Genomic DNA, 57,671 nt, shown 5'->3' on the forward strand with positions numbered 1-57,671 from the left:
CAAACACCTGCGCCTTGCGCGCGCGCTTGTCCGCATCGCTGGCGTCGCTTGCATACACGGCTTCCAGTTTCTCCCGATATGTCAGCAGCAAGGCCAGGAAATCCTGGCGCCGCGCCGCATACTGGGCGTACGACGCGCGCATGGCGTCATTGCCCTCGCGCGCCAGCCAGCGCTGCACGCCCGCCTCTTCCACGGCGCTGGCAAACGATTCGTTGAAGGCCGAATCGCCGGGCACGTACACCACCTGGTGCGCCAGTTCATGGAAGATCAGGCGCGCCAATTCCGCATCGTTGTAATTGATAAAGGTCGACAGCAGCGGGTCGTCGAACCAGCCCAGCGTGGAATACGCGGGCACGCCGCCCACCTGCACGTCGTAATGCTGGGCGCGCAACTCGTCGGCATACGCGAGCGCCTCTTCCTTGCTGTAATAGCCGCGGTAACTGACGCAGCCGGCGATGGGGAAACACCATTGCAGCGGCTGCAGCGACAGTTCCGGCGTGGCCACCACGTTCCACAGCACGAACGGGCGCCGCAGGGCCGCATAGTTCTTGTAGCTGCCATTGTCGGGCAAGTCCAGCTCGCTGACGGCAAAGCGGCGGATTTGCTGCGCCTTGGCCAGGCGCACTTTCAGGCGCGGTTCCGTGGCCGGGTCATCGAGCCAGTCGCCGATGGGACGCGCGCCGGACCACAGCGCATATTGCCCCTGCGCCGCCTGCGTGTAGTAGCGCAGCTGCGTGCAGCCGCCCAGCAGCAGGCACAGCATGCCGACAAGCAGCCGGGCCGGCCAGCGCGCCATGTCAGGCCACCTTTTCCACTTCGACCAGCGTGTCGTAGAAGGTGGGGGCACGGCCCATGTCCGTCAGGCGCTGGCTGGTCACTTCATTGGCGTTCTTGCCGTCGCTGGCGAGCTTTTTCCACCACACGGACAAGCCCACCACCAGGCCTCGTCTCGCCTTGTCCGTGACCCTGGCCTTGGCCACAAAACTGCCGCGGTCATTGAAGATGCGCACCATGTCGCCGGCCGCGATGCCGCGCGCGGCGCTGTCATCCGGGTGGATATCGAGGTGCGGCTCGCCTTCGGCCGCGCGCAGGCTTTTCACGTTCACAAAGGTGGAATTGAGGAAGTTGCGCGCCGGCGGCGAAATCATGGCCAGCGGGAAACGCGCCGCCAGTGCGGATTGCTGGCTGGCGATTCGTGCGGCGCAATGTAGGTCGGCAAGGGATCGAGTCCCGCCTGCGCCATGGATTCCGAATACAACTCGCACTTGCCCGATGGCGTGGGGAAACCGCCCGCGGCAAATGGCGCCTCGGGCATGGCCAGCTTTTGCCAGCCCGTGCGTTTCAGCGATTCCCAGTCGAAATGCACGGCGCGCGCATCCGTGTTGTCGAACGCCTTGGCCGCCAGCGCATCGTCGCTTTCCTGGAAGCATGGATCATCAAAGCCCATGTATCGGGCCAGCAGGCGGAAGATTTCCGTATTCGCCTTCGCTTCGCCCAGCGGCGCCACGGCCGCATTGTTCGCCATCATGTACAGATGGCCGTAGGTGGAATGCGCATCGACGTGTTCCAGTTGCGTGGTGGCGGGCAACACGATGTCGGCGTAATCGACGGTATCGGTCTGGAAATGTTCGAGCACGACCGTAAACAGGTCTTCGCGGGCGAAACCCTGCGCCACTTTCGCGGAATCGGGCGCCACCGCCAGCGGATTCGAGTTGTAGACGATCACGGCTTCCACTTGCGGGCCGAACTCGGGCGAGCTGGTTTTCAGCAAGTCGTCGCCGATGGTGCTCATGTTGATGATGCGCGGCGTGCCTTTCAATAAGTCGGGACGCTGCAGGGCCTTGCGGTTGACGGGGAAGGAACCCGAGCTCGACAGCTGCATGCCGCCGGCAGGATGGCGCCAGGCGCCCGTCAGCGCCGGCAGGCAGGCGATGTTGCGCACGGCCATGCCGCCGCCATGCACGCGCTGCACGCCGTAGTTGGTACGGATGGCGGCGCCTTCGCCGGAGCGGCAGGCCTGGCCGTACAGGCGCGCCAGTTCCACCACTTCCGTGATCGTGATGCCGCACACCTCGGCCACGCGCTCAGGCGGCCATTCCAGGGCCCGCTGTTTCAAGGCCTCGTAACCAACAGTGTAGCGCTCGATGTAATCATGATCGAGCAAATCTTCCACAATCAAGACATGCATCAAGCCCAGCGCCAGGGCGGCGTCGGTGCCCGGCAGCAAGGCGATATGCTGGTGGCATTTTTCGGCCGTCAGCGAACGATAGGGGTCGATGGCGATCAGGGTGGCGCCATGGCGCTTGGCTTCCTGCGCGCGCATCCAGAAGTGCAGGTTCGAGGCGATGGGGTTGCCGCCCCAGATGATGATCAATTTCGCGTTCTGGAACTGCTCCAGGTCCGTGCCGATGCTGGCGCCCACCGTATAGCGGTAGCCCGTGGCGCCGGCTGACGCGCAGATGGTGCGGTCCAGCAGGGAAGCGCCGAGCTGGTTGAAGAAACGTGAGGACATCGACTCGCCCTGCACCAGGCCCATGGTGCCACAGTAGCTGTACGGCAAGATCGCCTGCGGATCGCGCGCGGCGATCGGTTTCAAGCGGGCGGCGATGGTTTGTAATGCTTCGTCCCAGCTGATGGGCTCGAACTTGCCTTCCCCCTTCTTGCCCACGCGGCGCAGCGGCGTCAGCAAGCGGTCCGCATGGTAGGTGCGCTCCGTAAAGCGCGACACCTTCGTGCACAGCACGCCAGCCGTGGTCGGGTGGTCGGGATCACCCTTGACGGCGGTGGCCACGCCATCGGTCACCGTGACCAGGAGGGCGCAGGTATCGGGACAGTCGAGCGGGCAGGCGGCGCGCACTTGGGTGGTGGTCATGGGGCAATCCAAAAACGTTGGGGGAAGGCGATACTGTAAACCATTCCGCGCGCTTGCTGTTGGCGCCATGGCAAGCTGGTCCGTGCGCTGGATTTACCCGGCAAACAAGGGCTACAATGCATTATTAGCCGCGCCTGTTTTTGATCAAACAGCCGCGGTCCGGCGCGCCATACATTGCTGCGTGCCAGCATCCACAGGAGAGTCCCATGAAACTAGTTGATCCGATCTTGGCGTTTCAATCCGAGCTGCAAGGTATCCGCCGCGACCTGCATGCGCACCCCGAACTGTGCTACGAAGAACAGCGCACTTCGGACGTGGTCGCCGCCAAACTGACGGAATGGGGCATTCCCGTGGTACGCGGCCTGGGCCGCACCGGCGTGGTCGGCATCATCCAGCATGGCAGCTCCAAGCGTGCCATCGGCCTGCGCGCCGATATGGATGCCTTGCCCATGCAGGAAATGAATACTTTCGAGCATGCCTCGCGCCACCCGGGCAAGATGCACGCCTGCGGCCACGACGGCCACACGGCGATGCTGCTGGGCGCGGCCCATTACCTGGCGCAGCACCGCAACTTCGATGGCACGGTCTACCTGGTCTTCCAGCCGGCCGAAGAAGGTGGCGCCGGCGCGCGCGAAATGATAGCAGACGGCTTGTTTAAAAAGTTTCCCATGGACGCCATCTACGGCATGCACAACTGGCCAGGCGCGGAAACCGGCACGCTGAGCGTGGTGGAAGGGCCGATGATGGCGTCGAGCAATGAATTCCACGTCACCGTCAAAGGCAAGGGCGCGCATGCGGCCCAGCCCCACAAGGGCATCGACCCCGTGATGGTGGCCGTGCAGATCGCGCAAAGCTGGCAAACCGTCATTACGCGCAACAAGAGTCCGCTCGACACGGCCGTGCTGTCGATCACGCAAATCCATGCGGGCAGCGCCACCAATGTGATTCCCGACGATGCCAGCCTGGTCGGGACCGTGCGCACCTTCACCACGCCCGTGCTGGACCTGATCGAAGAGCGCATGCGCGACATCGCCGTGCACACGGCCGCCGCCTTTGGCGCCGAAGTCGAGTTCCACTTCAAGCGCAACTATCCGCCACTGGTCAACCATGCGAAGGAAACGGCGTTTGCCGTCGACGTGATGAAAAGCGTGGTGGGGGCCGACAAGGTCAACGCGAATGTCGAGCCGACCATGGGCGCGGAAGATTTCGCGTTTTTCTTGCAGGAAAAAGCCGGCTGCTACATCTTCATCGGCAATGGCGATGGCGAGCACCGCGATGGCGGCCACGGCCTGGGGCCGTGCGTCTTGCACAATGGCAGCTACGACTTCAACGACAACCTGCTGCCCATCGGCGCCAGTTTCTGGGTCAAGCTGGCCGAAGCGAGCCTGCCCGTCGCTTGATTCAGCTCAACTTATCCGGACCGGTGCCCAGGCGCTGGCCCGGATTCAACGCTTCCAGGGCCAGCAAGGCCGCCGCATGGTCAGCCGTCGGGTACATTTCGGCAAGGGTTTCATAGCGCTGCGTCACCAGTTGCGTCACCGGCAAGGTGACGTGGGCCGCCTCGGCCGCCGCGAGGATATTGTGCATATCCTTGATCTGGCTTTTCACCTGCCCGCCCGCAACAAAATTGCGCTCCAGCATGCGCTGGCCATGCACCTCCAGAATCTTGCTCTCGGCAAAACCGCCACGGATAGCCGTGCGCACGGCAGCCGCATCGGCGCCGGCCGCCTGGGCCAACAGCAGGGCTTCCGCCACGATATTCAGGGTCGCGCCGACGATCAGCTGATTGCACAGCTTGGCAACCTGGCCCACTACCGGGTGGCCCCACCAGGGTCGGTCGCCCCATGGCCGCCAGGATAGTTTCCACGCGCGCGTAATCGCCGGCGCTGGCGCCAGCCATGATCGCCAGCGTACCCGCCTGTGCCCCGCCGACGCCACCCGACACGGGCGCATCGATGAAGCCATGGCCGGCGGCGTGCAAAGTGGCATGAAATTGCCGGGCTTCCGATTGCTTGGTGGAACTCATATCGACCCACAACGCTCCTGCGCGCAAGGCCGGCAACGCTTCCTGCAGCACCGTTGCTACGACGGGGCCGGCTTCCAGCATCGAGATGACCACATCTGCGCCATTGACCGCCTCAGCCACGGAAACGGCCGCCTGCGCCCCTGCCGCACGCAGGACTTGGGCCTTGCTGTGCGTGCGATTCCAAATTGTGACAGAATATCCAGCGCGTAGCAGGCAGCGGACCATCGGATCCCCCATCAGACCGATACCGAGAAATGCGATTTTTGTAGAGAATGTCAATTAACCCCTGAAATCAACAAGTGGCGAGAGCGGCATGCAAAAAAGCTGCCTGCGCAGACAAGACAATAGCCTATCGGCCAATTTTACGATGAAAGCCTCTATGTTCTTCAAGAAGAATCTCCTCAAATCCATCGCCGCCGTTGCCGCGCTGATGGCAGCCAATGCCGGCTTTGCCGCCGACGACAAACTGATCGACTCCGTCTACGGCGAATATGCCAAGGGCGTGAAGGTACAAATGGTACGCGCCGGCGTCACCTCGAACTGGGACAAGGCCTGGTTTGTATCGAATGGCACGCAGCTGAGCGGTTACTGGGATGCCAGCATCGGCGGCTGGGATGGCAAGAGCTATCGCAATGTCCCTGGTCAGCATCAAAAGCTGTGGGACCTGGGCTTTACTCCCGTCTTCCGCTTTGAAAACACGAACAAGCTGGGCTTCTATGCAGAAGGCGGCATTGGCGTACACATGCTGTCCAAGCTGTACGATAACGACGATAACCGCCTGTCGACCCACTTCCAGTTCGGCGACCATATCGGCGTCGGCTATATCTTCAATAACAAATGGGAAGTTGCTGCGAAGATCCAGCATTTCTCGAATGGCGGCTACAAGAAACCAAATAGCGGCGTCAATTACATGAACGTCAAAGTCGCTTATCACTTTTAATGGGTTTAATAAATGACAAAGGCAGCGCATAGCGCTGCCTTTTTTTCGTCGGCTGAACAGCCGGGGTCATCAGACCCTCCATGCCGCAAACTCAGGGGCTTGCGCTGTCGCCCATGGGGGTCTGACCCCAGCTTTCGCTTGGGGCGAACGCTCAAACCGCCAGACGAAAAAAAACCCGACCATTGCTGATCGGGTTTTTCTCTAGGTGGAACAGCCGGGGGCTGTTTCACCAAATAACAAGCCTGACGATAACCTACTTTCACACTGGTTGCAGCACTATCATCGGCGCAAAGTTGTTTCACGGTCCTGTTCGGGATGGGAAGGGGTGGGACCAACTTGCTATGGTCATCAGGCATAACTTGTACCGGCATTTGTCCTCAGTGGAGCGACAAGGCCATGAATCTGGAAGAAGCAAAGATTAAGGGTAATGAATTGGTGTATCAACACACACGCAACGTTGTACCGTCTTATCCTCTGTACCTGCTAAGGTTATAGGGACAAGCCGTACGGGCAATTAGTACTGGTTAGCTTAATGCATTACTGCACTTCCACACCCAGCCTATCAACGTCCTGGTCTCGAACGACCCTTCAAAGAGCTCAAGGCTCTGGGAAATCTCATCTCAAGGCAAGTTTCCCGCTTAGATGCTTTCAGCGGTTATCTCTTCCGAACTTAGCTACCCGGCAATGCCACTGGCGTGACAACCGGTACACCAGAGGTTCGTCCACTCCGGTCCTCTCGTACTAGGAGCAGCCCCCTTCAAATTTCCAACGCCCACGGCAGATAGGGACCAAACTGTCTCACGACGTTTTAAACCCAGCTCACGTACCACTTTAAATGGAAACAGCCATACCCTTGGGACCGGCTACAGCCCCAGGATGTGATGAGCCGACATCGAGGTGCCAAACTCCCCCGTCGATATGAACTCTTGGGAGGAATCAGCCTGTTATCCCCAGAGTACCTTTTATCCGTTGAGCGATGGCCCTTCCATACAGAACCACCGGATCACTATGTCCTACTTTCGTACCTGCTCGACTTGTCAGTCTCGCAGTTAAGCACGCTTATGCCATTGCACTATCAACACGATGTCCGACCGTATCTAGCGTACCTTCGAACTCCTCCGTTACACTTTAGGAGGAGACCGCCCCAGTCAAACTGCCTACCATGCACTGTCCCCGATCCGGATAACGGACCAAGGTTAGAACCTCAAACAAACCAGGGTGGTATTTCAAGGTTGGCTCCACGAGAACTAGCGTCCCCGCTTCAAAGCCTCCCACCTATCCTACACAGATTGGTTCAAAGTCCAATGCAAAGCTACAGTAAAGGTTCATGGGGTCTTTCCGTCTAGCCGCGGGTAGATTGCATCATCACAAACATTTCAACTTCGCTGAGTCTCGGGAGGAGACAGTGTGGCCATCGTTACGCCATTCGTGCAGGTCGGAACTTACCCGACAAGGAATTTCGCTACCTTAGGACCGTTATAGTTACGGCCGCCGTTTACTGGGACTTCAATCAAGAGCTTGCACCCCATCATTTAATCTTCCAGCACCGGGCAGGCGTCACACCCTATACGTCCACTTTCGTGTTTGCAGAGTGCTGTGTTTTTATTAAACAGTCGCAGCCACCAGTTTATTGCAACCCTTTCACCCTCATGGAGTAAACCAATCAAGCTACCGGGGCGTACCTTTTCCCGAAGTTACGGTACCAATTTGCCGAGTTCCTTCTCCCGAGTTCTCTCAAGCGCCTTAGAATACTCATCTCGCCCACCTGTGTCGGTTTGCGGTACGGTCTCGTATGACTGAAGCTTAGAGGCTTTTCTTGGAACCACTTCCGATTGCTTCGTGAGAACAAGTTCACTCGTCCCATCCCCTTGAATTCCGCGCCCGGATTTGCCTAAGCGCCTTCTATGAGACAGAAACCAACTATTCCAACAGTTGGACAACCTTCCGCGATCCGTCCCCCCATCGCATCATACGACGGTGCAGGAATATTAACCTGCTTCCCATCAGCTACGCATCTCTGCCTCGCCTTAGGGGCCGACTCACCCTGCTCCGATGAACGTTGAACAGGAAACCTTGGGCTTACGGCGTGGAGGCTTTTCACCCCCATTATCGCTACTCATGTCAGCATTCGCACTTCTGATACCTCCAGCATCCTTTACAAGACACCTTCGCAGGCTTACAGAACGCTCTCCTACCATATATATCTGTGATAAATCACAGAACAATATCCGCAGCTTCGGTGACTGGCTTAGCCCCGTTACATCTTCCGCGCAGGACGACTCGATCAGTGAGCTATTACGCTTTCTTTAAATGATGGCTGCTTCTAAGCCAACATCCTGACTGTTTTAGCCTTCCCACTTCGTTTTCCACTTAGCCAATCTTTGGGACCTTAGCTGGCGGTCTGGGTTGTTTCCCTCTTGACGCCGGACGTTAGCACCCGACGTCTGTCTCCCAAGCTCGCACTCATCGGTATTCGGAGTTTGCAATGGTTTGGTAAGTCGCAATGACCCCCTAGCCATAACAGTGCTCTACCCCCGATGGTGATACTTGAGGCACTACCTAAATAGTTTTCGGAGAGAACCAGCTATTTCCAAGTTTGTTTAGCCTTTCACCCCTACCCACAGCTCATCCCCTAATTTTTCAACATTAGTGGGTTCGGACCTCCAGGGCGTGTTACCGCACCTTCATCCTGGCCATGAGTAGATCACTTGGTTTCGGGTCTACACCCAGCGACTGATCGCCCTATTCGGACTCGATTTCTCTACGGCTTCCCTATTCGGTTAACCTTGCCACTGAATGTAAGTCGCTGACCCATTATACAAAAGGTACGCAGTCACGGAACAAGTCCGCTCCTACTGTTTGTATGCACACGGTTTCAGGATCTATTTCACTCCCCTTCCGGGGTTCTTTTCGCCTTTCCCTCACGGTACTGGTTCACTATCGGTCGATTACGAGTATTTAGCCTTGGAGGATGGTCCCCCCATATTCAGACAGGATGTCACGTGTCCCGCCCTACTTGTCGTACGCTTAGTACCACCGGTCCGATTTCACATACGGGGCTATCACCCACTATGGCTCCTATTTCCAGAGGATTCTGTTATCGGTCCGACTATCACGTACAGGCTCTTCCCATTTCGCTCGCCGCTACTTTGGGAATCTCGGTTGATTTCTTTTCCTGCAGCTACTTAGATGTTTCAGTTCGCCGCGTTCGCCTTGCATACCTATGTATTCAGTATGCAATACCCTAAAAGGGTGGGTTGCCCCATTCGGAAATCTGCGGATCAAAGTGTGTTTGCTCACTCCCCGCAGCTTATCGCAAGCTACTACGTCCTTCATCGCCTGTAATCGCCAAGGCATCCACCATGTGCACTTATTCGCTTGTCCCTATAACGTTAGCCTCTCAACATTTACATGATGAAAGAGCGCTACAGGGATAAGAAAGTACAACGTTGTTGCTTGTTTGTTGATACATACAATCATTACCCATCGATTCGCTTTTTACGGCAAACCGATCAATAAATAATCTTTACTTCTTCCAGATTGTTAAAGAACGAAACAGCTTTGATCGCTAAAAGATCAAATCTAAACCGGGTCTATTTGACTGGCTTACATTTGCACTTTCGGTAAAACGTGGTGGAGGATGACGGGATCGAACCGACGACCCCCTGCTTGCAAAGCAGGTGCTCTCCCAGCTGAGCTAATCCCCCTGGGTATGACTGGTAGGGCTGGTTGGACTCGAACCAACGACCCCCGCGTTATCAACACGGTGCTCTAACCAGCTGAGCTACAGCCCCAACGCGGTGCTACTACGACTACTGTTTCTTCTTAATTAAACAGCCGATAAGTGTGAACATTTGATGCGTGAACCATTACTGGTTCGTGCAAACTCTAGAAAGGAGGTGATCCAGCCGCACCTTCCGATACGGCTACCTTGTTACGACTTCACCCCAGTCACGAATCCTACCGTGGTAAGCGCCCTCCTTACGGTTAAGCTACCTACTTCTGGTAAAACCCGCTCCCATGGTGTGACGGGCGGTGTGTACAAGACCCGGGAACGTATTCACCGCGACATGCTGATCCGCGATTACTAGCGATTCCAACTTCATGCAGTCGAGTTGCAGACTACAATCCGGACTACGATACACTTTCTGCGATTAGCTCCCCCTCGCGGGTTGGCGGCGCTCTGTATGTACCATTGTATGACGTGTGAAGCCCTACCCATAAGGGCCATGAGGACTTGACGTCATCCCCACCTTCCTCCGGTTTGTCACCGGCAGTCTCATTAGAGTGCCCTTTCGTAGCAACTAATGACAAGGGTTGCGCTCGTTGCGGGACTTAACCCAACATCTCACGACACGAGCTGACGACAGCCATGCAGCACCTGTGTACTGGTTCTCTTTCGAGCACTCCCCAATCTCTCGGGGATTCCAGCCATGTCAAGGGTAGGTAAGGTTTTTCGCGTTGCATCGAATTAATCCACATCATCCACCGCTTGTGCGGGTCCCCGTCAATTCCTTTGAGTTTTAATCTTGCGACCGTACTCCCCAGGCGGTCTACTTCACGCGTTAGCTGCGTTACCAAGTCAATTAAGACCCGACAACTAGTAGACATCGTTTAGGGCGTGGACTACCAGGGTATCTAATCCTGTTTGCTCCCCACGCTTTCGTGCATGAGCGTCAATCTTGACCCAGGGGGCTGCCTTCGCCATCGGTGTTCCTCCACATATCTACGCATTTCACTGCTACACGTGGAATTCTACCCCCCTCTGCCAGATTCTAGCCTTGCAGTCTCCAATGCAATTCCCAGGTTGAGCCCGGGGATTTCACATCAGACTTACAAAACCGCCTGCGCACGCTTTACGCCCAGTAATTCCGATTAACGCTTGCACCCTACGTATTACCGCGGCTGCTGGCACGTAGTTAGCCGGTGCTTATTCTTCAGGTACCGTCATTAGCAAGAGATATTAGCTCTCACCGTTTCTTCCCTGACAAAAGAGCTTTACAACCCGAAGGCCTTCTTCACTCACGCGGCATTGCTGGATCAGGCTTTCGCCCATTGTCCAAAATTCCCCACTGCTGCCTCCCGTAGGAGTCTGGACCGTGTCTCAGTTCCAGTGTGGCTGGTCGTCCTCTCAGACCAGCTACTGATCGATGCCTTGGTAGGCTTTTACCCTACCAACTAGCTAATCAGATATCGGCCGCTCCACGAGCATGAGGTCTTGCGATCCCCCACTTTCATCCTTAGATCGTATGCGGTATTAGCGTAACTTTCGCTACGTTATCCCCCACTCCAGGGTACGTTCCGATATATTACTCACCCGTTCGCCACTCGCCACCAGAGCAAGCTCCGTGCTGCCGTTCGACTTGCATGTGTAAGGCATGCCGCCAGCGTTCAATCTGAGCCAGGATCAAACTCTTCAGTTTAATCTCTGTTACTTTGCCATTTTATTGGCACCGTCTTGCGACGGGTCGCTCACTCAAAAAACTGACAGGCTACTTCCGAAGAAGTATCCTATTTCATTATTTCTTGTGAACATTTGATATATTTTAAGTATTACAGCAATCCGAAGATCGCTGCTGCACTTACATCAAATGTCCACACTTATCGACTGTTAATTGTTAAAGAACTGTATTCGGTTACTGCTTTCGCGCTATCGACAAAGCGTTGTGTTTGTCAGCTGCGAAGAAGGAAGAGTATGAAGCGTTTCGGCTAATTCGTCAACCTTCTTTTTTACTACCCTCACCGTTTCCAGTGATCCCGTTGTTTCGCAAACTGCTGCGTCTCATTGGGGAGGCGAACTATAGCAAAGCCGCCCACGGGCGGCAAGCTTTATTTCAGCAATGCTGCCACCGCCATGCCTACCTCGGTCGTACTGGCGCTACCGCCCATGTCCGGCGTACGCGGACCATGCTCGAGCACCTGCTCGATGGCGCGCACAATCGCGTCATGTGCGGCCGTGTACCGGGCGTCGCCATTGCCGAGGAAGTCCAGCATCATGGCGCCCGACCAGATCATGCCGATCGGGTTGGCGATATTCTGGCCATAGATATCAGGCGCGGAACCGTGTACCGGTTCAAAAACGGAGGGGAATGTGCGCTCCGGATTGATATTGGCCGACGGTGCAATGGCAATCGTCCCCGTACAGGCAGGGCCCAGGTCGGACAGGATATCGCCAAACAGGTTTGACGCCACCACCACGTCGAAACGCTCGGGGCTCAATACAAAGCGGGCCGCCAGGATGTCGATATGGTATTTATCCCAGTGCACATCGGGGAAGCTTGGAGCCATCGCCTCCACCCGCTCATCCCAGAATGGCATGCTGATGGCGATACCATTCGACTTGGTTGCCGATGTCAGGTGTTTTTTAGGCCGGCTTTGCGCCAGCTCAAACGCATACTTCAGGATGCGGTCGACTCCCTTGCGCGTAAACACGGATTCCTGCAGCACCGTTTCGCGCTCCGTCCCCTCGAACATGCGCCCGCCCACGGACGAATATTCTCCTTCCGTATTTTCACGCACGACATAAAAGTCGATATCGCCAGGTTTCTTGTTCGCCAGCGGACACGGTACGCCCGGCATCAGCCGTACGGGTCGCAAGTTGACGTATTCGTCGAACTCGCGCCGGAATTTCAACAGCGATCCCCATAAGGAGATATGGTCGGGCACCTTGTCCGGCCAACCCACGGCGCCAAAATAGATGGCGTCAAAATCCTTGAGCTGGGCAAACCAGTCCGAGGGCATCATCTGGCCATGCTTCAGGTAATAGTCGCAATTCGCCCACGCCATGGTCGTAAACTGCAGGTCGATATTGAAGCGGCGCGCCGCGGCCTCGACCACACGCAACCCTTCCGGCATGACTTCATTGCCGATGCCGTCGCCGGCGATAACTGCGATTCTGTGTACGGCCATGACGTTCTCCTGTTGATTGATGGATGCGTTGATGATACTGGCGCCGCATCAGAATACAATCAGGGAATTCATAACCCCAGTATCTACATTTCGTGGTCAATCAATGAAACATACACCGCTGCTGGAAGACTTACGCCTGTTTTGCCAGGTCGCCCATAAAACCAGTTTCGCCGCCACGGCACTGGAACTGGGCATTTCCAAGGCGGTCGTGAGCAAGCGCATCGGCATGCTGGAAGCGGCGCTGCAAGTGCGTTTGCTGCACCGGACGACGCGCCGGGTCAGCGTCACCGATCATGGCGAGATCGTGCGGCAATGGGCGCAGCGCATCCTGGAAGATGTCGAGCAGATGGGTGAAGCGGTGGCGCAGTCAAAATTGCAGCCGCAGGGCGTGCTGCACATCTGCTCCAGTTCCGGCTTCGGACGCAACCGGCTCGGCCCCGCCCTGTCCCAGCTGGCACGACAGTATCCAGACCTGAAAATACAGCTGGAATTGCTCGACCGCCCCGTTGACCTACCGGGCGAAGGTTTCGACCTCGATATTCGCATCGGCGTGGTGCGCGAGCCAGACCTGATCGCCCACCGTATTGCCAGCAATCAACGCGTACTGTGCGCCGCACCCGCCTACCTGACACAACATGGCACGCCGGACACCCTGGCGCAATTGGCTGAGCATGCCTGCATCGTCATCCGCGAGCGCGACCAGGATGGGCGGCGCTGGAAACTGCAAGGGCCGCACGGGCAGGAAACGGTGAAGGTCGATGGGCCGCTATCGGCCAATAATGGCGAGATCGTCCATCAATGGGCACTCGATGGCCACGGCATCATCTTGCGCTCGGCATGGGATGTGGAAAGCAGTCTGGCGCAAGGCAAGCTGGTTCGCATTTTGCCAGCATATCAACAGCTTGCCGATGTGTGGGCGGTCACAACTTCGCGCCTCTCGAACTCGGCCAAGGTCAGGGCCTGTGTGCAATTTCTGCAACAATGGCTGCAGGCCCGCGCCTGATTGGGCCTGATACGCTACACGAGGCGCGGCACATCCGGATACAGACGCGCCAGGGTATCGGAAGTGATGGCGGCAATCACGGGGGAGACCCGCTCGGCGGCTTGCTCTGATGACTTTTCCCGGCGCACGTCTTTCCACAATTCTGCCAGCGCGCCTTCATGGCGCGACACCGCTTGCTCGACTTCATCCTGCCAGAAGGCCGGCGCTTCGCTTTCCACAAAGTTGCCGCGGCCACGGCCAAAATGCGCCACCGCCAGATAGCGCAGCACGCCCGCCACCACCAGGGTGCGCAGGAAAGCATCGGTAAATTGCATGGTGGGCTCGTTGCGGTCCGTGCCGGAATTAAAACCCCAGGCGGCGCCCGCAAATGTCAGTGCACCGACCACGCCGCCAAGCAAGGCGCCCGTGCCCAACGTCAAGCCGCCGGAAATCAGGTCGGCCGACAGTCCCGTTGCAGCACCAGAAATCATGGCGCCCAACAACCCCGCTTGCGCCTTGTCGATCGGCGCGCGCACGGCGAAATTTTCCCGTATCCGGCTATTGATCTTATGCGCATCGGTAGGATCGAGTTTGTGCAAGATCAACAGTTCACGCGTCGTTTCGCCGCTGTGCGTATTGAGCCGCGCTACCAGGTTAGCCATGGCCTTTTCCTGGCGTTGCTGCTCTGCATTCTTGCCGATACCCACGACTTGCAAGGCCGATTTCAGCAAGCCCTTGGACGCCGGCTCGATGGCTTCGCGATCCTGGGCAGCCACGGCCAGCTGGGTGGCCAGCAAATGCATGGCCTGCTGGAAACGTGCCGTATTCTGCGCTTGCCAGACAGCAAACAGACGTGCATAGCCGGCTTGCTGCGGCTGTGGCAACAATTTGCCTACGGCCTCATAAAACACGCGCTCATGTACCCAGCAGCGGGCAAAGGCGTCGAGCGCCAGGACGTCGTCGCGCACGATGGGATATTGCTGCAAATGCTCGCGCCAGCGCGCCTGCTCGCTGTGCTCCTCATTGCCCGGACGTGGCGGCCCCATCTGATTGAGCAAGACCACCACGGGCTTATCCAGCCATGCGAGGATTTTCATTTCCGCTGGCAAATAACCTGCATCCCGGGGATTTTCGGAAGAGTTGACCAGATACAGCACCACATCGGCAGAGTCCTTGGCCGTGCGCAGCGCTTGCTGGCTGAGCCAGAACGGCCGGTCGCGGTAACGGTCCAGCACTTCGCGCAGGAACCAGCCGATGGGATTGCCCGACTGCCCCAGGCGCTTGAGCAGGCGCACGGAGTCGCCAAAGCCGGGCGTGTCCCACAGTTGCAGGGCATCACCCTGCGGCGTGGCCAGCAAGGTATGCGATTCCGCAAACACGGTCACGTGGGCGGCGTCGCGCACTTCGCCGACATCCACGCCCACCAGGGTGCGCGCCAGGGTCGTCTTGCCATTATTCGTGTGTGAAATCAGTGCAAACTGAATTTGCACCGCATCATCCCGGACATCTTTATTCACATTCACACTCATGCTGCTGCCGATACTTTCAGCCCGACACCGGCATCAAGCGGGTGCAAGGCAGGATTGAGCAAATTGACCAGGGTGGCCGTGGTTTTATGGAACTGGCAGAACTGTTGCCACAAGGCGACTCGTTCCGCCAAACGGGCGGCATTATCCACCTGCTCGCCCGCGCGCTCCAGGTAGCTGGACTCGTCGATCAGGACGGCAATGCCGCGTGCCGACGATTGCACCAGGTAATCGAGGAAGGCGCCGTGATTTTCCTTTTCCGGCGTCGCCGTCAAATTGAACAGCACGGCCGTGATATTGATTTGCGGATCATTCAAGTCGGTGCCGCGCAAGACCTCCTGCGGCTCTTCGCCATACGACGTCGATGGACGCAGCATCATGCGCCCCTGCTCGCCAAACAGCATCATGGCCAGTTGACCCAATCTTGTGGCGCGCCTCATCGACAGTAAAGCTGTACGGCAAGACGCGCAGCATGCCGCCCGTGACCACGCCGATGCTTTCATTGAGTTTGCGGAAATAAGGTTGATCGAGATCAAGCGGAAAGTGTTTCGCCAGGCGCGCGGCGCGCCAGTTGTTGACCAGGGCCAGGATCAGGCGGGGCACGACGACCAGCAGGAAAATCGTTGCCGCATACAAATGCACCCAGCGCGCGCCGCCTTCGACGGTCGTCGTTTGCGGGAAGCGCAGCGCTTCGATTTCCGCCAGCGAAAAACCTTGCAAATGAAACAGGGCGATGGCCGGCGCAAACAGGGTCGAAAGCAAACTGTGCACCTGGCCGGCATTCAGAAAGGTACTTTCCCAGCCGGCCGCGTATTGCGACAGGAAACCGCGCGCATACAGCGAGGCGACGGCGCCGATGGCAAACATGGCCGCGCTCAAATGAATGGTACGGCTCAGGCGCGCGGTCGTCAGCTTCGCGCTCAGGTGCGCCCATTCCCCCATGAAACTGAGCAAGCCCGAGGACAGGGCGTGCGGCAGCTTGCGCGGCAAGGCCAGGCGCCCCACGCTCAGGTGGCGCACCAGACCCGCTTTCGGCCAGCCCAGGGAACGCGAGGGAATGCATAGCCAGATCAGCAAGCCCAGGTAAACCAGCACATTCCAGGCGATGATCAGCAGCAAGGGCGCTGACAGCAAGTCGACGCGATGGGGATCCGTTATACGGTCGAGCCCGGCGCCCAGCAGCAGGGCCAGCAGGGGCAAGGTCAGCGCCAGGGTTGTCATGCCGTTACGGCGTTTCGCGAACGCGGCGAAAGCGGGGGTGCGCTCGGTGATGCGTTTGATGATCAGTTCGGAGCGCTGCTGCAGGAAATCGTCACCCGTCACTTCGGCCTGCTTGCCAGAAGCTTGCCACTGCGCAAGCTCACGCGCGCTGCGGCTGGCATACATGCGGTCGTCCTCGCTGAGGACTTCTTTTTTCTGGTCGGCCGTCTCGATAGCACGGACCAATACCACTTCTCTCGCAATCTGCTCGTTCATGGTGCTCCTGTTTTTGTATGAAACGACAACTCGACAGGCAGATTGTGACGTACTTTCGTGTTTCAGGCCAACGCGTCTTCCGCCCGGAACAAGTGCTGCAAGAGATAAATCAGGAAGGCAGCGATCCACGCCGACCACAAGGTGTGCGTAAAAAATTGCGTACCTTGCAACTGTTGCTGCCAGCCTGCCGCCAAACCGCACAGCAGCATGACAGCAGCGAGCAGAAGCGCCGTGCGTGGCCGTCTTGGCAGGCAGAACAATGGCAAGGCCAGCAGCCACCAGGCAGTGTTCGCCTGGGTGGCGGGCAGGCATACCATGGCAGACGCACTGGCTGGCATCGTTTCCAGCAAGCGCGCGTACGGCTCCAGTCCGCCATAGCGCAGCAAATCCGTGGGGCAAGGCACATCGCTGAAAGAAGAGAGAAAATAGATGCTTAGCGGCACCAAGACGGCCGACAGGGCCACGACGCGCAAAGCGCTGCGGCGTGAAGCAAGCCAGGCCAGCGGATGCAAGGTGTCCCAGATGGCCAAGCCGATCAGGACGGAGCCAAGCAAGATCATACCCAGTTGGAAATTGCCCACCCACGCGCTGCCAGCACCGGAAAATTGCCCACGCGTCCCGTCGAACATGCTGTCGGCGATCATGAGGTCGAGGTTGCTGTAATTGCCGATCCAGAGTATCAGCATGGCCGACAGCATCAGGACGCTATCGATGCCTTTGGGCGTTTTGACGAGTTTAAGCTTGGACAACATGAGTGCACGCATTTACTTGATGAGATGAAAGGGACTGGCCGCATCAGTGCTGCAGCCATGGAAGTCATCGTACAGTGTCAATATGAAGAGAACATGACGCTGCCTGCCGTGAACGACACGGACGAGGCAAGACGAGCTTTCAGAATCACCTTACAAGTATCGGCATGAATTACGCGTCAACAGCGCGTTAAGTTTTCGTTAAGGGCATGCAAAAAGCAAGCTTATCTAAAATCAATCCTCAGCACGCTGCCGCCAGTGGGGCGCACTTTGAATGCCAGGTCGGCGCCCAGATACAGGCAGATGCGCTGAACCAGGCCCAGTCCCAGGCCGGTGCCCGACGAGCCGCCCAGGCTGGCTGGTATCGGTTGATGCAGCAGGCGCGCCCGCGCCGCTTCCGGCAAGCCAGGCCCCGTATCCTCGACGATCAGTGCCCGTCCCGCCAGGCGCACGATCACTTCGCCCTGCAAGGTGTACTGGCAGGCGTTGCGTACCAGATTGCCTATGGCGGCCGTCAACAATTCACGCGGGGCATTGACCGTAAAATCTTCGCCACCCGCAAACACGAGGGTAAGCGACTTTCCCGCCGTATAGGATTGATAGCGCTGGCATTCTTGCCGGGCCAGTTCCGCCACGGAGAGTGACGCGCATTCAAGCAATTCAGGCGCGCGCGCCAGGCGCAACAGCACCGTCACGGAATCGGTCGCTTCACGCGCCGCCCGGTAGATACGTCCGGAGGCGGAGCGCACCAGCGGATCGTGGCCGCCTTGCTCCATCAGGATTTCCGCCGCCCCCGTGATCACGGTCAGCGGCGTGCGCAGTTCATGACTGACATCGCCTGTAAAAAACCGTTCTCGATCAAGAACTTCGGTCAACTCCGCCGTACGTGCCGCAAAAGCACGCGCCAGTATCCCCAATTCATCGGCACTGTCTTGCAGCGGCAAGGCCGCCTGGCTGGCCTTGACGGCCTGCGTCAGCGACATGATCGGCGTAATCAAACGATTGGCGATGAAGGCGCCCAGCAGCGAAGCGCAAATCAGGAAACCGATAAAACCGAGAGCAAACATGCTGTACACCATCAGCTCGATCTTTTCATACTCCGTGGCATGATCGATGACGACGAATTCGCCATGCACATCGTTGCCGACCAGCACGTGCAAATCGACGCCGTCGACGGTTTTCTCATGCATACCTGGCGCCAGGCCGCGCAAGGGCAGCGGGGTATCCTCGGCATGATGAAAGCTCAAGCCGGCAGGCATCTCGACAGACAAGCCGGCCGCATGCCGCGGCGACGCCCAGGCTGCCACTTCTTTCAGGCGTTCGTCGACCAGGCGCACTTCGATACCTTCGACGGCGATGGCGGCGATGATGGCAAAAAAGATGCTCGCCACCAGCGCAAACAGCAGGTAGGCGACGATGATGCGCCGCTTCAGCGATTTAAACGGACGCATCGCTACTCAGTAATTTGTAACCGATGCCGGGAATGGTGCGTAGCATGGGAAAGGCAAACGGTTTATCGAGCACCTGACGCAGCGCATGAATGTGCGTGCGCAGGGCGTCGCTGTCGGGCCGGTCGTCGCCCCAGACTTCATGCTCGAGCATTTCGCGCGGCACCAGCTTGGGCGCTTCGCTCATCAGGCATTTCAGGATGGTGTAACCGGTCCTGGTCAAGGTCAATGCCTGACCGGCGCGCCAGACTTCGAATTTTTCCGTATCGAAACGCAGTTCGCCCACAGTCAGCACGGCGGCGCCCGTCGTTTGCCCGCGCGCGCGGCGCAGCAAGGCTTTCAGGCGAATTTCCAGTTCCAGCAGCGAAAATGGCTTGACCAGGTAATCGTCGGCGCCGCTGTCAAAACCGGCGACCTTGTCTTGCAGGGTATCGCGCGCTGTCAACATCAGCACCGGTGTGCTACTACGCAATTCGCCGCGCAGTTTCTGGCACAGCTCCAGGCCAGTCAGGCCGGGCAGCATGACATCGAGCACGATGACATCGTATTCATGCTGGGCCAGCAAGGCCAGGCCGGCATAGCCATTCATGGCCGAATCGAGCACATGGCCCTTCGGTTCCAGATAGGCATAGAGATTGGCGAGAATATCGGGATTGTCTTCAATGATCAGGATGCGCATACCGCCATTGTAGGGGGAATTGAGCTGCATCAGACAAAACCATCAGACGTAAAAAAACCCCCAGCGGTCACCGATGGGGGTTTTTTCGAATAACAAGCCTGACGATAACCTACTTTCACACTGGTTGCAGCACTATCATCGGCGCAAAGTTGTTTCACGGTCCTGTTCGGGATGGGAAGGGGTGGGACCAACTTGCTATGGTCATCAGGCATAACTTGTACTGGCGTTTGTCTCCTGTAGGACGACAAAGCCATGAATCTGGAAGAAGTAGGATTATGTATTGAGGTATTAGTGTTACAACACTAAGGGGTAATGATTGCGATCAACATTCACGCAACATGTACTTTCTCATCCTCTGTACCTGCTAAGGTTATAGGGACAAGCCGTACGGGCAATTAGTACTGGTTAGCTTAATGCATTACTGCACTTCCACACCCAGCCTATCAACGTCCTGGTCTCGAACGACCCTTCAAAGAGCTCAAGGCTCTGGGAAATCTCATCTCAAGGCAAGTTTCCCGCTTAGATGCTTTCAGCGGTTATCTCTTCCGAACTTAGCTACCCGGCAATGCCACTGGCGTGACAACCGGTACACCAGAGGTTCGTCCACTCCGGTCCTCTCGTACTAGGAGCAGCCCCCTTCAAATTTCCAACGCCCACGGCAGATAGGGACCAAACTGTCTCACGACGTTTTAAACCCAGCTCACGTACCACTTTAAATGGCGAACAGCCATACCCTTGGGACCGGCTACAGCCCCAGGATGTGATGAGCCGACATCGAGGTGCCAAACTCCCCCGTCGATATGAACTCTTGGGAGGAATCAGCCTGTTATCCCCAGAGTACCTTTTATCCGTTGAGCGATGGCCCTTCCATACAGAACCACCGGATCACTATGTCCTACTTTCGTACCTGCTCGACTTGTCAGTCTCGCAGTTAAGCACGCTTATGCCATTGCACTATCAACACGATGTCCGACCGTATCTAGCGTACCTTCGAACTCCTCCGTTACACTTTAGGAGGAGACCGCCCCAGTCAAACTGCCTACCATGCACTGTCCCCGATCCGGATAACGGACCAAGGTTAGAACCTCAAACAAACCAGGGTGGTATTTCAAGGTTGGCTCCACGAGAACTAGCGTCCCCGCTTCAAAGCCTCCCACCTATCCTACACAGATTGGTTCAAAGTCCAATGCAAAGCTACAGTAAAGGTTCATGGGGTCTTTCCGTCTAGCCGCGGGTAGATTGCATCATCACAAACATTTCAACTTCGCTGAGTCTCGGGAGGAGACAGTGTGGCCATCGTTACGCCATTCGTGCAGGTCGGAACTTACCCGACAAGGAATTTCGCTACCTTAGGACCGTTATAGTTACGGCCGCCGTTTACTGGGACTTCAATCAAGAGCTTGCACCCCATCATTTAATCTTCCAGCACCGGGCAGGCGTCACACCCTATACGTCCACTTTCGTGTTTGCAGAGTGCTGTGTTTTTATTAAACAGTCGCAGCCACCAGTTTATTGCAACCCTTTCACCCTCATGGAGTAAACCAATCAAGCTACCGGGGCGTACCTTTTCCCGAAGTTACGGTACCAATTTGCCGAGTTCCTTCTCCCGAGTTCTCTCAAGCGCCTTAGAATACTCATCTCGCCCACCTGTGTCGGTTTGCGGTACGGTCTCGTATGACTGAAGCTTAGAGGCTTTTCTTGGAACCACTTCCGATTGCTTCGTGAACAAGTTCACTCGTCCCATCCCCTTGAATTCCGCGCCCGGATTTGCCTAAGCGCCTTCTATGAGACAGAAACCAACTATTCCAACAGTTGGACAACCTTCCGCGATCCGTCCCCCCATCGCATCATACGACGGTGCAGGAATATTAACCTGCTTCCCATCAGCTACGCATCTCTGCCTCGCCTTAGGGGCCGACTCACCCTGCTCCGATGAACGTTGAACAGGAAACCTTGGGCTTACGGCGTGGAGGCTTTTCACCCCCATTATCGCTACTCATGTCAGCATTCGCACTTCTGATACCTCCAGCATCCTTTACAAGACACCTTCGCAGGCTTACAGAACGCTCTCCTACCATATCTATTGCTAGATATCCGCAGCTTCGGTGACTGGCTTAGCCCCGTTACATCTTCCGCGCAGGACGACTCGATCAGTGAGCTATTACGCTTTCTTTAAATGATGGCTGCTTCTAAGCCAACATCCTGACTGTTTTAGCCTTCCCACTTCGTTTTCCACTTAGCCAATCTTTGGGACCTTAGCTGGCGGTCTGGGTTGTTTCCCTCTTGACGCCGGACGTTAGCACCCGACGTCTGTCTCCCAAGCTCGCACTCATCGGTATTCGGAGTTTGCAATGGTTTGGTAAGTCGCAATGACCCCCTAGCCATAACAGTGCTCTACCCCCGATGGTGATACTTGAGGCACTACCTAAATAGTTTTCGGAGAGAACCAGCTATTTCCAAGTTTGTTTAGCCTTTCACCCCTACCCACAGCTCATCCCCTAATTTTTCAACATTAGTGGGTTCGGACCTCCAGGGCGTGTTACCGCACCTTCATCCTGGCCATGAGTAGATCACTTGGTTTCGGGTCTACACCCAGCGACTGATCGCCCTATTCGGACTCGATTTCTCTACGGCTTCCCTATTCGGTTAACCTTGCCACTGAATGTAAGTCGCTGACCCATTATACAAAAGGTACGCAGTCACGGAACAAGTCCGCTCCTACTGTTTGTATGCACACGGTTTCAGGATCTATTTCACTCCCCTTCCGGGGTTCTTTTCGCCTTTCCCTCACGGTACTGGTTCACTATCGGTCGATTACGAGTATTTAGCCTTGGAGGATGGTCCCCCCATATTCAGACAGGATGTCACGTGTCCCGCCCTACTTGTCGTACGCTTAGTACCACCGGTCCGATTTCACATACGGGGCTATCACCCACTATGGCTCCTATTTCCAGAGGATTCTGTTATCGGTCCGACTATCACGTACAGGCTCTTCCCATTTCGCTCGCCGCTACTTTGGGAATCTCGGTTGATTTCTTTTCCTGCAGCTACTTAGATGTTTCAGTTCGCCGCGTTCGCCTTGCATACCTATGTATTCAGTATGCAATACCCTAAAAGGGTGGGTTGCCCCATTCGGAAATCTGCGGATCAAAGTGTGTTTGCTCACTCCCCGCAGCTTATCGCAAGCTACTACGTCCTTCATCGCCTGTAATCGCCAAGGCATCCACCATGTGCACTTATTCGCTTGTCCCTATAACGTTAGCCTCTTCATTCTTTCAAACGAAAAGAGCGCTACAGGGATAAGAAAGTACAACGTTGTTGCTTGTTTGTTGATACATACAATCATTACCCATCGATTCGCTTGTTACGGCAAACCGATCAATAAATAATCTTTACTTCTTCCAGATTGTTAAAGAACATACAGCACTTGATCTCGAAAAGACCAAACCTAAATCCCGGCGCCATCTGCGCTGATTTACGTTTGAACTTTTGGTGGAGGATGACGGGATCGAACCGACGACCCCCTGCTTGCAAAGCAGGTGCTCTCCCAGCTGAGCTAATCCCCCCCTAGGGTATTTCCAGACTACAGAAACTGGTAGGGCTGGTTGGACTCGAACCAACGACCCCCGCGTTATCAACACGGTGCTCTAACCAGCTGAGCTACAGCCCCAAATGCTGTTCTTTATATTAACAGCCGATAAGTGTGAACATTTGATGCGTGAATCATTTACATGATTCGTGCAAACTCTAGAAAGGAGGTGATCCAGCCGCACCTTCCGATACGGCTACCTTGTTACGACTTCACCCCAGTCACGAATCCTACCGTGGTAAGCGCCCTCCTTGCGGTTAAGCTACCTACTTCTGGTAAAACCCGCTCCCATGGTGTGACGGGCGGTGTGTACAAGACCCGGGAACGTATTCACCGCGACATGCTGATCCGCGATTACTAGCGATTCCAACTTCATGCAGTCGAGTTGCAGACTACAATCCGGACTACGATACACTTTCTGCGATTAGCTCCCCCTCGCGGGTTGGCGGCGCTCTGTATGTACCATTGTATGACGTGTGAAGCCCTACCCATAAGGGCCATGAGGACTTGACGTCATCCCCACCTTCCTCCGGTTTGTCACCGGCAGTCTCATTAGAGTGCCCTTTCGTAGCAACTAATGACAAGGGTTGCGCTCGTTGCGGGACTTAACCCAACATCTCACGACACGAGCTGACGACAGCCATGCAGCACCTGTGTACTGGTTCTCTTTCGAGCACTCCCCAATCTCTCGGGGATTCCAGCCATGTCAAGGGTAGGTAAGGTTTTTCGCGTTGCATCGAATTAATCCACATCATCCACCGCTTGTGCGGGTCCCCGTCAATTCCTTTGAGTTTTAATCTTGCGACCGTACTCCCCAGGCGGTCTACTTCACGCGTTAGCTGCGTTACCAAGTCAATTAAGACCCGACAACTAGTAGACATCGTTTAGGGCGTGGACTACCAGGGTATCTAATCCTGTTTGCTCCCCACGCTTTCGTGCATGAGCGTCAATCTTGACCCAGGGGGCTGCTGCCTTCGCCATCGGTGTTCCTCCACATATCTACGCATTTCACTGCTACACGTGGAATTCTACCCCCCTCTGCCAGATTCTAGCCTTGCAGTCTCCAATGCAATTCCCAGGTTGAGCCCGGGGATTTCACATCAGACTTACAAAACCGCCTGCGCACGCTTTACGCCCAGTAATTCCGATTAACGCTTGCACCCTACGTATTACCGCGGCTGCTGGCACGTAGTTAGCCGGTGCTTATTCTTCAGGTACCGTCATTAGCAAGAGATATTAGCTCTCACCGTTTCTTCCCTGACAAAAGAGCTTTACAACCCGAAGGCCTTCTTCACTCACGCGGCATTGCTGGATCAGGCTTTCGCCCATTGTCCAAAATTCCCCACTGCTGCCTCCCGTAGGAGTCTGGACCGTGTCTCAGTTCCAGTGTGGCTGGTCGTCCTCTCAGACCAGCTACTGATCGATGCCTTGGTAGGCTTTTACCCTACCAACTAGCTAATCAGATATCGGCCGCTCCACGAGCATGAGGTCTTGCGATCCCCCACTTTCATCCTTAGATCGTATGCGGTATTAGCGTAACTTTCGCTACGTTATCCCCCACTCCAGGGTACGTTCCGATATATTACTCACCCGTTCGCCACTCGCCACCAGAGCAAGCTCCGTGCTGCCGTTCGACTTGCATGTGTAAGGCATGCCGCCAGCGTTCAATCTGAGCCAGGATCAAACTCTTCAGTTTAATCTCTGTTACTTTGCCCTTTTACAGGCACCGTCATTGCTGACGGGTCGCTCACTCAAAAAACTGACAGGCTACTTCCGAAGAAGTATCCTATTTCATTATTTCTTGTGAACATTTGATATATTTTAAGTATTACAGCAATCCGAAGATCGCCGCTGCACTTACATCAAATGCCCACACTTATCGACTGTTAATTGTTAAAGAACTGTATTCGGTTACTGCTTTCGCGCTATCGACAAAGCGTTGTGTTTGTCAGCTGCGAAGAAGGAAGAGTATGAAGCATTTCACTACTACATCCGTCAACTCCTTCTTTTTCCTCACTTTACGCTGCATTTGCATGCGTCGTTCAGCGAGGGGGCGAATTATAGCCAAGGCGCTGCGGCTCCGCAAGAGCCATTTATGGCAACACGAACGATTTCACCAAGGTCAGCTCGCCGGCGGCCCGCATCGGCACCTGGAAGCTCTGCAGCTTTTCCCGCGGCGTGCCTTCATTGGTGATGATCGATATGCGCGCGACAGTCAGCATGGCGGTGTTCTCGCCGCTGCCGTAGTAATTCACATAGACGTGATAGTTGCCCTTCACGGGCGCCGCGCTGGAAAAGATTTCCGGGCCATAGCCAGTGGTCACGTCCACATCCAGCGCGCCGCCATCTTTCAAGACGCGATTGCCATACCAGGCGTGGCCACCGTCCGGCGTGACCACGTGCATATCGAGGTCAGTGCCGGCGCTGTCCCACGACAGCACGATGCGCAAGCGCGCCTGCGTCTTGCCCTGGTAGCTGTCGACAAACTGGGTGCGCGCGCGGCTCCTGCCATCCGGCGAGCGTACTTCCACGCTATTCGAGCCGCTGCCGAATCCATACGGCCGCCCATAGCTGCCGTCCTCGCCCACTTCCATCGGCATCGCCACGCCGTTGACCACCAGGGTGGCGGGCTTGCCCTTGACGGCGCCCGCGATACGTCCCCGTATCTGCGCCGTTTCGGCCTGGCCCGGCTGCAGGTTGACCGAGGCGGCAGGGTAATTGACCGCCTGCGTATAGTCTTCGCGCGCGCCGGCCGAATTGCGCCAGCCGCCCTTCGGCGCATCGATGACGACCTGGGCCTGCGCCCAGAGTGGCAACAGCATCAGGGGAATCACGCAACGGATATAAAAACTCACAGGGCCTCCAGGTTAAGGTCGACGAGCCGGCGGGCCAGCCGCTCGACATATTCTTCGTCCTGGCCGCGCGGATGATGGCGCAGGCCAAGGTGTAAATATTCATGGGCCAAGGTGATGCGGTCTTCGCGCGAAGCCAGCGGGCGCATGAAGATGCGGTTGCGCGACTGCTCCGAATACGGCGCGCCGCTCTGCAGGGCGCAGACCAGCGGCGCTTGCGGCGGCGCCTCGTAGCCGGCCTCGCGCAGCAGCACGCGCTGCCAGCGCGGCACGGACCGCGCCAGCCAATCCTCGTTCTGCGCCAGGCGACGGCAACGCGCGCCGGTATTGCCAAAGGTACTCAGCGCGCCGCCGGGATAGGCCGCCGCCAGCAATTCATCATAGTGCTTGCCCTGTCTGGCCTGCCGCACCGCCTCGCTCCACGCCATCGTACCCTCGGACGACTGATTGCTGTGATAACGCACGGTGACGCCATCGACGATCAGCTGGTCGGTCCAGCGCGCAATCGCCAGCGCCGCCGGCGTGGCCGGGCTGGCACTGACGCGCTGGGTCGCGCTGCTATCGGCGATCTGCTGGCAGCCCGCCACGGTCACGGCGTTCTGCTGCAGATACGTGCGCGCGGCGATCGCCAGCGCCTTGGCCGCTTCCGGTTCATTCGTACTCGCTTCGCGATCGAGCACGCGCGCCACATATTCATTGACGCCGAAGCGGCCCCGCAATTGCGGGCGGCCGCCCTTCTCCTGCAACAGCATCAGTTCACCGGTGCTGCGCAAGGCCAGGTTCTGGCCATTCTCGAATTGCACATGGTAGCGGCCATTCAGCGGCCCGGGTCCAGCCACGCCACGCTCGCCGCGCACGGCACGAATCGGATAGCGCTTGAAGTAATCGACCACCACGCAGCCGCTATCGTCGGCCGCGCCGACTTTCGGCAAGCTGGCGGCCAGCCTGGGAGCCCACTGTTCAAAAACATTGCTGCTGCCGCCCGCGCCGCCAAACCAGATGGGCGTGCCATCGGCCAGCCAGCCGGCCGCGCCGCCGATACGTGCGTCGGCCCGGCGCTGCTCGTGCCAGGAGTACGTCTTCACGCGCAACTGGCTGCCGAACCAGCGCGCCGTGCCGGCGCCGCGCCCACTGCGTCCGTCCAGCACCACGCGCAGCAGCGCCGCTTCAGCATCCTGGCGGCTAGCGGCCGGGATGCTGCCCAACGCCCGCAGCAGGCTGTCCAGGCGCACCAGCCGCCCCGGCGCCAGCTGGGCGGGATCCGCCAGCCAGGCAAATTCGCCTGCCGGCGCGCTACCTAAACGGGCGGTCCAGTACTGGCGCCATGGCGCGGCCGTGATCATCAGGCGCCCGGGCGAGAAGAAGGGGCCGCACGATTGCGCCAGTGCCGCGTCGTGGCCGATGCTCTGGCCCGCATCGCAGCAATACACTTCTTCCGGATCACGGCCGCCGCAGCGGTAGTCGGGCATCGCCACCTTGTTATCGCTCGCATAGACATACACAAACAGCTTCCACAGGCTGGCCAGCGGCACTTGCCGCGCACCGTCGAACGGCGGCGAGAGTGGCAGCGTGGCGCCGCCCTGGCGCAACTGCCGCACTTCGGTCTTGCCATCCTTCCACCATGCTACGTCCAGCGACGCAGACCAGGCAGGTGCGGCCACCAGCAGGGCCGCCATCAATGCAGCACGTACCACGCGCATCACTCGACCTTCAGCGCGCGCGTGGTCTTGCCGCCGCCCTCGAAGGCTTTCTGCTCCGGCTGGTACATGCGGTAAAAGCGCGCTGGCGGCAGCACATAACTGCCCTTCTGCGCAAAGCGCAGCAGATGGCGTACGCTCACCTCGCCGGCCAAAGGCTCAATCGGCACGGCATAACCGTCGCGGCGCTCCGTGTGGCGCGCGCGTTCCAGCGCGGCCGGCTTGTCGCCCGCCATGACCATGCCCCAGGTCGTCGATTCGACCATGGCGCCCGGCGGCAGCGCCACTTCCAGCAAGCCAAAGCGGTGCTTCGCGCCCGGCGCCGCTTTCAAGGTGATTTCATCGAGGTACAACGCGTCCGTGCTGAGCGCCTCGCCCGGCTTGACCAGCTCCGTCGTGTAACCGCCCTTGCCCGCCTTCATGCGCAGGATGCGCCGTTCGACGGCGACCGGCAAGGTTTGCGCTTCGGCCGCGTAGCTGTCGTACTGCACCACAGCCAACGTTCCGGCCGGCGCCGGGGCGGCTAGACGCAATTTATCAGGTACGCCCTTGGCATCGCTCCAGCGCCACAGCGGCTGGCCGCTGCGACTGTCGCGTTTTTGCCAGGCGCCATCCAGCGCGACGGCCGGCCCCTTGCCGAACGATGCGCCACCCAGCTTCTTCTGCACCCAGAACAAGGTCATCGCGCGGTCCAGGGTCGGCATTTCGGCGCGCACACCGGCCAGTACCACATCGGCCTGCGATGGCGGTACTTCGCCGGCCTGCATCAGCAAGGCTTGCGCCACTGGCGCCTTCGACGTGCGCAGTACCTGCCAGGAATCGGCGACCTGCTGCTGCAACGCCGAAGGCAGGGCGATACCATTCTGGCTGGCGACCAGCGCCACCAGGCCAAAGCTCATCGCCTGCGCTTCGCGGTCAAGGGCTCCGCCCAGCAGCAGGCTGCCGCTGTCGCCCGCCTGGCGCGGCTTGCCGCCCAAGGTGGCGCCAGCGCTGTCGTCCACCAGCCCCGCTGCCAGCGTCTGCGTGGGCAAGCCCATCTCGCGCGCCATCCACAGCACCAGCGCTCGGTCGCCCATCGCATCCTTCAAGCCATGTTCGCTGTAGACGGCCAGCAGCTTGTTCCAGTGTTCGGGCGGCAGTTCGATGTGCAGCGCGCGCGCCGCGTACCAGTCGGCGTAATAAGCGTAAGCCGTCATCAGCGCATTGCCGGCCGTGGCGTTGCCCCACCAGCCGAAGACGGCGTTCGGACCGGCCATCGAGACCAGGCGCAGGCGCTGCGCCGTCAGCAGCGTTTGCAGGGCGCCGGCGTCCGGCCCCAGGCTTTGCGTAGCCAGCGCCAGCGGAATCAAACGGCTGGCCGTCTGCTCGACGCAGCCATACGGATAGTCGATCAGGTCGTCGGCAATGCGCGCGAACTGGCTGGCTGCTCCCTGCGCGAACGAGACGCGGAGATTGCGCGCGTCGGCCGGCAGCTTGAGCGGCATATCACCGGTCACGCCATCGAGCGGCAGCGCCAGCGAACGCGGGCTGCTCCAGGCGGCGGGCAGCGTCTGCATAGCGGTATCGAGCGCATCGACCACTTTACCGTTCTGCTTCAGTTCCAGGCGCAGCGGCCCGCTAGCGCCAGCAGCGAGCGGAAATTCGACGTAGTTGACGCCCGGTTTGGCGGACAGCTTTTCCGTCTTCGGCTGCGCCCCGCCGGAAAGAACGACGTCGAGCGCCTGCTCCTTGCCCGTCTGGTTGAACACGGCCACCGAGGCTCGCGGCGCATCGCCGGCGCGCATCCAGTCGGGCGCCGTCCACTTGGCATAGTAATTCTTGTCCGACCGCAGATAGGCGGTGCGCTGGCCGACGCGTCCCTGTTCATCCATCGCACGGCCCGTGATGCGCCAGCGGGTCAGCGCGTCGGGCATGGTAAAACTCACGCGCGCATTGCCATTCGCGTCGGTTTTCAGCGACGGCGCCCAGTAAGCCGTGTCAATATTGTCGCGGCGCGGACGCTCCAGCACCTTGACGCCGCGCTCGTTGTAATTGTGGCGCGCGGGCGCGCCGGCAGTGCGGCCCTGCGCCATATCGTAGCTGATGAACGACAGGCTGGCCGTCGTGCGCACGTTGTTGCGGCGCGGGTGATAGAAGAAGTCGCCGATGTCGGGCGCGATTTCCGGCTGCAGCACATAGATCATTTCATCGACCACGCCCAGCGCCACCAGGGTGCTCAGGGGCTTGCCGTCCAGCGTCGCCTTGACGTCCAGCGTGACCTTCTCGCCAGGCTGGTAGACTTCCTTGTCGCTTTTGAACTGCAGCGCGATACGCGGCTCGATCACTTGCAGGCCCGCGTTCTCGAACACGAAGTCGCCATTGCGCGTGTACGCCACCGAAAACGTCATGTTCGGGCCATGCTCCTCCTTGACGAGAATGCGCACTCGCCACTGCCGCGGCGCCACACGCTTCGCCTGGTACCAGTCAGCGGCACCGGCCATCAAGCCATGGTGCTCCACCTTGTCACGCTCGAGCGTCAACAGGGCCTGGTCGACCTTGTCGGAGAAGGTGATCAAGGCCTCGGCCGTGTCGCCCGGACGGTAGCGGGCGCGGTCCAGCACGATCTCGATGCTGCCCGGCGCCGTTTGCACGCCATCGCCGGCGACCCAGTGGCTGGCGGCGGCCAGCAGGTTGCCGCGTTCGTCGCGCAGCGCCAGCTGATACGAGCCGGAGGCCGGGAATGTCACGTCCCAGCCCTTGGCAGCCGGATCGAACGCGCCTTCGGTCTTGCTCTGTTTTTCCAGCTGCACCATCTCCCAGCGCACGGGCTTCGCCGCGCCCTGGCCATCGGCCAGCAAGTCGAAATGCACGTTTTGTCCCGGATCGGAAAACTGGCGCGTCGCCTTCAACTGATAGCTGCTGCTCGAACGCTCTATCATCAGCTCGCGCGTCGCCTTGACGCGGTAGGCCGCGCCATCGGTCGCCAGCACGGTCAAAATGTAGCGCGAGGGATCGGCGGCGGGCGGCAAGGTGAAGTCCACATTGCCGCTGCCGTCGCTCGTCACTTCCTCGGTCTTCAAGGCCACGGGGAACAGGCCGCTGTAACGCAGCTCGCCCTCGACCATGGTGTTTTGCTGGCCCCGCAAGGACAAGGTCATTTTCGCATTTTTTACGGGCTTGCCATCGGGGTAGCGCAGCGCGATGCTGCCCTTGACCGCCTCGCCCGTCTTGAATTCCGGTTTCGAGGGCTGGATGTTGATTTCAAAGTGCGGCTTGACGTATTCGGCCACACGGAAGGCCGCGCCATACACGCCATCCTTGTAATTGAAGCGCAGTTCATAGCCGCCGGCGGTGGCTTCCGTCGGCAGACGGAAGCGCGTGTCGGCGCCCGTGTCGCCGGACAGCTGCAGCGTTTGCGTCAGCAGCGGCGTGCCATTCGGATTGAGCACGGTCAAGCTGACCGGTGCTGCGCTTGCTGCCTGCGAGTTGCGCGCAGAAGTAAATTCGCGGCCCAAAAACTTGACGTTGACTTCATCGCCGGGACGGTACAGGGGCCGGTCGGTCACCGCATAAATCTTGGTATTATAGATTTCGCTGTCGTAGTAAAAATTCTCGGATACGAACACACCGCCATCGCGGTCCTGGCCCAGCACATACGTATGTTCGGGGCTGCCGCGCTCGAGCGACGCTACGCCGTCGGCACCCGTGGTGGCCGACTGCAGCACGCCGGTGCCGTCCGTCCACGCCACGCTGGCGCCTGCCACGGCGGCGCTGGTATCGCGCCGCGCCGTCCATACCAGCATCTGGCCGGACGAGACCTTGGTGACGGCCACCGTGTCCGAGACGAACACCAGGGTGGTGGCGCGGTGCTCGCCGATGATCGCTTCGATCAGGTACAAGCCCGGCTTGCGCTTGCCCAGCGGGATCATCACGTTGCCGGCGCCGGCGACGATGAAGTCGCTGCTCGAGCCATCGAGCTTGACGCCTTTCGGCGGGGCGATGGCCTTGGCCTGCCAGATCGGATAGCGGAAGCTGTCGACCAGCTCCATGCCCTTGATCGGCTTGTACTGCGGGTGGTTGGCAAATACGGTCGGCTTGCGGATGGCGTCATTCGTCGCCAGTTGCGGCTGTTCCTTCGTGACCGCGCGGCGCGCTTCGCCGGAAAACAGCTTGCGCCAGGCCAGGCGCGACTGCTTCCACCAGCTATCCCACAAAAAACTCAAGGTGTTGGCCAGGCCCTCGCCCTGGTAATTGCCCTCGACCTGGATGCGGTGCAGATTGCGCTGTTTTTTCAGGAATTCCATCGCTTCGGGCACGCGGTAGACGACGATGTCGGCGCCCGAATACGCTTCCAGGTTCATGCGCCCCATGTCGCGCCCGGGCACTTCGAGACGCACGCGCGCCTCGTCAGTGCTGCCGTAACTGGCATCCGACAGCAGAAAGAAGGGTTCGCCCTTGAAGGTACTGTAGTTGCTCGGTTCGCGTTCCTGCGCCCAGGCGCCGCCAATGAGCATCAACGCCAGCAGGCTGGCAAATAACAGCTTCATGACAAAAATCGGCCTCATGATAAAAACGCCAGCCGGAACACGCCGGCGAAATTCGGATTGTTGACCACAGGTTGCCACCGCGTGTCCTTCCAGCTCGTAAGTTCTTTGATATCGACGGTCCGCAGACCATTGTCGTCGGGGGTGACGGTGCCGGTGTGGTAGGCGATGCGCGCACCCATCCAGACCATCAGGTGCTGTTCGTCGCCCTGGTCGAAAAACAGCAGGTCGCCGGGCAGCGCCTGGCTGATTTCGCGGGCGATGAAACGGCTGTTGTGCTGCACCAGCGCCAGCGCCGTGACGAAGTGGCCGACCTTGCCATCCGTCTGCACCCAGCGGTTGCGCAGGGCCGCCTGGTTCGCGTCCAGTTCCAGTTCGGGCGGCAGGCGCCGGTCGCTGGCGATACGTTTCGCATGCAGCCACTTCGCGTCATGCACGGTGAGCGCTTCGTTGACGGCAAAGCGCACCAGGCCGGCGCAATCGCGGTGCGTCCAGCGCGGCGACGGTCCCCTTTCGATCTGCACGTTGACAATGCGCAACATCCAGGCCTGGAACGCGCGGCTCTGGGCTTGCGACAGCAGCACTTGCGGCCCGGCGGCCGCGCGCAGGGCCCAGGCCCGGGGCACAGCCACGGTGGCGGCGCCCACCGCCAGCCAGCGCAAGGCGGCACGGCGCGCATGCCGCACCGTCATCGCGCCGTCTCCTGCCATTCCAGCGTTTCCCACGACGTGCCGCTGGCTGGCTGCCGCTTGAGCACCATGCGCAGCGGCGGATATTTTTTCAAGGCGTTCAGGCGCGGCACCAGGTGCTCATTGGCGGCCGCACGCAAGACCGGTTCGTTATTTGCCGGCAGGGTATCGAAGGCTTCCAGCTGGATCAGGCGGGCCAGCGAGGCCGGCGCGATCAGGCCGATCGTGTGCGCGCCATCGGGCAGCAGGTCGCTGGCGGCCGGCGCCTGCTTGCGGCGCACGGCCAGCACCTGGTCGACCAGCTTGCCGTCGGCCGAGAAGACAACCGTATTGCCGGCCACGGCCAGCGCCGGCGTGGACTGACCGAGGGCCGTGGCGACGCTGCGCTCCCAGCGAATGGCGCCATCCTTGCCGGTGGTCTTGCGCACGGGATCCTGGCCGCCGATGGCCGCCGCGAACAGGCTGCCATAGACAGCATCGTCGCCGGCCTGCGCACTGCGCGTGGCCACGAACACGGGCGTATGCAGCCGCGAAGTGCCGTACCAGCACGCGGCGGCGGGGCCTTGCAAGTGCCCGGCCAGCGGCGCCACCGGCTCGGACGTCTTGTCGCCCAGGCGCTTGAGCACGGGCTGCAGCGCGGCCCAGTCCACTGGCACGCTGAAGCAGGCGCTGGGGTTATGCGGCAGCACGGGCCACAGGGCGCTGCTGTCATAAGCACCGTTTTTCAGTTTATCGGCATTGAGCAGCACCTTCGATTGCCAGGCGCCCTGTTGAAAATCGAAGTGCAGCGCTTCGAGCGCGCCAAAGAAGGGCTGGTAGCCAAACGACAGGAAGTCCGCCTTGACGGCGATGCTGTGGCCCTCGGGCGCGGCTGGATCGAGATGGAATTGCGCATGAAAGACGTTTTGTTTCACCGGCTCCGGCGCCAGCAGGCTGGCCACGGTCTTTTCGGCCGTGCCATCGCCATGCTTGCCGTCAGCGCCGCCGTACAGCATGCCGGGATGGGACAGGATGACCAGGCGCTGGCCGTGCGCGGCAAACAGCAAGGTGCGCTGGTAGGCATAGTTCAGCGCATACACGGGCACCTGGCCGCCATCGACGTGCAAGCTGCCGGCCACGCGCATTTGCGTATCCTTCAAGGCGATCTTGCCCGCCTCTTCCAGCAGGCGCGTCAGCTGGCTGCGCGACACGGCGATGGCGAAATGCTTGAGCGAGCCGTCGGCATCGCGCCACAGGGCCACTTCCGCCGGCTGGTCCAGCACCATGCGCAACAGCTGGTCGCCCCAGCCCAATTCATGCTCGTAGGCGATGCGGCGCAGGCTGCCCTTGAGCCCCAGCCGGTCTTCGCTTTGCTCGTAATAGAACAGGAAATCCTCGCGCAGCACGTCGCGCGCCAGCGGCACCGTCAACAGGTCGCGCGGCAGGGCCGACAGGCTTTTCGTGCGGACCAGCGCGTCGGGCCGCGATAAATCCAGCTTCAGGCCGTTGACCGGCCCCAGCATGCCCCAGCCGAAGACCCGGTAGCCGACCAGCGCGGCCGCCACCACGGCCACCCCGGCCAGCGCCCCGAGCAGGACTTTCTTATTGAGTACTTTTTTCGCCAGCACCGTATATCCCTTTTTACCCGCCGTAGCATTGACAAGTTAGTAATTATTGACAAATGGTAACATGACGTTTGTGGCCGCAGCGCACAGCTGACGCGACAGCGTAAAATAGCGGTTTCGCCGATTCAAACGCCTCCCATGACCATCCTGCTCTCCACCCTGAACGCCCGCTATACCCACGCCTCGCTGGGATTGCGCTATCTGCTGGCCAATATGGGCCCGCTGCAGGCGCAGACGCGGCTGCAGGAATTCGTCATCGGCACGAAAACCACGGAACTGGTCGAGCGCATCCTCGTCAACAAGCCCCGCATCATCGGTTTTGGCGTCTACATATGGAACGTCGAGGAAACAACGAAACTGGTGGCCATGCTCAAGCGCGTGGCGCCCGAGGTCATCATCGTGCTGGGCGGGCCGGAAGTGTCGCATGAGGCGGGCGAGCAGGAAATCGTCAAACTGGCCGACTACCTGATCACGGGCTGGGGCGACGTCACCTTCCCCAAGCTGTGCGGCGAGATCCTCAACGGCCCGAAACCGCTGATGAAGATCCATGCGGGCGTGCAGGCGCCGCTGGCGGAACTGCAGCTGCCCTACTCCTTGTATACAGACGACGATATCCGCCACCGCACGATTTACGTGGAAGCGTCGCGCGGCTGCCCGTTCAAGTGCGAATTCTGCCTGTCGGCGCTGGACAAGACGGCCTGGCCCTTCGCCCTGGAGAACTTCCTGGCCGAGATGGAGTCCCTGCATGCGCGCGGCGCCCGCCTGTTCAAATTCGTCGACCGCACCTTCAACCTGAACATCAAGACCAGCTTGAAGATCATGCAGTTCTTTTTAGACAAGATCGAAGCGAATCCGGACGATCCCATCTACGCCCACTTCGAGCTGGTGCCCGATCACTTGCCCGACGCCTTGAAAGAAGGCATCAGCAAGTTCCCGCCCGGCGCGCTGCAGTTCGAGATCGGCATCCAGAGTTTCAATCCGGACGTGCAATCGCTGGTCAGCCGCAAGCAGGATAATCAAAAGGCGGCCGATAACATCCGCTGGCTTTGCGAAGAATCAAACGCCCACTTGCACGTGGACTTGATCGCCGGCTTGCCGGGCGAGGATGAAGCGAGCTTTGCGGCCGGATTCAACAAGCTGGTGGCCCTGAAACCGCATGAAATCCAGTTCGGCATATTAAAACGGCTGCGCGGCACGCCCATCATCCGCCACACGGAAAACTATGGCATGGTGTTCGACCCGCACCCGCCCTACACCATCCTGGCCAATAAACAGCTCGATTTCATGAGCATGCAGCGCCTCGTGCGCTTCGCCCGCTACTGGGACCTGGTGGCCAACTCGGGCCGCTTTGCCAATACCGTGCAATGGATGCTCGGCGATGCGCCGTTTGAAAACTTCATGGACTTTTCGAACTGGCTGTACGCCCACACGGACGCCACCCACCGCATCGCCATGGAACGCCTGGCCAAGCTGGTGGCGCAATGGCTGCAGACGCGCGGCATGAGCGCGCTCGAGGCCAACGCCCTCGTGGCCAGCGACTATGCGGGCGGCGCGCAGGCGGCCGCGCACGCCAAACCCGCCGAAACAAGCAAGGTGCGTCCTGACGTCGCCCTGCCGCAGCGGCAGGCGCGCCACCTGGCGTCCTGAGGGGCCGGCGATTGAACAGCGGTGGCGGTCTGCGCCATTCTCCCTTAAACTGGCGCGATGCCGACTGTACAATCGCCGAAACTGACCCTCTCCCAGACCAGCTCCCAACAGGGAGCCGTCGTCACTGCCAGCGGCACCTGGCAGGTGCACGCGCTGGCGCATGACAATGCCATCAAGGCCATCGAGGCCCAGCTCAAGCCCTTGCAGGGCGATACCAAGGTGCAATGGGACTTGTCGGCCATCGACAGCATGGACCATATCGGCGCCCAGCTGTTCTGGAATGCCTGGGGCAAGCAGCGCCCCGCGCAACTGACCCTGGCGCCATCGCTGGAAGAGTTTTTCCGGCGCATCGAAGAGACGGGACCGCTGCAAACGCCGCCCTCGCGCGCCAACCGCCTCACGCCCGTGATGAAACTGGGCATGGCCATTTTGCTGTTTTTCGAACATTTGAAGGGCTTTATCGCCCTCGTCGGCCAGGTGACGCAGGATATCGGCCGCTTCGCGCGCCATCCCATGCGCGGGCCGTGGCGTGAAATTTCCGCCAATATCTTCCATGCGGGCTTCCAGGCGCTGGGCATCACGGCCCTGGTCGGCTTTCTGATCGGCGTCGTGCTGTCTTATCTTTCCGCGCAGCAACTGCGCGCCTTTGGCGGCGACATCTACCTGGTCAACCTGCTGGGCATGAGCGTCATCCGCGAACTGGGGCCGTTATTAGCCGCCATCCTCGTGGCCGGGCGCTCCGGTTCGTCCATCACGGCCCAGTTGGGCGTCATGCGCGTCACGGAAGAGCTCGACGCCATGCTGGTGATGGGCATTTCGCACGGTTTTCGCCTGATCATGCCGAAAGTGCTGGCCCTGGCCATTTCCATGCCCCTGCTCGTCATCTGGACGGATACGGCCGCGCTGATCGGCGGCATGGTGGCGGCCAAGGTGGAATTGAACTTGTCGGCGCGCTACTTCATCCAGAAACTGCCCGATGCCGTACCGCTGGCCAACTACATGATCGGCCTGGGCAAGGGCGTGATTTTCGGCATGCTGATCGCCCTCGTCTCCTGCCACTTCGGCCTGCGCATCAAGGCGAATACGGAAAGCCTGGGGCGCGGCACCACCACCGCCGTCGTCACGGCCATCACCGTGGTGATCCTGGCCGACGCCGTGTTCGCCATCGTCTTCAATGGAGTGGGCTACTGATGGCGAACGACACCGATATCGCTTGCGGCACCGGCAAGGAAGGCCAGTTCAACCTGCACGGCAGCGCGCCCGTGGTGGACATCACCAATCTGTGGACCAAGTTCGGCCGCACCGTCGTGCACCAGGACTTGAACCTGGAAATCGAACGGGGCGAAATCCTCTCCATCGTGGGCGGCTCCGGCACGGGCAAGACGGTGCTGCTGCGCCAGATGCTGGGCCTGGAACATCCGGCGCGCGGCTGCGTCAAAGTCTTTGGCGAGGATATCAACAAGGCAAGTTCCGACCAGCTGCAACAGTTGCGCAACCACTGGGGCATGCTGTTCCAGCAAGGCGCCCTGTATTCGGCCCTGACCGTGTTCGACAACGTGGCCCAGCCCATGCGCGAATTGCGCGTGCTGCCCGAGGCGCTGGTGCACGACGCGGTATTATTAAAGATGAACATGGTGGGCCTGGGTCCGGAACATGCGCTGAAAATGCCGTCGGACTTGTCTGGCGGCATGATCAAGCGCGTGGCGCTGGCGCGTGCCCTGGCGCTGGAACCGAAGCTGCTGTTCCTCGACGAACCGACGGCAGGCCTGGATCCGGACCTGTCGGAAAGTTTTGTCTCGCTGATCCAGTCGCTGCACCGCGAGCTGGGCTTGACGGTCGTCATGGTCACGCATGACCTCGACACCTTGTTCGCCCTGTCCACGCGCATCGCCGTGCTGGCGGAAAAGCACGTGATCGCCATCGGCCCCACGCGCGAGGTGATCGAAGTGGACCACCCGTTCATCAAGCAATTTTTCCTTGGCGACCGCGGCAAGCGCGCACTGGCCGTCCTCGATGAAAAACAGGCGGCAGCCAAGGCCGCACAGCCAGGCGACGACGCCGGCACAGACAAGAAAGCGGAAAAGTAATGGAAAACAGATCACATGCCCTGATGACGGGATTTTTTACACTCACCCTGCTGGTGGCCGCCATTCTGTTCGGCGTCTGGTTCAACCGCGACCGCGTGGAGCGGGTGCCTTACCTGCTCGCCACCACCCTGTCCGTGCCGGGCCTGAACCCGCAGGCGACCGTGCGCTACCGGGGCCTGGAAGTGGGCAAGGTCGACGCCATCGATTTCGATACGCAAAAGGCGGGGCAAATCCTCGTGCACATCAGCGTGGCGCCCGACACCCCCGTCACGAATACCACCTTTGCCACCCTGGGCTACCAGGGCGTGACGGGCATCGCCTACATCCAGCTCGACGATGAGCACGTGGGCTCGAAATTGCTGGGCACCAGCAAGGACAAGCCGTCGCTGATCCCCCTGCGCGCGGGCTTGCTGGACCAGCTGGAAAAACGCGGCAAGCGCATCCTCGACCAGGCCGAGCAGATCACCAACAAGGTGAATAATCTGCTCAGCCCGGAAAACCAGGCCGCCATGCTGGGCGCCTTCAATGAAGTGGGCAAGGCGGCCAAGGCCTTCGGCGCCATCCCGCAGCAGCTGGAACCGACCCTGACGCAATTGCCGCAACTGACGGAACAAACGCGGCAAACCTTGACGGCCGTCAGTACGGCCAGCAAGAACGTGTCGGACTTGACGGCCACGTGGAAAAAACTCGGCAACGACATCCAGGCGCCCGGTGGCGTGCTCGAGAAGGTCAATGGCACGGTCGACCGGGTCGGCCATTCCGTGGAAACGGTGGCCAACGGCGTGTCCTTGGAAGTCTTGCCGCAGGTAATCGAGCTGAGCGGCGAGGCGCGTTCCTCGATGCGCGCCCTGAAAACCACCATGAGCACGCTCAATGAACAGCCGCAGAGCATCCTGTTCGGCGCCCCAGACATCCCGCCCGGCCCGGGCGAGCCCGGTTTTTCGGCGCCCGGCAAATAAGGAGAACACCGCATGCACATCCCCCGCCATCTCACCGCACTCATCGTCGCCGGCGCTTTCCTGCTGGGCGGCTGCGCCACGCGCGGCCCCGTCCCTACGTTCTATGATTTCGGCCCGGCCGCGCCACTGGCGGCAGCACCGGCGGCCGCGCCAGCCGTGCCCGTGCTGGTCATCGCCGACGCCAACGGCCCTTCGTGGCTGGACAGCCAGCGCATGTACTATCGTTTGCTGTACGCCGATGCGCAGCAATCGCGGCCGTACGCCTACAACCGCTGGAACACGCCGCCGCTGCAACTGTTGAGCCAGCGCCTGAAGACGCGCGTGGCGCAGAGCGGCGTGAAAGTGCTGTCGACCACGGACGCGGCCGCCGGCATGCCGCTGCTGCGCATCGACGTCGATGATTTTTCGCAAGCGTTTGACACGCAGACGCACAGCAGCGGCCACGTGTCGCTGCGCGCCTCGCTGTTCCGCGGCCACCGCCTGATCGACCAGAAAACCTTCAGCCGCAGCGGTCCGGCCGGCAGCGCCGACGCGCAAGGGGGCGCGCAGGCGCTGGCGGCGGCATCGGATGCCATCGCCGCCGACCTGCTCACCTGGCTGGGCACGCTGAATATCCCGAAAGAATGACCGAGCCCGCACCTTCCGCCAGCCCGGCGGCGCCACTGCCGCCCGTCCGTTCCTCGCCCGTGTCGCGCGCGACCCTGCTCGCCTACGTCTTCCTGATCGTGTACGCGAGCTGGTTTCCATTCACGGGCTGGCACAGCAATGGCCTGTCGCCGCTGACTTTCCTGGAAAACACGCGCATGCCCCGTTACTGGACGGGCTTCGATGTCGGCGTGAATATCGTCGGCTACATCCCGCTGGGCGCGCTGATCGTGTATTCGCTGTTTCCAAGGATTACTGGTTTCTTTGCCGTCATCGTCGCCAGCCTGTGCGGCATGTTGATTTCCGGCAGCATGGAAGCCGTGCAAACCTATTTGCCCAGCCGCGTATCGTCGAATCTGGACTTTTATACGAATGCGGCCGGCTGTTTTATCGGTTCCATCATCGGCGCCTTCACGGCGCGCAAGCTGCTCGACCATAGCCATTTGTACCGCTTGCGCCAGCGCTGGTTTGCCCAGCATGCCAGCCAGGGGCTGGTGCTGGTGGCCCTGTGGCCGCTGGCGCAGATCTATCCGCAAGGCTACCTGTTCGGCCTGGGCCAGTTGCTGCCCATCCTGTCGGACTGGCTGTCGCGCCTGGCGGGCATGGAGATCGACCTGGCCGCGTATCTGCGTCCCGACGTGATCTTAACGGTCGAGCAATATTGGCTTTCGGAAACTATCATCACGGCTTGCGGCATGACGGGCGCCGTGCTGACCTTGCTGTGCCTGCTGCGCCGCGCCGCGCCGCGCGCCATCCTGATGCTGACCCTGATCGCCGCCGCCCTGATCGTGCGCTCGATGGCCAGCGCGCTGCTGTTTTCGCCGGAAAACGCCTTCGTCTGGATCACGCCGGGCGCCCAGGGCGGTTTCTTGATCGGCCTGATCATGCTGGGCGGCCTGGCCTTCGCGCCGCACGTGGCGCAGCGCCGCATCGCCGCCGCCACCTTGCTGCTGAGCCTGGTGATGGTGAATACGACGCCGATCAACCCATATTTCATGTCAACCTTGCAAGGCTGGGTACAGGGCAAGTTCCTGAACTTTAACGGCGCAGCGCAATTTCTCGCCTTGCTGTGGCCCTTCATGGCCCTGTGGTTCCTGTGCCTGCCGTCGCACCGCCTGAACCGGCAAGACGATGTGCAGCGCCAGCGTCGCGAAGACCACCCATAAGCGCTATCATGGCGCATTGATGATGAATCAGCAGGAGATCAGTATGAGCGACGCACCGTATTTTGAACGCCACGTTTTTTTCTGCATGAACAAACGTGAAGACGGCCGCAACAGTTGCGGCGACCATGGCGCGGAAGCGGCGCAAAAGCATTGCAAGCGCCGCATCAAGGAACTCGACATGAATGGCGCGGGCAAGATCCGCATCAACCAGGCCGGCTGCATGGACCGCTGCGAGGAAGGCCCGCTGCTGGTGATCTACCCGGAAGCGACCTGGTACACCTATGTCGACACCAGCGATATCGATGAAATCATCGATACCCACCTGGTCGGTGGAAAAATTGTCGAGCGCCTGAAGATTTAATGCCAATTTAAGAGATAGCCACCAGTATGAGCATCATGAACAGAAACTCGGAAAAATTTACCCTCGCCGGCCATGCGGGCAGCATGGAAGGCTTGCTCGATTTCCCGGCAGACACTCCGCGCGGCATCGCCCTCGTTGCCCATCCACACCCGCTGTATGGCGGCACGATGGATAACAAGGTCACGCAAACCCTGGCGCGCGCGTTTGTCGCCCTCGGTTACGTGGTGGCGCGCATCAACTTCCGCGGCGTCGGCGCTTCCGAAGGCGTGCACGACCATGGCGCGGGCGAGACGGACGACATGCAATTGCTGTATGAACACATGGTCGGCCTGTATCCGGGCTTGCCCGTGGCCTTGTCCGGTTTCTCGTTCGGCACCTTCGTGCAATCGAAACTGCAGGAGCGCCTGGCTGCCGCCGGCACGCCGGCCGAGCGCCTGGCGCTGATCGGCAGCGCGGCCGGCAAGTGGGCCATGGCCAATATTCCCGCCGACACCATCTTGATCCACGGCGAACTGGACGACACGATCCCCCTGTCCGCCGTCTTCGACTGGGCCCGTCCACAAGACATCCCCGTGATCGTGATCCCCGGCGCCGACCACTTTTTCCACCGCAAGCTCAATCACATCAAGAACCTCGTGATTGCGCTGTGGCATGGTGACAAACCCGCAATAGCAGCAGATGATCATTGAAGTGTGGGCTTACTAGCGCCTCCACGGCTATAATTGATCCGTTTTTTCCACGCGGCCACGTACGCAGCAACTGCGTGGCCCTCAGCCTTCATCTTTTTCGCAGACCAGCCTCCATGAAAAAACTTTTAGCGGCACTGGCCTCCAGTGTACTTTTCCTATCCGCCGCCCACGCCCAGCACGTTCCTGCACCGAGCATCGCCGCCAAATCCTGGCTGCTGCTTGACGCCACCAGTGGCCAGATCATTGCTTCGCAAGATCCGGACGCCCGCATCGAGCCGGCATCGCTGACCAAGATCATGACGGCCTACCTGACGTTTGCCGCCATCCGCGAAAAGAAACTGGCGCTGGATCAGAAAGTAAACGTGTCCGTGCGCGCATGGAAAGTCGATTCGAGCAGCTCGAAGATGTTCATCGACCCGGCCACGCCCGTCTCGATCGACGACTTGCTGCACGGCCTGATGATTCAATCGGGTAACGACGCCGCCGTGGCGCTGGCTGAAGCCGTTGCCGGCGACGAAGGCACCTTCGTCGTGCTGATGAACCGCGAAGCCCAGCGCATGGGGATGAAAAACACGCGTTTTGCCAATCCGCATGGCTTGCCTAGCCCGGATAACTTTTCCACGGCACAAGATCTGTCCGTGCTGGCCCAGCGCGTGATCGCCGACTATCCTGAATTCTATAAAATTGACTCCATCAAGAGTTTTACCTACAACAAGATTACCCAGCCTAACCGCAACCGCCTGCTGTGGCTGGACCCAACCGTCGATGGCATGAAGACGGGCCACACGGAAGCGGCCGGCTATTGCATGATCGCCTCGGCCCGCCGTCCAGGCGGCACGGGCGAGCGCCGTTTGATCTCCGTCATGCTGGGTACCTCGTCCGACCAGGCACGCACGCAAGAAAGCCAGAAGCTGCTGAACTGGGGCTTCCAGAACTTCGATACGGTCAAGCTGTACTCGAAGGGCCAGGCCGTGGCCACGCCGGAAGTGTGGAAAGGCTCGAAAGGCACCGTGAAAATCGGTTTCGCCCGCGACGTGCTCGTCACCGTACCAAAAGGCACGGCGGCCAAGATGAAACCTGTGCTGGAACGCAAGGACCCGCTGGTCGCACCATTGGCTGAAAACGCCCCTGTCGGCAAACTGAAAATGATGGTCGACGACAAGGTCCTGCTGGAACTGCCCGTCGTGGCGCTGGAAACCATCAACCAGGCCACGATCTTCGGCCGCGCCTGGGATTCGATGCGTCTGTGGATGAAATAAGCAGTCAGCACTCCCCATAAAAAATGCCCGCAGATGCTGCGGGCATTTTTTTCGTCTTGCGTTACGTCAGCTTACTTCGCCGGCGCATCCTTCAGGTGCGGCTGGCGCACCACGGGCGGGAAGGTGCCGTGGCGGCCTGCGGCAAACGTCGCTTCCGTCTGCGATGGCTGCACCGGCACGGACACCTTGCGCACCTTGGCCACCTGCGCCGCCGTCACGGGCGTGCCGCGGTTGCCCCAGCTGGTCTGGATGAAGGTCACCACCTGCGCGGTCTGCTCGTCATTGAAAATGTCGGCATACGGCGCCATCGTCAGCGCCGACGGCGCCGTGCGCGTGGCCGGCACGGCGCCGCCCGACAGCACGATGTTGATCGCCGAGGTGGGATCGTTCGTCTGCAGCACGGCATTGCCGGCCAGCGCAGGGAAAGCCTTGTCGTAGCCCTTGCCGTCGGAACGGTGGCAACCGGCGCAGCGGTCCAGGTACAGCTGCGCGCCCTGGGAGTTGACGATGCCGCTGAACAATTGCTTGCCCAGCTTGTCGTCGGCCACGAAGGCCGGCGTGCCTGGGTTCGATGCCGGCAAGGACTTCAGGTATTTCGCCATCGCCGCCAGGTCGCCATCCGTCATGTGCTGCATGGAATGGGCCACCACGTCGTTCATGGCGCCGAACGAGGCCGTATGGCTGTTGCGGCCCGTTTTCAGGAATTCGGCGATCTCGGCCGCGCTCCAGCGCGCCAGGCCACCGCCATGTTCATTGCGCAGCGAAGGCACGGACCAGCCGTCAATCACGCCGCCGCCCGCCAGGAAGGTGGTATTGCCCGCGTCCGTCAGCGATTTTTCCTGCATGCCCACGCCGCGCGCCGTGTGGCAGGCGCCGCAGTGGCCCAGGCCCTGCACCAGGTAGGCGCCGCGCAGCAATTGCGCATCGCCTGTGACCGGCGTTTTATACGGCTGCGGCGTGGGGGCAAACGCCCAGCGCCAGATGGTCAGCGGAAAGCGCATCGACAGGGGCCACGGGATGTCGGCCGCCTTGTTCGGCGTCGGGTCCGCCTTCACGCCATGCATGAAATAGGCGTACAGCGCCTGCATGTCCGCCTCGCTCAGGCGCGAGTACGATGGATACGGCATGGCTGGATACACGGTATAGCCGTGTTTCGTCACGCCCGTGCGCATCAGCTTGTCGAAATCGGCAAAGCTCCAGTCGCCGATGCCGGCCTTCTTGTCGGGCGTGATGTTGGTGGAATACACCTTGCCGATTGGCGTTTCCATGCCCAGGCCGCCCGCGAACGGTTTACCCTGCGTGCCGGCCGTGTGGCAGGCGATGCAATCGCCGGCGCGGGCCAGGTATTCGCCCTGGCGTATCAGCTGGGCATTCGGGGTGGTCGCGGTAGCCGACCAGGCGGCGCCGGAGGCGAGCGCCAGCAGCAGCGCGCCCACTGTATGGGTGAATGTGTTGTTCATCTTCTTGTTCTTCATCAGGCGACCAGGGGACGGGGATCTTGCAGGTATTGCTCGCGGATGGCCTTGGCCGACCAGTAGGTCAGCGCGCAAGCGAGGCCCGTCGGGTTGTAGCCGATGCCGACCGGGAACACGCTGGAGCCGACGGCAAACACGTTGTGCACGTCCCAGCTTTGCAGGTAGCGGTTGACGACGCTGGTCTTGCGGTCCGCGCCCATGGCCGTGCCGCCCGCCCAGTGCGTGGTCTGGTAGTTGCGCAAGTCGAGGTGGTCGCCCACGCTCTTGACGGAGACCTTGATCGACTCGGGATTCATGGCCTCGGCCACCTTCATCATCTTGTCGGTGACGAAACGGCTCATCTTGATGTCGTTTTCCTTCCAGTCGAAGGTAAAGCGCAGCAATTGCTGGCCATACTTGTCCGTGTAGGTGGGGTCGAGGGTCGACATAGCAGTCGCGGTAAGTCATGTTGGCGCCGTGACAGTCGAACGAGACCGTGTTCAGATAGCTCTTCTTGACGGCCTTTTTCCAGGCCGAACCCCAGGCGGGCGTGCCGTCCGGCGTGGCGATGCCGGAAATGGGCTTCGAGCCGGCCGGGTTGCACCAGGCGGGCGAACCGCCGACAAAGCCCAGCGGGCCATGGTCGAAATTGTCGCCATTCCAGTCATCGAGCGCAACGCCCGTGCCGCCGGCGCCGATGAAGGGGTTCGTGTTCGTGTCTTCCTTGAAAAAGGTCTGGATGGTGGACATCATCTGGTAGGCGATATTGCGCCCCACCACGCCCTCATTGCTGACGGGGTCGTACGGCTTGCCGATGCCGGAGAGCAAAAACAGATGCGCGTTGTTGTAGGCAAACGCACTGGCGATGACCAGGTCGGCCGGTTGCTCGACGGCCTTGCCGTCCGCATTGATGTAGGTCACACCTGTTGCGCGTTTCTTGCTGCCGTCGAGGTTGATGCGCACCACATTGCAGTTGGCGCGCAATTCAAAGTTCGCCACCATGCGCAGGGCCGGCATGATGTTGACGTTGGGCGAGGCCTTGGAATAGTTATAGCAGGCGTAGCCGGAGCAGAAACCGCAGAAGTTGCACGGTCCCATCTGGCAGCCATACGGGTTCGTGTACGGGCCGGACGCGTTCGACGAGGCGTTGACGAAGGGGTGGTAGCCGACGGCCTTGGCCGCGCGGCGGAACAGTTCGGCCGTGTACGGCACTTTTTGCGGCGCCAGCGCGTAATTGTCGGAGCGGTCGCCCTCGAACACATTGCCGTCGCCGACGACGATGCCGTTGACCTTGTACGCCTGGCCCGAGGTGCCGAAGACTTTTTCGACGAAATCGAAGTGCGGCTCCAGCTCGGCGTAAGTCACGCCAAAGTCCTGGATCGTCATGCCTTCGGGAATGAATTTCTTGCCGTAGCGGCGTTCGTAGTGGCTGCGGATCTGCAGCTCTTCCGGCAGGACGCGCCAGTGCATGCCCGACCAGTGCAAGCCCGCGCCACCCACGCCCGTGCCGGGCTTGAAGGCGCCGATCTGGCGATACGGCACGGCCACGCCCGTGATGCTGTGGCGGAAGGTGAACGTGCTCTTCGACATATCCTGGAACAGCTTGCTGCGCTGGATATACGTCAGCTCGTCGAGGGTCTTCGGATAGGCGCCGTCGGGATAGGTGTCGCGGTACTCGCCCCGCTCCAGCGCGACCACGTTCAGGCCCGCTTCCGTCAATTCCTTGGCCATGATGGCGCCGGTCCAGCCGAAGCCGACAATCACGGCATCGACAGGCTTCATTTTTACATCGGGTTTGATATCACTCATGATGGTTTTTCTTTTTCTTTGATCTGCTACAAAAACGTTGCGGTTACAGGCTTAGGCAATCGACACAGGAGGAAGCGGGTATTTCTTGCCGTACTGCTCCACCCAATCCATGTAGTCGGCGCGCGCGCCTGGGAAACCGACCATCTTCCAGGCCAGCATGTCCTTGTTGCCGCCGTGCACGGGATCGCAAAAGTAACCTTCGCGCGTGTTTTGCAGCAGCTGGTTGAAAAAGACTTTCGATGGCACTGCGCCGATGTCCAGAGTGCCCTTTTGCAATTGCGTGATGACGGCGTCGCGCTCGGCTGCACCCAGCTGTACGAAAGGCTTGCCGGACTGTTTCTGCACGGCAGCATTCACGCCGGCCAGGGCGCTCTGGTACAGCTCACGCGGCGCCATGTGGAACTGGTAGCCGAACTGTTCGATCGAGGGCACGAACGGTCCCTGCATGTACCACAGCGCGCCATACGCGTAAGGCGTGTTCATCTGCGCATCGATGAATTCATGCGCGCCCGCTTCCAGCGCGCGCCCGGCCCTTCGCCGTCGGCCGGGATCAGCCGGTCGACCAGCGCCGTCAGGGTGGCCCATTCGGTGGCGTCGAAAAAGCGCGGTTTGTAGGCAGGCTGGTCTTTGGAGACGGCCATGGCCAGGCCGCCGCCGGCGCCGGCCAGCAAGGCCACGGCAGGCGCGGCGCCGACGGCCTTGCGCAGGAAGTTACGCCGATGGGGCGAAATCCCGATGATTTTCATAGGTTTTTCCTCAGGCGGCACGAGCCGCCACAGTGATGGATGTGGAAGTCAGAAAGAAAATGCGGACACGCGCCGCGCAGATGGCAGATTTCACGTAGAGATGGCTGGGGTATCGCGGCGCGGTGCATCCGCCTGCCGGTTAATTGATCAAGGTGATTGACAAGCGGTAGCTTTGCATTTACGGTGCGCATCGTACCATAATTAAAAGAAACATTCAGAGACAGGTTTAACGTGATCAAAAAAGAGGCAGCGGTGCGTGGCCGCCCGCGCAAGGGGGCGTGGAAGATGCGGTACTGGAAGCCATCGTCCTGCTGGTCCGGCAACATGGACTGGAAGCGGTGACGATACAGATGGTGGCCGACGTGGCCGGCGTGGGGCGCCAGACGATCTACCGGCGCTGGCCGCGGCGCGAAGACATGCTGCTCGATGCGCTCGTCAAGCGCACGGCGGAAAAGCTGCAGCGCGCGCTCGACATGCCGGACGGCCAGGAAATCGAGGCGATCTGCGCGCGCATCTTCGACAACCTGAACGCCGACGGCCGCTTCACCTGCGATTTATTGGTGCTGATCCACGACGATGCGGCGGCGCAACTGCGCTTTCGCGAGCAGATCGTCGCGCCGTGGATTACCCTGGTGGTGCAGCGACTGGTCAACATCGGCGTGCGCGCCGACCTCGACCTGCGCCTGTTCGCCTTCATGCTGCAATCGGCGCTCGTGTACCAGATGCAGCTGGGCGGCCAGCTCGACCTTGCCCTGCAGGAGCGGTGCTGCCGCTTTATCCGCAGCATGTTGTAGCTCTGGATATAATCGTGGCGTCACCTTCTTCGCCACCACCAGAAAGCCAGCCCATGAGCCATGTATTTCCCGCCAGCCTGCAAGCGCCGCGCAGCCGTTTAAGCGGCAACGGTCCCGAACTGTCGCGCATCGTCGCCGGCATGTGGCGCATCGGCGAGTGGAATATGTCGGCGCAGCAACGCCTTGCCTTCATCGAGCAATGCCTGGCGCTGGGCGTATCGAGTTTCGACCACGCCGACATCTATGGCGATTACAGCGCCGAAGGCCTGTTCGGCGAAGCGCTGGCTCTCCAGCCGGGCTTGCGCGACAAGATGGAACTGGTCAGCAAGTGCGGCATCAAGCTGCTGTCGCCGCACCGTCCCGGCCATGCCATCCAGCATTACGACACGAGCGCGGCGCACATTACCAGTTCCGTGGAACACAGCTTGCGCCAGCTGCAGACGGACCGCCTGGACTTGCTGCTGATCCACCGCCCCGACCCGCTGATGGATTTCGACGAGATCGCCGGCGCGTTCACCCAGCTCAAGCAAGCGGGCAAGGTGCTGCACTTTGGCGTGTCGAACTTCAGCCGCCACCAGTTCGAGTGCCTGCACCGGCGTTTCCCGCTGGTAACGAACCAGGTGGAGTTTTCGCCGCTGCACGTGGCGCCGCTGTTCGACGAAACCTTCGACGGCTTGCAGGATCTGAAAGTGGCGCCGATGATCTGGTCGCCGCTGGCGGGCGGCCGCCTGTTCCAGGGCGGCGACGCGAATGTGGAGAATTTGCGCAATGTCATCAAGCAGATCGCCGACCAGCTGCAGCGCCCGTTTGCCAGCGTGGTGTTCGCCTGGATCATGCAACTGCCTTGCCGCCCGCTGCCGCTGACGGGCACGGGCCGCATCGAGGCCGTGGGCGTGGCCGTGGAAGGCACGCAGTTCACGCTCAGCCGCAGCGACTGGTTCGCCATCCTGCGCGCCGCGCGCGGGCACGAGGTGGCTTGAGATTAATCAATCTCGTCCGGGTCGTTGAATACTTGAGGTAGCGCAATGCCGCGCCAGCCCAGATGCCACGCCAGGTTGAGCAGCAGGGTGGCGGCGATGTAGACGGCGAAGAACAGCGCGAAGAAGCTGGTCTTCAGCCACACCAGCAGGGCGATGGCGACGATCAGCACCAGCAGCGCGGCCAGGCTTTTCTTTTGCTTGGAGCTGGGGAAACGCAAGGTCGACACCATCAGGCTGCCCACGCCGACGAGCAGCAGCATCAGCAGATAGCTGTGCAGCATGGAATCGATGGGCGCCGGCCAGGCCACCACCACGGCCGCCACGCAGGCGGCACCGGCCGTGATCGGCATGCCGACGAAATACAGGGGGTCGGTATGCCCCACGTTCACATTGAAGCGCGCCAGACGCATGGCACCGCAGGCAACAAAGAAGAAGCTGGCCATGCCGCCAAAGCGCAGCAGCAGCGGATCGTGCACGCCCATCTGTACAAAACCATAGCAATACAACAAGACGGCGGGGGCGCAGCCGAAATTCATCACGTCGGCGATGGAATCGAGCTGCACGCCGAACTGCGAACTGGTGTTCGTCAGGCGCGCCACATAGCCGTCGAGCGCGTCGAACACGCCGGCCAGCACCAGCAGCGCGGCGGCCAGGCGGTAGGCATCGGCGTCGCCCACTGCAGCGTTATCGACGGAAATGACGATGCTGGCAAAACCGCAGGCTATCGACAGCAAAGTCACCATGCTGGGCAAGGCATACTTGGCGCGCTGCAGGCGCGACTTGGGCAATGTGTTCAAATGTATGGGCAATCAAAGTAGCAGGAATGAGGCAGCGCAGCGGCAAACGCTGCGCTATGCGCATTCTACCCTGCGCAGCTGCGGCACCGTCTGCGCACGAGCGCGCGGCATATCTTTTCATGGATGCTCTATTGCGTATCAAAATACCTTAGAATCGTTTTACCGGGCAGCATGGCGCCCCCCCATCAGACAGGAGTCAGCTTGATTGCCTCGTTATCGCGTTGGACACACAGCCTCCCCACCCTCCTGATCGTAGCGCTGCTGAGCGCCTGCGGCGGCGGCGATAGCGGCGGCAATGCTTCGCCGGGCACCTCGACCCAGGCCGGACAGCTGACACAGGAGCCGGGCGCCCCGGTTCTCAGCAACAATATCGCCACCGATGGTTTCAACTGGATCAATTACCGGCGCAGCCAGATCGGCCTGGCGCCGCTGGTGCGCAATAGTCTGATCGACAACGCGGCAGTCGGCCACTCCAACTATCTGAACATCAATGGCGTGGTGGTGCACAATCAAGTGAAAGGCAAACCCGGCTTTACCGGCGAAACGCTGTATGACCGCCTGAGCGCGTCACACTATGCCGTCACTTCCGTCTGGGGCGAAGTCATCGCGGGCGTGGCCACCAACTCCGGTTTCTACATGGCGGAAAGCCTGATCACGGCCGTGTATCACCGCTTCCTCATCTTTGAACCGATGTTCAAGGAAGGCGGCGCCGGTGCGGCCGTCAACAACAGCGGCTATGCCTACTTCACCACCGACCTGGCCGGCAATAGCCGCTACGGTCTCGGTTTGCCGGCCGGACAGATCATCAGCTACCCTTTCAACGGACAGACCAAGGTCGCCACCAGTTTCTCCAGCAATGAAGAGGAGCCCGATCCCGTGCCCAACCAGGACGTGGTCGGCTACCCCATCAGCGTCCATGCGAATTTCGATGCCACCCTCAGCGTGACGGCGTTCACCGTGCGCCAGCATGGCGCAGCGACGGACCTGACGGTACGCTTGCTCAGCAAGGAGACCGATGCCGGCAATACTTCGCGCTCGGTGGCCGCCATCATCCCGCTGGCCCCGCTGCTGGCGGCCACCACCTATGACGTGAGTTTCATCGGCAAAGTCAATGGCGCGGACGTCACGCGCAGCTGGTCCTTCACGACGCGTTAGTCTGGCAGCGTCTGCCAAGCGGACGCAGTAGCGAGGGCAACTGGATGTAAAATGGTGGATATTGCATGAATGCAATTGACAAGTTTTGGGGCTCTCTGCACACCAGGCATGCTGAAACCACACGCCACTTGCGATGATGATGCCGCCGTCGCGGCATCCGACATGGTCCGGATTCTCGACGTCGAGAACGGACTGGGCCGCATCATGGGCGACCGCATCCTGTACCTGAAAATCCTGCGCCGCTTCCTGCATGACCATGGCACCACGCCGTGCCAGATCCGCGCCGAATTCGATGCGGGCAACTATAACTCCGCGCGCCTGAAGGCGCATACCCTGAAAGGCGCCGCCGGCATGATCGGTGCGCGCCACGTGCATGGCCTGGCGACAACCCTGGAGTCGGCACTGCGTGCGCAGGCGCCCGACCTGGACCAGCAGATGCTGCAGCTGGAACTGGCGCAGGATCAATTGCTCGGCGCCGTCAGCAGCATGCTGGGCACGCCGGAGACCACCCACATGGCAGCGCAGGACATGGCACCCGATCCGGCCGCGCGCCCGCCATCCAGCTGCTGCTGGCGCGCCTGGCCAGCCATCTGCGCGAAGGCGACGGCGCGGCCATCGACATCCTCGAAAACTCGGCCAGCCTGCTGGCCGCCAGCCTGGGCGTGCACGTCTACCAGGAAGTGGCGGCCGCCGCGCACGAGTTCGATTTCGACGGCGCCCTCGCGGCCCTGCTGCGGCGCCGCTAGCAAGCACACACTCAAGGGTGGTATTGCGCCTCTTCCGCATATGCCACGCAACAACTCTTGCAACAGAAACGGCGCACGGCATCGAGCGGCTTGTCGCAATACCAGCACGCGCCCTTCGGCGGCAAGGTGGCGATCAATTCCGGCATGGCGGGCAATGGCCGTGCCAGTACCTCATGCTCGCCCTGCACGACATCCGGCTGTTTGCTGTCCATGGCGCTTCCTTTCCTAGCGGCACTTCAAGGCCGCTCAGCAAGATTACGTCATTAAAGTTGATGCGGTATGAGCATGCTCAATAGACCGCGCTCCCGCGGGATACATGGCAGCAAATGGCGCTATTCGCGGCGAGGCTGGGTTTGCACATTCGGCCCCACAAGATCGGCCCGTTCCATGCAGTAAGGCTCCCACGCTGTCTCCTGCCGCATGACGAAAGTCATATTGGCAAGACGCGCACCGTGCGCCTGGATTGCTTCCTTGCGCTGGGGTGTATTGACAAGCAAGGCCATCACTTGACCTACCTTGTTTTCATCCTCGGGGACCAACTCGCCAAGGCCAGCTAGGCATTCACTGCTGCGTATCGCCATCGAATGCGCATGTGACGATTCCCAGGATGTGGTTGCCAAAATAGCAGCCTGATTGCTGATGGCAACATTTGCCATGCCCCGCAGAAGCCGGGCATCTCGCGAAAAATGCCGCAGCAGAAACAACTCGACATCATCGCGCACGCCATTATCATTGCTATCAATACCAGCAAGCGTTTGTTTGCCAGCAGCACCGGGATCAGGCGGTAGCACAGTGTCGATCGTCAATTGCAATGGGGCGGCAGCCAAAACCGCGATGGGAGAAACAAGCGCCAATGCAAAAAAAAACAATAGCGGTGCTACACGGGAATGAAGGATATGTCATAGAGACTCCAGGTTGGAAATTCCGACTATAAAACCGCCACACGGCAAGCTATTGCTTTTCCGCAATCAATATGAATTTGCTTGCGGATACAGAGCTGGCTGAAAACCACATCCAATAAATCATCAGGCGAAAATTCGCCCGCGATGCTCGACTGTTGCACCTGCGCCAGGCGCAGCTCTTCGGTGAACAGATCGAGCGCCGGTCTTTTCGCCGTTCGAGGTGTATGCAAAAAAACACCTCTGATACTTATTTCCGAAAGCTCCTGACGGCATCATTCGCCTGCTCGTCGATGACTCTTTTGATTGCCGGCTGCTTGCCATATTTGACTGACAGCCGTTTCCACTGCCGCTGCGCCTGGCCGCACGATTGCTCGACGGCTTGCGTGATCTCGCGCTGCGCGCCTTGTCGTTGTCATCCCATTCGCCGGCGAAGTGCTCGCACATCTGCGCATTTTCGACGAATTTCGCCACATCCTGCGGCAACTTTTCCTGCGCGCCAGCCAGCAGGGGCAGGCAGGCGAACATGACGGCAAACAGCAGCTTCATCCGATTCTCCTTATTTGCCGATGCAGAAACGGCTGAAGATCACGCCCAGCAGATCGTCAGGCGAGAACTCGCCCGTGATGCTCGACAGCTGCACTTGCGCCAGGCGCAGTTCTTCGGCAAACAGATCGAGCGACTGGTCGTCCTGCGCCGCGTGCTCGGCGGCGACATGCAAATGCTTGCCAGCCGACTTGAGCGCGATCAAATGGCGCTCGCGCGCCAGGTACAGCGATTCGCCCGTCTGCTGCCAGCCGGCGATGCGCAGCAGCTCGGCGCGCAGCAGGTCGATGCCGATGTGCTCGTGGGCGGACAGGTACACGTGGGTGGCATCGGGCAGGCTATCCACGCCGGGCTTGTGGCCCGACAGGTCAATCTTGTTCCACACGCGCACCACGGGCACGCCTTCCGGGAAGGCGGCGACGATGGTTTCATCGGCCAAAGTCGGGCCATGATCTGCGTCAAGCAGGTGCAGGATCACGTCGGCCTTGCCGATCTCGCCCCACGTGCGCTCGATGCCGATGCGCTCGACGGCGTCGATGGTGTCGCCGGCGCTGCGGATGCCGGCCGTATCGATGATGTTGAGCGGAATGCCCTCGATCTGGATGGTTTCGCTGACCTTGTCGCGCGTGGTGCCGGCGATCGGCGTCACAATCGCCACATCGGCGCCCGCCAGCGCGTTCAGCAGCGACGATTTGCCCACGTTCGGCTGGCCCGCCAGCACCACGTTCAGGCCTTCGCGCAGCAGCGCGCCCTGCGCCGCCTGCGCAAACACTTTATGCAACGCTTCGATAACGGCTTTCAACTGGCCGCGCGCATTCGATTTTTCCAGGAAGTCGATTTCTTCTTCCGGAAAGTCCAGGGTCGCCTCAACCAGCATCCTTAAACCCGTCACCTGCTCCACCAGCGCGTGGATGGTGTTCGAGAACGCGCCCGACAGCGATTGCGAGGCGGACTTGGCGGCCGCTTCCGTCGAGGCGTCGATCAGGTCGGCCACGGCTTCGGCTTGCGCCAGATCAAGCTTGTCATTCAAAAAAACGCGCGGCGCGTGAATTCGCCCGGTTCTGCCAGGCGCAAGCCGCTGTCCTTGCCCGCTTCGAGCACGCGCGCCAGCAGCAGCTGCAGCACGATGGGGCCGCCATGGCCCTGCAATTCCAGCACGTCTTCGCCCGTGTACGAATGCGGGCCCTTGAAGTGGATGGCGATGCCCTGGTCGATGATGCTGCCATCGGCTTCCGTAAACGGCAGATAGGTGGCGTGGCGCGGTTTCAGCTGCTGCGCGCCGAACAGGGCCGTCATCAAAGGAGCGAGGTTTTTGCCGGAGGCGCGTACCACGCCGATGCCGCCGCGCCCGGGGGCGGTGGCGATGGCGGCGATAGGGGAAGAGTCGAGTTTCATGGCGTAATTGTAGTGTATTCGGGGAAGGCTGCAGGGGCTACGCTATTGTCAGCGACAAACCGGTGCACATGAAGGGGGCGCTCAGTGGAAATCCGACAAAACCCACTTTTTTTGACATCGGACCCACTGGGTCCGATGTCAAAAAAAAGCCCGCGCTCGGCGGGCTTTCTGTTCGCTGGCCGGAATTACTTGACGGCTGGCGCGTATTTCTTGGTGATCACCCATTGCTGGCCGATCGACAGGACGTTGTTGACGACCCAGTAGAGTACCAGGCCCGACGGGAAGAAGAAGAACATCACCGAGAATGCCAATGGCATGAACAGCATCATCTTCGCTTGCATCGGATCGGCCGGGGCCGGGTTCAGCTTGGTCGTGATGAACATCGAGATCGCGTACAGCACGGGCAGGATGCACCATGGGTCATGCTGGGCCAGATCGGTGATCCAGCCGATCCATGCGCGCCGCGGATTTCCACGGACGCGTTCAGCACCCAGTACAGGGCGATAAACACGGGCATCTGGATCAAAATCGGCAGGCAGCCGCCCAGCGGATTGATCTTTTCCGTCTTGTACAGCTCCATCGTCGCCTGGTTCATCTTTTGCGGATCGCCCTTGAAGCGTTCGCGGATCGCCTGCATCTTCGGCGTGACCAGTTTCATCTTGGCCATGCTGCGGTAGCCGGCGGCCGACAGCGGGAAGAACAGCAGCTTGATCAGGATCGTGAAGGCGATGATGGTCCAGCCCCAGTTACCGAGCACGCTGTGGATCTGTTCCATGACCCAGAACATCGGCTTGGCGATGATGGTCAGCCAGCCATAATCCTTGACCAGTTCCAGGCCAGGCGAGACGTTTTCCAGCAGGTGCGCGATTTGCGGACCCGAGTACAGCTTGCTGTCCATGCTGGCCGAGGCGCCTGGCGCCAGGGTCGGCAATGGCAGCACGTTGCCGATGGCGTACAGGTTGGGGCCGACCTTCTTCGTGAAGATGTCGCGCTTGGCGTTCTCAGGCGGCACGAAAGCCGACACGAAGAAGTGTTGCGAAATCGCAAACCAGCCGCCATTCGCCGTGGCCGGGTGCAGGCCCTTCATGGCGTTGTCGTTGCCCTTCTTCTCGTCTTCTGCCGCCGCTTTTTCGATTTTCTCGAACGTCAGCTTCTGGTACTTGTCTTGCGGCGTGTACAGGGTCGGACCCGTAAAGCTGCTGTTGAAGAACGAATCGCCGACCGGCTTGTTGCCGTCATGCGTCAGTTGCAGGTACAGCTGCGGCGTGACAGGGGCCGCGCCCACGTTGGCCACGTCGTGGCGCACGTCGATGACGTAGTCGCCGCGCTTGAAGGTAAACGTCTTGGTCAGCTTGACGCCGCCTTCGACCGCTTCCATCACCAGTTGAATCTGCTTGCCATCGGTCAGGGTGCGTACGCCAGGCTGTACGGTGAAACCGCTCGCATGGGTAGGGAAGGGACCGCCGACCAGGCCCGATTGCGCCAGGTAAGTGTGGTTCGCACCTTCGTCGAACAGCACTTCGTTTTGCTTGCCGTCGTCAGGCTGGCACCATTTGAACAGGCCGAAGCAGCCGCCAAACCAGCCCGGATTGCCCGCGCCCTTGAACTTCAGCAATTCCAGACGCTTGACCTGGCCGCCCAGGGTGTCGATGTCGACCTTGATGACGTCGGTGGTGATGGTAATCACTTCGCGCTTGAACGCGGCGGGATCGACCGCTTCACCCGGCAGGGCAGGCACGCCTGCCGCAGCTGGCAAGGCAGCCGTCTTGGCAGGGCTCGCAGGCGCCTTGGCGGTTTGTTCCGTGTTCGCGGAGAACATCGACGGCTTGCCGTTCGAGATCATCCATTCGTTCCAGAGGATTACCAGCGAGACGGAAAACACGATCCACAGGATGGTACGTTTATTGATATCCATTAGGGTATTTGTCAGGAGTGGTTGCAACCGCAAGCGGTCGTTGAAGATTGTTTGCCATCGGCCGGCGGCACCGGGTCGACGCCCCCTTCATTCCAGGGGTGGCAACGGCACAGGCGCTTGGCAGCCAGCAGGCTGCCCTTGGCCGTACCGTGCACGCGCAGCGCTTCCATCGCGTAATGCGAACAGCTCGGATAGAAACGGCAATTCTGTCCCAGCATGGGGCTGATCAGCAACTGATAAGCGCGCAGCAGGAACAGCAGCAGGGTTTTCATGGCGCGGATGGTGGTGGCGCAGCAACAGAACGGGCCTGGGCGGCGATTTGCGCCGCGAACAGGCGGCTCAACTCTTCACGCAGCTCCGCTTTGAGCTGGCTCGTGGTGGCCGGGCCATCCTTGCTGTTGACGGCGCGCGACAAACGCACCACGCAATCGACCGGCGGCATCGCGCTGTTGCGAAACAGCTCGCGCGTGACGCGCTTGATCGTGTTGCGGGTCGCCGCGCGCGGCGCGAAACGCTTGGCCACAACGACGCCCAGCCGCGCATGCGGCAATTGATTGTGTCGGGTGTACAGCACAAAATGCGCTGTTTTTTGCGAAGGGCGCAAACGAAAAACGGATGAAAATTCATCCGTTTTAACGATACGCCGAAAGCGCGCGAAGTCGTGTGAACCTTCGCGTTGATTGCCGACTGGAGTACAGCTAGCCACGCGATCAGCTGTCAACGACAAGCCTAGACGGCCAGACGTTTGCGGCCCTTTGCGCGACGTGCGTTGAGCACATCACGGCCACCACGGGTAGCCATACGAGCGCGGAAGCCGTGCGTACGCTTGCGGCGAACGACGGAAGGTTGGTAAGTACGTTTCATGTTGGTCTCGCTAAAAACAAAAAAAATGCAAAATCGGGTCTGACGTCCCGTCAGTTTTTGGTGCCAATGACAATCGCGCACTTATGCCAAGGCACAAGCTGGCCAATCTCATCGCCCGCTTAATCCACGCTTAGTCCATATTGTCGTTCCAAATGAATAAACACGGAATACGGGGGGGAACCCTGAATTATTCAGCA

General features: G+C 60.0%; 38 protein-coding genes, 4 tRNA genes, 6 rRNA genes and 7 pseudogenes (1 of these 55 running past the window's edge). 17 read left to right on the forward strand and 38 right to left on the reverse strand.

The window, feature by feature from the left end; all coding sequences use genetic code 11:
• Both ACQVLG_RS05900 and ACQVLG_RS05905 read right to left on the reverse strand, forming a co-directional pair.
• Nucleotides 1-796: the 5' portion of an aminopeptidase gene (locus ACQVLG_RS05900; RefSeq protein WP_474293386.1), read on the reverse strand. 254 nt of this gene lie to the left of the window's left edge; only the first 796 of its 1,050 coding nucleotides appear in the window; it begins with the start codon at nt 794-796; its stop codon lies off the left edge, out of view.
• A gap of 1 nt (nt 797) precedes the next feature.
• A pseudogene (locus tag ACQVLG_RS05905) lies at nt 798-2,872 on the reverse strand (molybdopterin-containing oxidoreductase family protein).
• A gap of 206 nt (nt 2,873-3,078) precedes the next feature.
• Here ACQVLG_RS05905 and ACQVLG_RS05910 point away from each other — a divergent pair.
• The gene (locus ACQVLG_RS05910) at nt 3,079-4,272 is read left to right on the forward strand and encodes a M20 aminoacylase family protein (RefSeq protein WP_474293388.1); all 1,194 of its coding nucleotides are present in this window, start codon (nt 3,079-3,081) and stop codon (nt 4,270-4,272) included.
• 1 nt (nt 4,273) lies between these two features.
• Here ACQVLG_RS05910 and ACQVLG_RS05915 read toward each other — a convergent pair.
• A pseudogene (locus ACQVLG_RS05915) lies at nt 4,274-5,123 on the reverse strand (NAD(P)-dependent oxidoreductase).
• 142 nt (nt 5,124-5,265) lie between these two features.
• Between ACQVLG_RS05915 and ACQVLG_RS05920 the strand changes: the two are divergent.
• Nucleotides 5,266-5,838 (forward strand): acyloxyacyl hydrolase, encoded by a 573-nt coding sequence (locus tag ACQVLG_RS05920; protein ID WP_230539252.1) that lies wholly within the window; start codon nt 5,266-5,268, stop codon nt 5,836-5,838.
• Nucleotides 5,839-6,078: 240 nt separating this feature from the next.
• Here ACQVLG_RS05920 and rrf (ACQVLG_RS05925) read toward each other — a convergent pair.
• From rrf (ACQVLG_RS05925) to ACQVLG_RS05950, 6 genes are all read right to left on the reverse strand, one after another.
• A 5S ribosomal RNA gene (gene rrf, locus ACQVLG_RS05925) occupies nt 6,079-6,191 on the reverse strand.
• A gap of 140 nt (nt 6,192-6,331) precedes the next feature.
• A 23S ribosomal RNA gene (locus ACQVLG_RS05930) occupies nt 6,332-9,222 on the reverse strand.
• Nucleotides 9,223-9,469: 247 nt separating this feature from the next.
• Nucleotides 9,470-9,545: transfer RNA gene (locus tag ACQVLG_RS05935), tRNA-Ala, on the reverse strand.
• Nucleotides 9,546-9,555: 10 nt separating this feature from the next.
• Nucleotides 9,556-9,632: transfer RNA gene (locus ACQVLG_RS05940), tRNA-Ile, on the reverse strand.
• A gap of 98 nt (nt 9,633-9,730) precedes the next feature.
• A 16S ribosomal RNA gene (locus ACQVLG_RS05945) occupies nt 9,731-11,261 on the reverse strand.
• The 16S, 23S and 5S rRNA genes sit together here with 2 tRNA genes alongside, the layout of an rRNA operon.
• A gap of 406 nt (nt 11,262-11,667) precedes the next feature.
• Nucleotides 11,668-12,747 carry a tartrate dehydrogenase gene (locus ACQVLG_RS05950; protein ID WP_230542476.1) on the reverse strand — a complete coding sequence of 360 codons (1,080 nt, stop codon included), beginning with the start codon at nt 12,745-12,747 and terminating at the stop codon, nt 11,668-11,670.
• Nucleotides 12,748-12,850: 103 nt separating this feature from the next.
• On the opposite strand from ACQVLG_RS05950, the gene ACQVLG_RS05955 reads away from it, so the two are divergent.
• Nucleotides 12,851-13,750: a LysR family transcriptional regulator gene (locus ACQVLG_RS05955; protein ID WP_474293391.1), complete on the forward strand. Its 900-nt coding sequence runs from the start codon at nt 12,851-12,853 to the stop codon at nt 13,748-13,750.
• A 14-nt stretch (nt 13,751-13,764) separates the two neighbouring features.
• Here ACQVLG_RS05955 and ACQVLG_RS05960 read toward each other — a convergent pair whose 3' ends face one another.
• The 4 genes from ACQVLG_RS05960 to ACQVLG_RS05975 all read right to left on the reverse strand — a co-directional run bounded on the left by ACQVLG_RS05960 (nt 13,765) and on the right by ACQVLG_RS05975 (nt 17,375).
• A complete protein-coding gene (locus tag ACQVLG_RS05960) occupies nt 13,765-15,258 on the reverse strand; it encodes a DUF3482 domain-containing protein (protein WP_474293393.1) in 1,494 nt (497 codons plus the stop codon).
• Nucleotides 15,255-15,635 (reverse strand): hypothetical protein, encoded by a 381-nt coding sequence (locus ACQVLG_RS05965; protein WP_474293395.1) that lies wholly within the window; start codon nt 15,633-15,635, stop codon nt 15,255-15,257. Before ACQVLG_RS05965 ends, ACQVLG_RS05960 begins: the two co-directional genes overlap by 4 nt.
• Complete coding sequence (locus ACQVLG_RS05970) at nt 15,565-16,731, reverse strand: DUF2868 domain-containing protein (protein ID WP_474293397.1); 1,167 nt, start codon at nt 16,729-16,731, stop codon at nt 15,565-15,567. Before ACQVLG_RS05970 ends, ACQVLG_RS05965 begins: the two co-directional genes overlap by 71 nt.
• 62 nt (nt 16,732-16,793) lie before the next feature.
• A complete protein-coding gene (locus ACQVLG_RS05975) occupies nt 16,794-17,375 on the reverse strand; it encodes a phosphatase PAP2 family protein (protein WP_474293399.1) in 582 nt (193 codons plus the stop codon).
• On the opposite strand from ACQVLG_RS05975, the gene ACQVLG_RS05980 reads away from it, so the two are divergent.
• Entirely contained in the window at nt 17,337-17,651 is a 315-nt protein-coding gene (locus ACQVLG_RS05980; RefSeq protein ID WP_474293401.1) for a hypothetical protein, read from the forward strand. The two genes, ACQVLG_RS05975 and ACQVLG_RS05980, sit on opposite strands and share 39 nt — an antisense overlap.
• A gap of 53 nt (nt 17,652-17,704) precedes the next feature.
• On the opposite strand, the gene ACQVLG_RS05985 is transcribed toward ACQVLG_RS05980, so the two are convergent.
• The 12 genes from ACQVLG_RS05985 to ACQVLG_RS06040 all read right to left on the reverse strand — a co-directional run bounded on the left by ACQVLG_RS05985 (nt 17,705) and on the right by ACQVLG_RS06040 (nt 34,564).
• Entirely contained in the window at nt 17,705-18,931 is a 1,227-nt protein-coding gene (locus ACQVLG_RS05985; RefSeq protein WP_230542471.1) for a sensor histidine kinase, read from the reverse strand.
• Entirely contained in the window at nt 18,918-19,607 is a 690-nt protein-coding gene (locus ACQVLG_RS05990; protein ID WP_230542477.1) for a response regulator transcription factor, read from the reverse strand. Before ACQVLG_RS05990 ends, ACQVLG_RS05985 begins: the two co-directional genes overlap by 14 nt.
• A 96-nt stretch (nt 19,608-19,703) precedes the next feature.
• Nucleotides 19,704-19,816 (reverse strand): 5S ribosomal RNA (rrf, locus tag ACQVLG_RS05995).
• Nucleotides 19,817-19,981: 165 nt separating this feature from the next.
• Nucleotides 19,982-22,857: ribosomal RNA gene (locus ACQVLG_RS06000) — 23S ribosomal RNA — on the reverse strand.
• Nucleotides 22,858-23,097: 240 nt separating this feature from the next.
• Nucleotides 23,098-23,173 (reverse strand) — tRNA-Ala (locus ACQVLG_RS06005).
• A gap of 27 nt (nt 23,174-23,200) precedes the next feature.
• Nucleotides 23,201-23,277 (reverse strand) — tRNA-Ile (locus ACQVLG_RS06010).
• 81 nt (nt 23,278-23,358) lie between these two features.
• Nucleotides 23,359-24,892 (reverse strand): 16S ribosomal RNA (locus tag ACQVLG_RS06015).
• A 397-nt stretch (nt 24,893-25,289) separates the two neighbouring features.
• The gene (locus ACQVLG_RS06020; protein ID WP_230542136.1) at nt 25,290-26,018 is read right to left on the reverse strand and encodes a YfaP family protein; all 729 of its coding nucleotides are present in this window, start codon (nt 26,016-26,018) and stop codon (nt 25,290-25,292) included.
• A 29-nt stretch (nt 26,019-26,047) separates the two neighbouring features.
• Nucleotides 26,048-27,748, reverse strand: a complete 1,701-nt coding sequence (locus ACQVLG_RS06025; RefSeq protein ID WP_230542063.1) for a DUF2300 domain-containing protein — start codon at nt 27,746-27,748, stop codon at nt 26,048-26,050.
• Nucleotides 27,748-32,271, reverse strand: coding sequence for an alpha-2-macroglobulin family protein (locus ACQVLG_RS06030; RefSeq protein WP_474293404.1), 4,524 nt, complete (start codon nt 32,269-32,271; stop codon nt 27,748-27,750). The genes ACQVLG_RS06025 and ACQVLG_RS06030 overlap by 1 nt, the downstream gene beginning before the upstream one ends.
• 14 nt (nt 32,272-32,285) lie before the next feature.
• A complete protein-coding gene (locus tag ACQVLG_RS06035; RefSeq protein ID WP_474293406.1) occupies nt 32,286-32,960 on the reverse strand; it encodes a DUF1175 family protein in 675 nt (224 codons plus the stop codon).
• On the reverse strand, nt 32,957-34,564 hold the full coding sequence (locus ACQVLG_RS06040) for a DUF2138 family protein (RefSeq protein WP_474293408.1): 1,608 nt from the start codon (nt 34,562-34,564) through the stop codon (nt 32,957-32,959). The genes ACQVLG_RS06035 and ACQVLG_RS06040 overlap by 4 nt, the downstream gene beginning before the upstream one ends.
• A 135-nt stretch (nt 34,565-34,699) precedes the next feature.
• Here ACQVLG_RS06040 and ACQVLG_RS06045 point away from each other — a divergent pair, with 135 nt between their 5' ends.
• The 9 genes from ACQVLG_RS06045 to ACQVLG_RS06085 all read left to right on the forward strand — a co-directional run bounded on the left by ACQVLG_RS06045 (nt 34,700) and on the right by ACQVLG_RS06085 (nt 43,374).
• Nucleotides 34,700-36,208, forward strand: a complete 1,509-nt coding sequence (locus ACQVLG_RS06045) for a B12-binding domain-containing radical SAM protein (protein WP_474293410.1) — start codon at nt 34,700-34,702, stop codon at nt 36,206-36,208.
• Between the two features lie 57 nt (nt 36,209-36,265).
• Nucleotides 36,266-37,399 carry an MlaE family ABC transporter permease gene (locus ACQVLG_RS06050; RefSeq protein WP_230542068.1) on the forward strand — a complete coding sequence of 378 codons (1,134 nt, stop codon included), beginning with the start codon at nt 36,266-36,268 and terminating at the stop codon, nt 37,397-37,399.
• Complete coding sequence (locus tag ACQVLG_RS06055) at nt 37,399-38,295, forward strand: ABC transporter ATP-binding protein (RefSeq protein ID WP_230542069.1); 897 nt, start codon at nt 37,399-37,401, stop codon at nt 38,293-38,295. Before ACQVLG_RS06050 ends, ACQVLG_RS06055 begins: the two co-directional genes overlap by 1 nt.
• Nucleotides 38,295-39,254, forward strand: a complete 960-nt coding sequence (locus ACQVLG_RS06060) for an MlaD family protein (RefSeq protein ID WP_474293412.1) — start codon at nt 38,295-38,297, stop codon at nt 39,252-39,254. Before ACQVLG_RS06055 ends, ACQVLG_RS06060 begins: the two co-directional genes overlap by 1 nt.
• A 12-nt stretch (nt 39,255-39,266) precedes the next feature.
• Complete coding sequence (locus ACQVLG_RS06065; RefSeq protein WP_230542071.1) at nt 39,267-39,881, forward strand: ABC-type transport auxiliary lipoprotein family protein; 615 nt, start codon at nt 39,267-39,269, stop codon at nt 39,879-39,881.
• Complete coding sequence (locus ACQVLG_RS06070) at nt 39,878-41,065, forward strand: VanZ family protein (protein ID WP_474293414.1); 1,188 nt, start codon at nt 39,878-39,880, stop codon at nt 41,063-41,065. The genes ACQVLG_RS06065 and ACQVLG_RS06070 overlap by 4 nt, the downstream gene beginning before the upstream one ends.
• Nucleotides 41,066-41,108: 43 nt before the next feature.
• The gene (locus tag ACQVLG_RS06075; RefSeq protein WP_034781335.1) at nt 41,109-41,426 is read left to right on the forward strand and encodes a (2Fe-2S) ferredoxin domain-containing protein; all 318 of its coding nucleotides are present in this window, start codon (nt 41,109-41,111) and stop codon (nt 41,424-41,426) included.
• 35 nt (nt 41,427-41,461) lie between these two features.
• Nucleotides 41,462-42,115 (forward strand): alpha/beta hydrolase, encoded by a 654-nt coding sequence (locus ACQVLG_RS06080; protein WP_474295551.1) that lies wholly within the window; start codon nt 41,462-41,464, stop codon nt 42,113-42,115.
• A gap of 113 nt (nt 42,116-42,228) precedes the next feature.
• Entirely contained in the window at nt 42,229-43,374 is a 1,146-nt protein-coding gene (locus ACQVLG_RS06085; protein ID WP_076569259.1) for a D-alanyl-D-alanine carboxypeptidase family protein, read from the forward strand.
• Between the two features lie 71 nt (nt 43,375-43,445).
• On the opposite strand, the gene ACQVLG_RS06090 is transcribed toward ACQVLG_RS06085, so the two are convergent.
• From ACQVLG_RS06090 to ACQVLG_RS06100, 3 genes and pseudogenes are all read right to left on the reverse strand, one after another.
• Nucleotides 43,446-44,849: a cytochrome c gene (locus tag ACQVLG_RS06090; RefSeq protein ID WP_474293417.1), complete on the reverse strand. Its 1,404-nt coding sequence runs from the start codon at nt 44,847-44,849 to the stop codon at nt 43,446-43,448.
• Nucleotides 44,849-46,637, reverse strand: a pseudogene (locus ACQVLG_RS06095) (GMC family oxidoreductase). The gene ACQVLG_RS06090 and the pseudogene ACQVLG_RS06095 overlap by 1 nt, the downstream one beginning before the upstream one ends.
• A 51-nt stretch (nt 46,638-46,688) precedes the next feature.
• Nucleotides 46,689-47,383 (reverse strand): annotated as a pseudogene (locus tag ACQVLG_RS06100) (gluconate 2-dehydrogenase subunit 3 family protein).
• Between the two features lie 278 nt (nt 47,384-47,661).
• Here ACQVLG_RS06100 and ACQVLG_RS06105 point away from each other — a divergent pair.
• Nucleotides 47,662-48,177, forward strand: a complete 516-nt coding sequence (locus ACQVLG_RS06105; RefSeq protein WP_474293419.1) for a TetR/AcrR family transcriptional regulator — start codon at nt 47,662-47,664, stop codon at nt 48,175-48,177.
• 53 nt (nt 48,178-48,230) lie between these two features.
• The gene (locus ACQVLG_RS06110) at nt 48,231-49,157 is read left to right on the forward strand and encodes an aldo/keto reductase (RefSeq protein ID WP_474293421.1); all 927 of its coding nucleotides are present in this window, start codon (nt 48,231-48,233) and stop codon (nt 49,155-49,157) included.
• Nucleotides 49,158-49,159: 2 nt separating this feature from the next.
• Here ACQVLG_RS06110 and pssA read toward each other — a convergent pair whose 3' ends face one another.
• Nucleotides 49,160-49,900 (reverse strand): CDP-diacylglycerol--serine O-phosphatidyltransferase, encoded by a 741-nt coding sequence (gene pssA / locus ACQVLG_RS06115; protein ID WP_230542138.1) that lies wholly within the window; start codon nt 49,898-49,900, stop codon nt 49,160-49,162.
• A gap of 255 nt (nt 49,901-50,155) precedes the next feature.
• Between pssA and ACQVLG_RS06120 the strand changes: the two genes are divergently transcribed.
• Nucleotides 50,156-51,109, forward strand: coding sequence for a CAP domain-containing protein (locus ACQVLG_RS06120; protein WP_474293423.1), 954 nt, complete (start codon nt 50,156-50,158; stop codon nt 51,107-51,109).
• A gap of 204 nt (nt 51,110-51,313) precedes the next feature.
• Nucleotides 51,314-51,508, forward strand: a pseudogene (locus tag ACQVLG_RS06125) (Hpt domain-containing protein); the annotation flags it as partial.
• 62 nt (nt 51,509-51,570) lie between these two features.
• Here ACQVLG_RS06125 and ACQVLG_RS06130 read toward each other — a convergent pair.
• The 9 genes and pseudogenes from ACQVLG_RS06130 to rpmH all read right to left on the reverse strand — a co-directional run bounded on the left by ACQVLG_RS06130 (nt 51,571) and on the right by rpmH (nt 57,474).
• On the reverse strand, nt 51,571-51,858 hold the full coding sequence (locus ACQVLG_RS06130; RefSeq protein ID WP_474293425.1) for a hypothetical protein: 288 nt from the start codon (nt 51,856-51,858) through the stop codon (nt 51,571-51,573).
• An 8-nt stretch (nt 51,859-51,866) separates the two neighbouring features.
• Nucleotides 51,867-52,067, reverse strand: a complete 201-nt coding sequence (locus ACQVLG_RS06135) for a hypothetical protein (protein WP_474293427.1) — start codon at nt 52,065-52,067, stop codon at nt 51,867-51,869.
• 120 nt (nt 52,068-52,187) lie between these two features.
• Nucleotides 52,188-52,724: a hypothetical protein gene (locus ACQVLG_RS06140; protein WP_474293429.1), complete on the reverse strand. Its 537-nt coding sequence runs from the start codon at nt 52,722-52,724 to the stop codon at nt 52,188-52,190.
• 156 nt (nt 52,725-52,880) lie between these two features.
• Nucleotides 52,881-53,303, reverse strand: coding sequence for a hypothetical protein (locus ACQVLG_RS06145; RefSeq protein WP_474293431.1), 423 nt, complete (start codon nt 53,301-53,303; stop codon nt 52,881-52,883).
• A gap of 10 nt (nt 53,304-53,313) precedes the next feature.
• Nucleotides 53,314-54,695, reverse strand: a pseudogene (mnmE, locus tag ACQVLG_RS06150) (tRNA uridine-5-carboxymethylaminomethyl(34) synthesis GTPase MnmE).
• A 185-nt stretch (nt 54,696-54,880) separates the two neighbouring features.
• Nucleotides 54,881-56,610: pseudogene (gene yidC, locus ACQVLG_RS06155) on the reverse strand (membrane protein insertase YidC).
• An 11-nt stretch (nt 56,611-56,621) separates the two neighbouring features.
• Nucleotides 56,622-56,882: a membrane protein insertion efficiency factor YidD gene (gene yidD / locus ACQVLG_RS06160; protein WP_034754335.1), complete on the reverse strand. Its 261-nt coding sequence runs from the start codon at nt 56,880-56,882 to the stop codon at nt 56,622-56,624.
• Nucleotides 56,879-57,316 (reverse strand): ribonuclease P protein component, encoded by a 438-nt coding sequence (rnpA, locus tag ACQVLG_RS06165; RefSeq protein WP_101483123.1) that lies wholly within the window; start codon nt 57,314-57,316, stop codon nt 56,879-56,881. The genes yidD and rnpA overlap by 4 nt, the downstream gene beginning before the upstream one ends.
• 23 nt (nt 57,317-57,339) lie before the next feature.
• On the reverse strand, nt 57,340-57,474 hold the full coding sequence (gene rpmH, locus ACQVLG_RS06170) for a 50S ribosomal protein L34 (RefSeq protein WP_010401996.1): 135 nt from the start codon (nt 57,472-57,474) through the stop codon (nt 57,340-57,342).
• Between the last annotated feature and the right edge of the window lie 197 nt (nt 57,475-57,671).

The organism is Janthinobacterium sp. TPC_1 (genome assembly GCF_056037845.1).

Coding starts and splice junctions, on each gene's coding strand:
- ACQVLG_RS06070 (WP_474293414.1), top strand. CDS start 39,878: ATGACCGAGCCCGCACCTTCCGCCAGCCCGGCGGCGCCACTGCCGCCC.
- ACQVLG_RS05965 (WP_474293395.1), bottom strand. CDS start 15,635: ATGATGCTGCGTCCATCGACGTCGTATGGCGAAGAGCCGCAGGAGGTC.
- ACQVLG_RS06035 (WP_474293406.1), bottom strand. CDS start 32,960: ATGACGGTGCGGCATGCGCGCCGTGCCGCCTTGCGCTGGCTGGCGGTG.
- ACQVLG_RS05910 (WP_474293388.1), top strand. CDS start 3,079: ATGAAACTAGTTGATCCGATCTTGGCGTTTCAATCCGAGCTGCAAGGT.
- ACQVLG_RS06045 (WP_474293410.1), top strand. CDS start 34,700: ATGACCATCCTGCTCTCCACCCTGAACGCCCGCTATACCCACGCCTCG.
- ACQVLG_RS06060 (WP_474293412.1), top strand. CDS start 38,295: ATGGAAAACAGATCACATGCCCTGATGACGGGATTTTTTACACTCACC.
- pssA (WP_230542138.1), bottom strand. CDS start 49,900: ATGGTGACTTTGCTGTCGATAGCCTGCGGTTTTGCCAGCATCGTCATT.
- ACQVLG_RS06020 (WP_230542136.1), bottom strand. CDS start 26,018: ATGCTGTTGCCACTCTGGGCGCAGGCCCAGGTCGTCATCGATGCGCCG.
- ACQVLG_RS05950 (WP_230542476.1), bottom strand. CDS start 12,747: ATGGCCGTACACAGAATCGCAGTTATCGCCGGCGACGGCATCGGCAAT.
- ACQVLG_RS06050 (WP_230542068.1), top strand. CDS start 36,266: ATGCCGACTGTACAATCGCCGAAACTGACCCTCTCCCAGACCAGCTCC.
- ACQVLG_RS05975 (WP_474293399.1), bottom strand. CDS start 17,375: ATGATCGCCGACAGCATGTTCGACGGGACGCGTGGGCAATTTTCCGGT.
- ACQVLG_RS06025 (WP_230542063.1), bottom strand. CDS start 27,748: ATGCGCGTGGTACGTGCTGCATTGATGGCGGCCCTGCTGGTGGCCGCA.
- ACQVLG_RS06065 (WP_230542071.1), top strand. CDS start 39,267: ATGCACATCCCCCGCCATCTCACCGCACTCATCGTCGCCGGCGCTTTC.
- ACQVLG_RS05985 (WP_230542471.1), bottom strand. CDS start 18,931: ATGCGTCCGTTTAAATCGCTGAAGCGGCGCATCATCGTCGCCTACCTG.
- ACQVLG_RS05960 (WP_474293393.1), bottom strand. CDS start 15,258: ATGAGTGTGAATGTGAATAAAGATGTCCGGGATGATGCGGTGCAAATT.
- ACQVLG_RS05970 (WP_474293397.1), bottom strand. CDS start 16,731: ATGAACGAGCAGATTGCGAGAGAAGTGGTATTGGTCCGTGCTATCGAG.
- ACQVLG_RS05990 (WP_230542477.1), bottom strand. CDS start 19,607: ATGCGCATCCTGATCATTGAAGACAATCCCGATATTCTCGCCAATCTC.
- ACQVLG_RS06110 (WP_474293421.1), top strand. CDS start 48,231: ATGAGCCATGTATTTCCCGCCAGCCTGCAAGCGCCGCGCAGCCGTTTA.
- ACQVLG_RS06055 (WP_230542069.1), top strand. CDS start 37,399: ATGGCGAACGACACCGATATCGCTTGCGGCACCGGCAAGGAAGGCCAG.
- ACQVLG_RS06090 (WP_474293417.1), bottom strand. CDS start 44,849: ATGAAGAACAAGAAGATGAACAACACATTCACCCATACAGTGGGCGCG.
- yidD (WP_034754335.1), bottom strand. CDS start 56,882: ATGAAAACCCTGCTGCTGTTCCTGCTGCGCGCTTATCAGTTGCTGATC.
- ACQVLG_RS06085 (WP_076569259.1), top strand. CDS start 42,229: ATGAAAAAACTTTTAGCGGCACTGGCCTCCAGTGTACTTTTCCTATCC.
- ACQVLG_RS06080 (WP_474295551.1), top strand. CDS start 41,462: ATGAACAGAAACTCGGAAAAATTTACCCTCGCCGGCCATGCGGGCAGC.
- ACQVLG_RS05920 (WP_230539252.1), top strand. CDS start 5,266: ATGAAAGCCTCTATGTTCTTCAAGAAGAATCTCCTCAAATCCATCGCC.
- rpmH (WP_010401996.1), bottom strand. CDS start 57,474: ATGAAACGTACTTACCAACCTTCCGTCGTTCGCCGCAAGCGTACGCAC.
- ACQVLG_RS05955 (WP_474293391.1), top strand. CDS start 12,851: ATGAAACATACACCGCTGCTGGAAGACTTACGCCTGTTTTGCCAGGTC.
- ACQVLG_RS06075 (WP_034781335.1), top strand. CDS start 41,109: ATGAGCGACGCACCGTATTTTGAACGCCACGTTTTTTTCTGCATGAAC.
- ACQVLG_RS06030 (WP_474293404.1), bottom strand. CDS start 32,271: ATGAAGCTGTTATTTGCCAGCCTGCTGGCGTTGATGCTCATTGGCGGC.
- ACQVLG_RS06145 (WP_474293431.1), bottom strand. CDS start 53,303: ATGAAGCTGCTGTTTGCCGTCATGTTCGCCTGCCTGCCCCTGCTGGCT.
- ACQVLG_RS06135 (WP_474293427.1), bottom strand. CDS start 52,067: ATGGACAGCAAACAGCCGGATGTCGTGCAGGGCGAGCATGAGGTACTG.